The sequence below is a fragment of the Legionella wadsworthii DSM 21896 = ATCC 33877 genome, from assembly GCF_000701265.1.
In the GTDB taxonomy this organism is placed as follows: Bacteria; Pseudomonadota; Gammaproteobacteria; order Legionellales; family Legionellaceae; genus Legionella; species Legionella wadsworthii.
On sequence record NZ_KL370759.1, the window covers coordinates 1,001,659 to 1,059,329 of the forward strand.

The following is a 57,671-nucleotide window of genomic DNA, read 5'->3' on the forward strand; positions in this document are numbered from 1 at the left end:
AAACAATATTATTCATGACATTGTCACGGGGCAACTTTCTGATATTAATATCGCGATGTACATCGCTGCGAGTGGCGGAGAGCGATTTTCCAAAAAAGAAGTGATAGATCTCACACGCGCGATGGTATGCTCAGGTCAACAATTAACATGGGAAAATTCATTCATTGTTGATAAACATTCTGTAGGTGGGTTACCTGGAAACCGTACAACCCCTATTATTGTCCCAATTATTGCAGCTTTTGGCTTGGTAATCCCCAAAACATCTTCCCGTGCCATTACCTCACCAGCAGGAACGGCAGATACCATGGAAGTTTTTACTAAAGTTGATTTAAGTATCAATGAGATGAAAAAAGTTGTCGAACAAGAGAATGGTTGTCTTGTTTGGGGTGGATCGATGGCATTGAGTCCAGCAGATGAGCTGCTCATACGAATCGAAAGGACTGCAAATATAGATAGTGAAGGACAAATGGTTGCTTCAATTTTATCAAAAAAAATTGCAGCAGGTTCAAACCATCTCGTTATTGATATTCCAATAGGAACAACAGCAAAAGTTCGTTCTATTGAAAAAGCGAATTCATTAAAAAAATTATTGGAGGAAGTGGCAGCAGAATTTCGTATTAAAATAAAAGTTATATTCAGTGATGGCTCACAACCGGTAGGCCGTGGGATAGGGCCTAATCTTGAGGCGCTTGATGTTTTATCCGTTTTGAAATGCGACAAACAAGCACCTCAAGATTTAAGAGAGCATGCATTAGAATTAGCAAGCCATATCATAGAGTTTTCCCCTCTTGTTTCGCCTGGAGAAGGACACTCTATTGCTACGCATCTTCTCGAGAGTGGCAAAGCATTAGCTAAATTTGAAGCAATCTGCAAAGCTCAAGGCGGCTTACGTGAGATTAAAAAAGCATCAGTTACCCACACCATTGAATCGAAGGAATCGGGAATCATTATAAATGTAGATAATCGGATTATTTCCCAAATAGCCAAATTAGCAGGCGCACCCAAATCCAAAGCAGCCGGTGTCGAACTTTTAACGCCCTTACACTCCATTGTTAAAAAAGGCCAACCTCTTTTTAAAATTTATTCAGAAACTCGAAGCGAACTCAATTATGCACTTGATTTTTTAAAAGAAGGTCGTGAGTTATTTCAAATTGAGGCCAGTTCATGAAGCAAAATTCAATTATTTTTCCATTTTTTGGGAATGAAAAACTGACATTTTCTCTTCAAAGAAAAATGGGCTCTGAATTAGGTAAAATTAAAATTCATCAATTTCCTGATGAAGAAATTTTAATAGAAATTAAATCTGATGTAAGAAATCGAATTGTTCTCTTAGTTGCAAATTTAGCGCGTCCTAATTCGAAAATACTCCCTCTGATATTTGCAGCGAAAACAGCACAGTCTCTTGGTGCCGCCAAAATTATTTTATTAGCTCCTTATCTTCCCTATATGCGTCAAGATAAAATATTCAATCCAGGAGAAGGCATTACTTCCGCATATTTTGCTCAATTAATTTCCTCATCTTTTGACAGATTAATTACTGTTGATCCACACTTACATCGATGGAACCATTTAAATTCAATTTATACCATACCTTACAAAGTACTCCATGCGTCTAATGACATTGCTTTATGGATTCACAAACATGTTTCCATGCCCCTTCTCATAGGTCCTGACTCTGAAAGTGCTCAATGGATTGAAGAAATTGCAAAAAAAACTAAAGCACCGTTTACCATTTTGTTAAAAAATAGGCAGAATGCTGAGCATGTAGAAATTTCCCTACCTGAACTAAATCAATACGCTACCAACACACCCGTTCTTATTGATGATATTATTTCTACAGGTGGGACAATGTTAGAAACATTAAAGCATTTAAATCAAGTAAAAATGGCACCTGCTGTTTGTATTGGAATCCATGGGATTTTTTCTGGGAACGCTTATCAAAAGCTATTAGATTATCATCCTGCTCAGATTATTACCTGTAATACGATTCCACATAAATCCAATAAAATTGATATAAGCCAGTTAGTCTTTGATTATTTGCACCAATGGAAAGATATCAATGAATAATAAATTCCAACTTAATATTATTAAAGCTTCGGGAGAAAGAGTTCCTTTTGATCCTCAACGTATCTATTTATCTTTAAAAAGAGTTGGAGCAGATGAAACACTGATTAACAAAATTATAAGCCAAGTGTCAAAATCTCTTATTGAAGGAATGACAACACATGAGATATACCGTATTGCTTTTAATCTTCTAAGACAGGAATCCAAAAGTCTTGCTGGAAAGTATCATTTGAAAAGAGCAATCATGCAGCTTGGATTATCAGGATACCCATTCGAAAAATTTGTTGCGGAGATCATGCGCCATCAAGGTTTTCATGTAAGCACCAATCAATTGATTAAAGGCTACTGCGTCACTCACGAAGTGGATATCGTTGGAGAACGACATAAAGAACATGTTTTTGTTGAGTGTAAATACCATAACCGCTTAGGTCTCTCTTGTGATGTAAAAATTAGTTTGTATATTAGATCCAGATTTCTTGATATCGAGCAATCATATACTAAAAAACCAGGGGAAGAACTTAAAGGTTGGCTGGTCACAAATACTCGTTTTACACCTGATGCAATTCAATATGGAGAATGCGCGGGATTATATCTCATAGGTTGGGATTATCCACAAAATGGAAGCTTGAAAGAATTGATTGAATTTTCTGGTCTTTATCCAATTACCTGTATAACAAACCTTACAAAGGCCGAGATAGATATTCTACTGGGACAAAATGTACTCTTGTGCAAGACTGTCAGTGAGGACCCAAATGTTTTGAAAATCTTAAATATTGGAACTGAGCGAAGGAAACACATCCTTAACCAGGCTCGAAAATTATATAATTTGAAATGACTTAAAATAGCCACTTTTTTCAAAATATTATCAGTAAACCAATAATTATTTAATTATGATTCAATGTATTAATCAAAGATTTCTCTATACATAACGTGGATTAATAAAAAATAAATTATTGTATTATTTTTTATTTTTTGCTCTTTTTTTAACATGGCTCATTAATCTTCGTTTCTTATTTACCTGCCGTTGAGATAATTTGGTTTTTTTATTAGCAAAAGGATTTGTACCCCCTTTAAATTCCAATTTTAGAGGTGTTCCCACTAATCCTAAATGTTTTATAAACTCATTATTGAGATATCTTTTATAACTATCAGGTAAATCAGCTAACTGATTTCCATGAATGACGATTACAGGAGGATTGTGGCCGCCTAGATGAGCATACCGCAATTTAATTCTGCGCCCATTGACACATGGAGGTGTGTGTTTCACACTAATGTCTTGTAATAAACGCGTTAATCTTGGGGTTGAAAAAGATTGGATGGCGGAAGCATAAGCTTCATTGATGTCTTTAAATAAACCACCTACCCCGCTTCCGTGGAGCGCAGATATAAAACGAATTTTTGCAAAATCTGCAAAATGTAATCTTCTCGACAATTCGCTTTTTACTTTTTCTTTGTGCTCTTCATCCAAACCATCCCATTTATTCACTGCGATCACGAGTGCCTTACCCGATTCGATAATGAAACCCAGTAAGTTCATGTCTTGATCAGTGATCCCTTCCCTTGCATCTATTAATTGTAAGCATACATTTGATTCTTCAATCGCTTTGAGTGTCTTAATTACGGAGAATTTTTCAATTTTTTCGTCTATACGGGATTTTCTGCGGACACCAGCCGTATCAACCAAAATATAATGTTGATTGTCTCGAATAAATGGAATTTCAATACTGTCCCTAGTCGTTCCAGGCATATCATAAACAACAACTCTTTCTTCACCTAAAATTCGATTGATTAAAGTAGATTTTCCAACATTGGGTCGACCAGCAAAGGCAATTTTTATAGCATTATCATCATGCGATTCTTCAACTTGAGGTGGAAACATAGATAAAACATTATCGAGCAATGTTTTAATTCCACTTCCATGTGAAGAAGAAATGGAATGAATATCTGTAATTCCTATAGCATGAAATTCAGCACAAGCCACATCATCGTCTAGATCTTCCGTTTTATTGACTACAAGATGGACTTTTTTCCCCAATTTACGTAAATTTGAAGCTATCTTTTCATCAACTCCAGTCAAACCCGATCGCCCATCTACTAAAAATAGAACCACATCCGCTTCGTTGAGGGCTATCTCTGATTGTTTGGACATTAAATTATCAACAGCAATATCATCGACGCCGATACCACCAGTATCTACCACAATATAGTTTTTATCGTGATGTACCGCTTGGCCATATTGTCTATCGCGAGTTAACCCAGGAAAATCAGCAACAAGGGCATCTTGTGTCTTTGTTAATCGATTAAATAAAGTAGATTTGCCTACATTAGGACGCCCTACAAGTGCAATCACTGGAACCATTATTAACTCACCGATAATTGATTAAGCGTTCCATTGTCTGTTAATACATATAACTTCCTTCCTGTCACACTAGGAGAAATACTAACACCGCCTGAAACTTTTGAACGGGCGATAATCTCACCAGTTTGAGCATCTATAAAATGTAAATAGCCAGTTTTATCGCCAACTACTAAATCATTTTTTACGAAAGCAGGTTCCGTTAATATTCTTGCTTTTAATCCAGTTTGTTTCCAATTGACCTGGCCATTACGTTTATCAATAGACCATACAACATCATTACTATCAGTAACATACAAATTATTTCCTTTAAGGACCATATTTTTGTAAACAGAGCTGGGTTTTTTCCAAATAAACTGGCCATCGGTTAAAGACATTGCACCGATGTAACCTTGGTAACTTGCTAAATAAACGATATTATTTTCCACAATCGGATCTGCATCTATATCAACTAATCTTTCGACGTCACTTGGACCTGATGCATAAGCAATACTACGTTGCCACATTACCCGACCAGTTTTTGCATCAAAGGCATCCAGTTTTCCATCCGAGAAACCAATCAAAATCAGATTACCCATAGCAATAGGAGAAGAACTGGCTTTCAAGATTAAACTGGGTGAACCATGCTCTGCCATCCATATTTGTTTCCCATCTGCTGCATTAAATGCATATACTCTACCGTCGATTGTCTTTACGATTACCTTTCCAGCTAGAATAGCAGGTGGTGATAAAATTTCTCCGGTCACTTTAGCTTGCCATAATTTGCTACCGTTATTTCCATTAAGTACAACTAATGAAGAGTTGTTGGTACCCACAGCAATATAGCCACCCGATACAACAGGTCCACTGACTAAACCATGTTTTAAGGGTGTCGACCATTTGATATGCCCATCATGCTTATGTATGGCTTGAACTAACCCGCTAACATCTGCAGTATAGATAACTCCTTTTTGCACGACAGGTTTCAGTCTTAAATATTCTTTATTTTTTGATGACTTACCTGCAGTTGCAGTCCAGTTCTGCTCTACTTTTATTTTATCACTAATTTGCTTGAGTTCTTTTGGCTTGGGGGTGTTATCTTTGCCCAACATGTAATCATCAAGCTTGGAACATCCCTGAATTAAGACACAGAAAATTAAAAAAAATAATTTCACTTTCATGAAAATTAAACCTCAATTGTTACTAAATATAAATAAAATTCTCTAACCAAAATATATTGAAAAACATAAAATAATTAGTCCTTAAGATACCCTATCAAGCAGACTCTACCTTTTTACTTCCAGAGATCATAGAATGTGATTTACTCGCTATCTGATTGGTTTTCATTTCTAAAAATAGATTACCCATTCCGTTATTTTTTACTTCATCTAAAGCCATTTTATAAGAATTCATCGCTTCTTCATATTGACCGGTGGCTCCATAGATATCCCCTTTTAGTTCATTGATGACTGGTAAATAAGTATCATCATCAATACTCCCGAGTTCTTTAAGGGCATTGGTATACGATTTTTCTGCCGCAAGAATACGTGCCAAACGAATTTTTGCAATTTGTTTTAAAGCGGGCATTTTACTATTTGTGGCAACCGATTTTAGCTCTTCTGTAGCTTTATCTAATTTATTTTTGGATACATGGATTTTAGCCAAAGTCATATGCGCTGCATCTGCATAAACAGTACGATTGTGTTGATTGATTAATTCATTGGCATAGGCTCTTACCGCTTTATTGTTGTGGTTTGAAAGAGCCACCATCATTTGCTCGAAAGCAACGGAAGCCTGTTGTGTCACTTTCTCTTGGTGCCAATGCAAATAACGATATCCTGCAATACTAAAGAGGATAATAGACAGTATCACAGTAACAATATTGCCATACTGTTTCCACCATTTTTTTATCGATTCAAGCTGTTCCTCTTCAGTCATATAAGTTGACATAACATTCTCCTACACTCATTCCAAAAAATTTTTCAAGGTCTGATTAATCTGATCCTGATTCACTGTGATTTGTTCCATTTCGCTGCGTAAGTCTTTAATACTAATTTGATCATGAGCCATTTCATCTTCGCCCAATATTAAAGCGAAGCGTGCTCCGCTTTTATCTGCTTTTTTAAATTGGCTTTTAAAACTACCGCCAGCAGTATTTACCAGTACGTCGATATGCGGATAGGCATTTCGTATCCCTTCAGATATGCCGAGAGCCTTCATCATGGCTTCATCATTAATCGCAATTATGAAAATTGTATTTTTTCTACTTTCTTGTTTCAGAAGATCTAGCGTTTCCAAAAGCAGATATATCCTTTCGATACCTAAAGCAAACCCCACTGCAGGAGTTGGGTTGCCTCCCAATTGTTCGACTAGAATATCGTACCGTCCTCCAGCACAAACAGTTGCTTGGCTGCCTAATTTATCAGTTACCCATTCAAATACAGTATGTCCATAGTAATCAAGACCCCTTACCAAAACGGGGTTAATGACATATGGAACTTGCAATGAATCTAAACCTTTGCAAAATAATTCAAAATGTGAACGGCTTTTTTCTTCTAGAACATCAAGTAACTTGGGTGCATTGGCCAATAATTGTTGCATGTCCGGGTTTTTACTATCTAAAACACGTAAGGGGTTTCTAGTTAGCCTGCGTTTGCTGTCTTCGTCCAATTGACTTTCATGATCCATTAGATACTCTACCAGAATCTTTCTATAACGCTGCCGCTCTGACATTTCTCCTAAAGTATTTATTTGTAATTGAACAAAATCTGCAAATCCTAATTGTTCCCAAAATTTACGGCATATAGAAATTAACTCCAACTCAATCATGGCACCAGACATTCCAAATGCCTCCACCCCTAATTGATTGAATTGTCGATATCGCCCCTTCTGAGGCCTTTCATGTCGAAACATTGGTCCCATGTACCACAATTTTTGCTGTTGATTATGTAAGAGCCCATTTTGCAAGCATGCTCGAACGCATCCCGCTGTACCTTCCGGCCTTAAAGTGATGCTGTCACCATTCAAATCATTGAAAGTGTACATTTCTTTTTCCACGATATCGGTAACTTCGCCTATTGTTCGCTTAAAAAGTTGGGTACTCTCAATTAGAGGGAAACGTATTTCCTGATAGCCATAACAAGTTAATATATTAATGAAAGTCTTCTCGATAAAACGCCATATTGCCGTTGTATCCGGCAATATATCATTCATTCCTCGTATTGCTTGAATTCTCTCAGTCACCTACTTTCTCCAAAGGTGACATTTCTGGTTTCGGATTTAATAATGATTGCATTTTTGATATATCCGTCAGTTTGAGCTCTTTTGTTTCAATTGATGCTGGTGTTTGGTTTAAAGACAAATCAACCGGAGCTTTTTTGGTGGTAAATACCTGCTGCATGTCTCGATTTTTTTGCCACCATACACCCACAGCCACAATAACGCCTAAGGCAAACAAAATGGTAAACCAGCGAATGATATGCTCTGCTTTGTGAGATTCACGCTTACTTTGTTGCCATAATAAAGCACGATCCGACTTCTTCTCAACAACAAATTGTTCGTTGAATATAGCTAAATAAGGCTCGGGGGAAGTACCTAATAATTTTGCATAAGCGCGCAAATATCCTTTTACAAATACTGGTTCAGGCAATAAATGAAATTCATTATTTTCGATTAATTCAATAATCCGTGCCCGTAAATGTAATTTATTGGCAACATACTCCACTGTATACCCTTTTTGTTGGCGTATATTGGCAAGTTGTTCGCCTGGATTATTATCGTTTTCCGCAGTAATCTCATCCAGTGTGGTTGTTGTATTCATTATTTACTCCACTATTATCGACATTGGAATTCAAATTATTGATGCTTTGTTCATATTCTGCAGCCAAGGTGTTTTGTCCCACTTTAACTGATATATCCTTGGCTAAAGATAACAATATTTTGTCATTTATAATTAAATCAGAGTGCTTTTGTAATAATGCAAAAGCTTCTGAATCATGACCGTTCTTGGTTTCAAGTTTTAATAACTCATAAAAAGAAACTCTTCGCGATGGGTCTTGATTTAATGCTTTCGATAAATATACCTTAGCCTTTTCTTCATCAGGAACGGATAGAGCACAAAGCCCCGCATTTTCGTAAGCTCCAGCAGTATGCACATATTTTATATCATTTACGGCTTTTAAAAAGTAATTCTCCGCTTTTTTATATTGGCCTCGACGACATAAGAATGCACCATAGTTGTTAAGTTGTGCCCCGCCATTTTTTGCCAGAGACAATGCCTTCAAATAGTGCTTTTCTGCCTGATCTAATTCATTTGTTTGTTCAAAATAATATGCCATCGCCGAATTTACATCAGGCGAATTAGGTTCTTGCTCTAGAGCTGTTATGAGCTTCTTTTTTGCTCGTGGCCTATCCCCTTGCTTTAAATAGCCTAGACCTAATTGAACATTATAAGATGCAGCTTTACTCAAATCAGCTTTTTTAAAATTTTGTTTTTCGCTTTTTTCACTATGAACACATGCCTGCAAAAACAGACAGGTCATAACAAATAAGAAATAAAACTTTTTCAACACTATATTCCACACAAAGGTTAGAAATGATTGCGCATTATAACCGCTTACAACTAAATTAAAAATGATTTGTCATAAATAATCATTTTATTAATTATCAAACGACTAAGCCTGCTCATGTGAATCGTATGAGTCAAATCACGATTCAACCTATTCGCGTGATAAAATCTAGCCTATTCATTATTCTGCGTCTGGTGCTCTTGCTTTGTTTTGGAAATAAAATGTAATTTTTGCCATCTTTGAGATCGACTTGTTTTGTCTTTAACTTCTCCAGCTAATTGTCCGCATGCTGCATCAATGTCATCACCTCGTGTTTTTCGTGTTATGGTATTGATGCCGTGGGCTATTAATTTATCTCGAAATGCATCTATTGCTTCCTGAGAAGAGCGCTCATATTGTGTCATTGGAAAAGGATTGAAAGGTATTAAATTGACCTTAGAAGGCACATTTCGTAATAACTTTATCAATTGATTTGCATGTTCTGGTTGGTCATTAACTCCCTTGAGCATCACATACTCAAAAGTTACCTTTCTTCGGGGCTCATCTTTGAAATAAGTTTTGCATAAAGCCATTAATTGCGCCAAAGGATATTTCTTATTGATAGGGACAAGTTCATTTCTTAATTCGTCATTGGGGGCATGCAATGAAACCGCCAAAGCAACCGGGCTTACTTGTCTTAAGCGTTCCAAATCAGGTAAAACCCCTGAAGTACTTAACGTGACACGTCGTTTTGATAATCCATAAGCGAAGTCATCCATCATAATACTCATTGCTGATACAACATTATCAAAATTTAGTAAGGGTTCCCCCATGCCCATCATCACTACATTGGTAACTTTTTTATCATGCACCCCTTGTAGTTGTGATAATTCACGAACAGCAAGCCATACCTGACCTATAATTTCTGCAGTAGTCAAATTTCGGTTAAATCCCTGCTTCGCTGTAGAACAAAAAGAACAATTTAAAGCACATCCAACTTGGGAAGAAACGCATAAAGTGCCGCGATTACTTTCTGGAATAAATACTGTTTCGATGCAATTGCCACAATTCAATTTCAAAAGCCATTTATGGGTCCCATCATTAGATTTTTGACATGCGACAATTTCGGGCAATTGAACAAACGAAAGTTGTGTCAATTTTTCTCTGAACGCCTTACTCAAATTAGTCATTTTTGTGAAATCAGTTAAACCTGCTTGATGGATCCATTGGATTATCTGCTGAGCTCGATAGGGTTTCTCACCCCAGCTATCGAGAAGATCTCTCATTTGTTGATAATTGTAATCAAGCAAATTGACTTTATGTAACGTCATTTTTACTCCAGACTTTAATGACTAACCAAGAAAGAAAACATAGGCAGGACTGGGAGTGCAACGAAAACCTGGATATTGATTCTATTCTTGTCTCGTTGCACCAATCAGTGAAAAACTAGAAACTACTTAGCCTAAATACATATCTTATCTTTCACAAATCTCGTGTGGTTCAAAGAAAAATGCGATCTCTCGAGCTGCATTCTCAAGACTATCGGAACCATGGACTGCATTGGCATCAATGCTGTCAGCAAAATCTGCGCGTATTGTCCCAGGAGCAGCTTCTTTAGGGTTTGTTGCACCCATAATCTCTCTATTTTTACTCACCGCATTGTCGCCTTGTAACGCCTGAACCATTACAGGACCCGAAATCATAAAATCGACTAAATCTTTAAAAAAAGGACGTGCTCTATGAATATCATAAAAATTTTCTGCTTGTTCCCGTGAAAGTTGCATCATTTTAGCAGCAACAATTTTAAGGCCTGCATTTTCAAAACGAGTATATATTTGACCTATAACAGATTTAGCCACTGCGTCAGGTTTAATAATTGACAATGTTGTTTCTTTTGCCATCATTGGACTCCATAGGGGGTTAGTTAAAGTGCAATATTATACACGAAATGCCAAATATATGGCTAATCTAATTTCATCTTTATTTAGAGAAACATCCTAGGCTAATAGATCTAGGATCCTTTTAGTTGGAATTACATCATTAAAGGATCACAAGGCTCCAATACTTTTGTCAAAATGCAATGGCTCTCTATTAATGGCATCTTGTTCTGGATCAATCTTGTACTCAGGTAATGATTTCATGAGTTCCACAACGCGAAGAATGGTTTCAAAGAATAGATTTCGATAAGAGTTTGCCGATCGGCTTATTTCTTCTGCTTGCGAAACAAAATCATTTATTTGATCATCTAAGTCCATGTCAATCATCAGAATTTCATCTATATCCATTAACATTTTTTCTTTTAAATCTTCTGTTAATGAGGATTTAAGAACATCATTCATTTTTTCGATAAAAACAGACTTATTTTGTTGTACTTCTATCATATTACAATGAATTAATGCATGATTGATTGCTTGGCGAATTTTACTTTTTTTCGCATCAAAACCCGAACTCTTGAATGATTTTCTTAAAGCAGTAATTGTTTTTTCCATCTCTTTATTAAATATGGCAGTTATTTTTATTAAAATAGACTGACTGGTCGCAATGATATAATCATGACCACCTTGAATCTTATGGAATTCATCCCCCACAGTAACCAATTTCTGTCGTTCATTTTCTATCAACTCTCGTGTTGCAGCTCCTTGTGCCTCTTCTCCTTTAGAATTCTCACCTGACAGAAGGTAATCAATAAACAATTTTTGTACATAAACATGATAATCATTGGCTTGTTGTAAAATGATACCGTTCAATACACTTTTTAGTGGAACTCGAATCAAACGATGATAAAAACTAGTGGTGCTTTTTATCGCTTCGATTAATTCTCCTTGCGCAAGAATAATTTTGTAGGTGCCTAATATACGTTCTGCGGTTATTATGCCGTAAGTAGAAAACCATTGGCCTAATTCAATATTTGTATCTTCCCCGTTCATTTTTCATCCAATTCAAATTTTACAAACTATATGATATAAGACAGATTATTTGATAAGTATAGTGTATTTTGCAGATGTTAAAACGATTCGATACTGAGTTACAATTATTAAATGATTTTTTACAAGTTAAAACGCCTCAGGCATGGCTTGATTTTGCTGCCAATCATATTCCTATATTGTTAATTGATCATGCCCACTGTGAACGCAAAGCAGCAGCAACTGCCATTAATTTTATTAGCAAATATCCAGAAAAGAAAGAATTGGTTGAAGTCATGTCTCCACTTGCCCGAGAGGAGTTACTTCATTTTGAAAAAGTCATTCAATGGCTTGCCAAAAAAGAGATTCAATTTTGTCCCCTACAACCATCTGGTTATGCCACTCATTTGCATAAATTAGTGACGAGCAGAGATGTTCTCCAACGTTTATGCGATCAGCTCATCATTGGTGCTATCATTGAAGCGCGTTCCTGTGAACGCTTTTATAACATTATACCCTATCTAAATGATGCAGATTTAGCTAAGTTCTATGGCACTTTGCTAAAATCAGAAGCTCGTCATTTTGAAGATTATTTACGGCTAGCAAAATTATATGGTGGAGATATTGACCAACGCCTTAAAATTTTCTTATCTCTGGAAAATGAGTTTATTTTGGCAGAGGACACGGTATTTCGCTTTCATAGCGGAATACCGTGCGTAATTAAGAGTTAACCTGGGGCCCTTCTTGGACTCTCATAAGTTAGATCTGCACGTGCATCGAGGAAGTCTTGCAAACTGTGATCCCTTTTTAGATCATTAAATGCTTGTTTCGTTAAAGGTGAGCTATCGACAGTGCTAATATACTCTCCGGGCTTATTAGGAACAGGCTTATATCCGTTTTCTAGTAACCATAGATCAACCAGTTTGTTAAATGCATCATTCACTATTGGTCCGCTTTCTTTACCAAAAGCAGTACCATCTGCCCGTGTTACAGGGGGAATGACAACGCCCTTACCTTCTTCAAAGTGAACATTTTGTTGTAGCTTTGGTATATTAACCTCACCTTGGCCTTTAATGGCATGAAAGAGCTTCTCCTTCAGAGGGATATACATGCCCTGTTTTATTACTTCATTGAGGTGAGCACGATCCATACCTTCCACCAGTACCTGTTCTGTTGAAACATTAATGGCTTCATTCAGCTCTGTTAATAAGGTCAGTAACTGCATCATATTTGAACGCCAGTCATTATAAGCTTCCTGACCTGAGTGGATGACTTTATCCGCATGCTGTTTCACATTATCCCATAATGTTTGTACATTTCCTTCTTTGTCTCGCGAATGTATATGCTTATCACGTTGATGTTGTAACCAATCTTGATAACTCAGGCGAGATTTGCGGTTTGCTTCTAATATATCCTCTTGAATTTCCTTCTGGCGAAGTTCTTCATTCGATTTTTTGATTCCTTCTGCGGAGCGTTTATTGGCTTCTTCTACATCTTTTTCAAATTCATCTTTATTAATTGTCATATCTTACCTCTCCACAAAATTCTAGATGGACAAAATAGAGCCCTTTTGTATGATCATAACACAACGCCTGGGGTTTGTCATCCCAGTCGCTCAATACATAACGTGCCAATTTTTGCGAGTTATTTTTATAGAAAGTAGTACCAGGTTTGTGTGTGTGTCCATGGATTAAATGAACGACTTTATGATGTAGCATATGCTTTAATACCTCCTCAGCAACTACATCCATTTCTTCTATTGATTTAGTCTGATTCATTTGACTACGATAGCGTACTTGACTAACTATTCGTTCGCGAAATTTCAGGGGTAAACTTAAAAACAAGCTAGAAAATATTCTGTTTCGAGTGAACCGTCTAAAACGTTGATGAGCTAAATCTTTAGTGCAATATCTATCTCCATGCACCAACAGAATTTTATCCTGGCCAAGCTCTATGACAGTCGGTTCTTTTAAAAAAGTCCATCCAGCCAATCGTGCAAATTTTTTTCCTACTAGGAAATCCCGATTTCCATGCATGTAAAATAAATTAATTCCCTGCTTTTTTAATGAAAATAATTGATTCGCGATACCCTTACTCCAGTTATCAAGGGCATCATCCCCGATCCAGGCATGAAAAAAATCACCCAGAATATAAACATTTTTGACAGAAACTCGCGCCCACTCCAAAAATCGGTCGAAACGTTCTTGAATTGCACGGTCTTCAGGGTGTAAATGAAGATCAGAAATAAAAACAGCTTCTATCATAAAGGCTCAATTTGAATATGATCATCCAATAAATAAATTTGACAAGGTCCATGACAATGCTCGATCGCATCACTTAACCGATAAAATCCAGCAATGGATATTAATTCTGCCTCCAGAGATTGGCAAAAAATTCTTGCTTCTTTATCGCCGGACATTCCCGCCAATGCTCTACCCCTTAAGGCGCCATATACATGAATACATCCGTCCGCCAACAATTCCGCCCCATGACTCACTGAGGATGCCACCACGAGATCAGCCCCTTTTGCTACAACTTGTTGGCCTGAACGAACAGGGGTAGTAATTAATTTGGTCGTCGATTTGGCGGGCTCAGAATGATTTTCAATGGGACGTTCGATAATGGGTTTATTTTGGGTTGAGGAAGAATGCAAAACAGCCACTCCTTGAGCTTGTGCCAAAGTATTATGGATGACACTTCCACCCTGAATGGCAACAGGAATCATGCCATGATCACGTGCAATTTGAAGCAAAGCCTGCAAATCAAATTCCAAGTTTTGCACTGACGACAAATCGAAAACTATTGGCGTATGCTCAAATAGTTTAGGTGCTTTGGCAATAGTATCATCGAGTTGTTGCGAAAAAGCTTCAAGATTTGTATTTAATACATTTAAAACTGTAAATGTATAAAGACGCCCCTTTAACTTAAATGCTTGAGTTTGTGTTGTATTTTCACCCATGAGTATGATATCCATAACCTATATTTTTGTTTATACTAACATGTGAAAACCAATAACAGAAGGATATTAAGGTGGATAAACGGTGGTTTGAACAATATCAGAAAGGAGTTCCGCATGAAATTGACCCTAGTCAATATTCTTCCCTTATAGAGTTGTTTAAAGAATCCTGCTCTCGTCATACCGAAAAATTTTCATATAGTAATTTAGGGAGCAGCATTACTTTTGGTGAATTGGATGAGTTAAGCAGAAATTTTGCTGCTTATCTTCAACAGCTGAATATGAATAAAGGAACACGGATAGCCATCATGCTTCCTAATGTTCTTCAATACCCCGTGGCTTTATTTGGGATCCTACGCGCCGGATTTGTTGTAGTGAACACCAATCCGCTCTATACAACCGACGAAATTATCCACCAGATGAATGATTCGGGCGCTGAGGCAATTATTGTACTTGCCAATTTTGCAAAAACAGTAGAAAAAGCTTTAGCTTCTATCCCCACATTAAAGCACGTCATAGTCACTGAAATTGGGGATTTATTTCCGGCACCTAAAAGAATCATTATTAATTTCATATTGAAATATATCAAAAGAATGGTACCTGCTTTCAATATTCCTCATGCAGTCTCGTTTAATTATACTTTACTCGAAGGAAAACAATCTTCCTTGCATCATGTCACCTTGGATCACGATGACATTGCATTTCTACAATACACTGGGGGCACCACAGGAGTAGCTAAAGGTGCCATTTTAACTCATGGCAACATGATTTCTAACGTGCTTCAAGCTGAGGCTTGGATTAAACCTATAGGTATTGATGGTGATGAAACGATCATTACAGCCATCCCTCTTTATCATATCTTTTCTCTTACTGCGAATTGTTTGACCTTTTTGAAATTAGGCGCAACAAACTTACTGATTACTAACCCTAGAGATATGCCGCATTTCGTCAAAGAAATTAAGAATGTACGTTTTTCAGCAATAACCGGGGTGAATACCTTATTTAATGGATTGTTGAATAATCCTAAGTTCAAGGATGTGGACTTCAGTAATTTAAAAATTTCCCTTGCGGGGGGTATGGCCCTGCAAAAAAGTGTGGCACTAAAATGGCGGGAAGTTACTGAAACGCCTGTTTTAGAAGCATATGGGTTAACTGAAACCAGTCCCGCTGCAATAATGAACCCAATGAACTTAACGGAATATAATGGAAGTGTTGGAGTACCTATCCCTTCTACCGATGTCATTATACTGGATGATGAAGAACATGAAGTGCCCATAGGAACAAGTGGGGAAATATGTATCAAAGGGCCGCAAGTTACTCCAGGATACTGGAAACGACCTGATGAAACGGCTTTGGTATTCACTAAGACAGGTTATTTAAAAACTGGTGACATTGGTAAAATGGATGAAGAAGGTTTCATTTATTTAGTGGATCGTAAAAAAGACATGCTGTTGGTTTCTGGATTCAATGTATATCCAAATGAAGTGGAGCAAGTTATTGCGATGCATCCTGGTGTCCTTGAAGTAGGCGTTGTTGGTGTTGCCGATGCTGAATCCGGTGAACGCGTTAAAGCATGCATTGTAAAAAAGGATCCTGATTTAACTGAAGAGCAAATAATTGCTTATTGTAGAGAGCATTTAACTGCTTATAAAGTTCCAAAAGTAGTCGAGTTTTATAAAGAGCTTCCCAAAACAAATGTGGGAAAAATTCTTAGACGAGCACTTAAAGACTCAAGCTCAGCATCCCCTAGTCTCCCCGAGAAAAAACCAGCCGTTGCAATTTAAAAGAAAAGCCTGGGTAAATCATCGCAATCAGCCCAGGCTCTGTTCTACCACCTTTATTTTGCTAGCTGTCTCATAATACGAGCTGTTGCACCCCAAACCCAATCTTGATGGGCTATGAATTCACAAGTCATGTAATATCGTCCATTACGTTCAATTTTAAAATTTTTATAGTTTTTAAGATCCTTGACTAAGGCCATAGGAATTGAGATTAAACGGGCAACTTCCTGGTAATTGATTTGATAAGGGATAATTGTCTCTATACTTGCAAACCATGGATGGATAATTTTTCCTAAAAGTGTGTGTTCAGAATCCATTTCCTTGATTAAGGTAATACGATCAGCACTAATGCCCAATTCTTCATTTAATTCTCTAAGCGCAGTAGCATAATAACTCTCATCTCCTTTTTCCCAAGCGCCTCCTGGAAAACAGATTTCTCCCGGATGTGCCCGTAAATTATCACTTCGTTGCGTCAAAATTAATGAATCGGATATTTGTTCATACAAAACAACCACAGCTGATGGTTGTATTTTATTTATCTTCAATTCATTTAAATCCATCTATTATTGCTGCTATTTTAATATAACATTCACGATATTCATCTTCTTTATCTGAGTCAATAACTATCCCTCCACCAGCAGCTAAATGCAGAATTTTTTCTTTTGCTGTCACTGTACGGATGGCAATATTCGTATCAAAACGTCCATGTCGCGAAAAATAACCTATGGATCCACAATAAACACCACGTGCATAGCATTCTTGTTCATGAATAATCCGCATGGACTCTATTTTTGGCGCCCCTGTTATGGATCCACCAGGAAAACAGGATAGAAATGCTTCGAATGGAGAAATATTTGGCAAACACATGGCTTCAACGGTACTGACTAAATGATGTACCGAATTATAACTTTGCACTTCGCATAATTTGTCAACGAGTACAGAACCTGATTGCGCAATTTTACCGAGATCATTCCTTAGTAAATCCACTATCATGACATTTTCAGCGCGATTTTTTTCGCAAGCTAACAGTTGATTTTTCAATACATTATCTTCCATGTCATTACTTGAACGCCTCATCGTTCCTTTAATGGGAGAGGTGATTAATTTCCCTTGTTCATGCAAAAGAAAACGCTCGGGTGAGAAACTCAAAATATCTGCATAAGATGTTTTTAAGTAAGCAGCAAAAGGAACAGGATTTCGCAAGCAAATTTGCTTATAAAAAGCCCAAGTATCCCCCTCATAAGACGCATGAAAAGGCTGAGTCAGATTCACTTGGTAACTCCTGCCTTCCTTTAAAAAGTGGTGAATGGACGTGAATGCCTCATCGTAAAGATCTTTTCTCATTAAGGATATAAAGTCACTGGTAATGATTGCATCACAGGACTGTTCTGAAGTCATGTGCCATAGTTCTAGTACTTCATCTATAATTTGGAGTGTTGCTGTGTTGGTATTTGCAGCGAATAAAGTTACTGTATTTTGATAGTGGTCAACAATGAGCGCCCAATCATACAGACCAAAATCCAATAAAGGTATATCATTTAAATCAGGTTGCGGACATGAATCTATACCTACTAACCGAGCACCCAGATCATAAGAAACATACCCTATGGCTCCACCTTGAAAAGGAAGATTAGTTACTGGAGGTTTCGGGGATAAAATTTTGTTTATTTTCTTTAATTCGAGTGGTAAATCGCTATTTTGATCTATTTGGAGAACATCATAAGGATAGGCACTTAGGATGTCATACCTTCCATAAGTTCGATCCGTGCTTTCTAAAAGTACAAAACCCGGTAAATGTTTCAGCTTTTGATAATATGAATGCAGTGAAGCAGGATACTCCAATGAATGGGATACAAATTGGCTCAAAATAACCCTCTTTAGCTAATATAAAGAATTTAAACTCGATCTCATCAACACAATTTATTTAAATAAAATCGTACTATAAACTGTAATTTCTTAAGTAATGGGAATTCCTATTAATTCTCTGGTTTTTGAATTAATTTGTGAGTATGCTATGCAAACGCTTTATTGACAAGGAGCCTTTTATGTCAACTGTTGCTCAATTTGATATTACATATACTCAGTTTTTAAATGAGCATGGAAAATTGATAGGCCAGCTACCTACTTTTGCTCAAGATCACTCAGCGCTCAAAGAACTTTATAAAATTATGGTTCTTACTCGAACCTTTGATAAAAAAGCGATTGCTTTGCAAAGAACAGGTAAAATGGGTACCTATGCACCTATTCATGGTCAAGAAGCAATTTCAACAGCCATAGGTCACGCCATGCATCCTGAAGATGTACTTATTCCTTATTACCGCGATTATGCTGCCCAAATCCAGCGCGGTGTAAAAATGTCTGAAATTTTGGCCTACTGGGGAGGAGATGAACGAGGTAGTCAGTTCTCCTGTAAATCAGAGGATTTGCCTATATGTGTTCCTATCGCATCACAATGTTTGCATGCCACAGGTGTTGCCTTTGCATTCCAATATCGAAGTCAAGCTCGAGTTGCAGTAGTGTGTATTGGGGAGGGAGGCACTTCAGAAGGTGATTTTTATGAAGCGATGAATGTTGCAGGAACATGGAAATTACCGGTTGTTTTTGTAGTAAATAATAATCAATGGGCTATATCTGTTCCCCGAGATCAACAGACTGGAACCCAAACTATAGCACAGAAAGCCATTGCGGCTGGTTTTAGTGGCATGCAAATTGATGGAAACGATATTTTGGCTGCAAGACAAATTATTGGTGATGCAATTGAAAAAGCACGCCTTGGTGAGGGACCTACTTTAATTGAAGCCTTATCTTACCGATTATCTGATCATACCACCGCAGATGATGCAACTCGATATCAACCGAGTGAAGAAGTTGAAAAAGCCAAACCCAAAGAACCTATTTCCCGTTTTAAAGAATTTTTAATCGACCAAAATATATGGAATGCTCAGGATGAAGAACAATTGGTTATCCAATGTTCTGCCGAAGTAGAGAAAGCAGTTAATGAATATCTAAGTATGGATGTTCAGCCCATCAGTAGCATTTTTGATTATCATTATGCGGAATTACCCGAGTATTTAGTGGAACAGCGTGCAATGGCGATGGAGGAAGCAACTCATGCCTGACATTACTTTAATTGAGGCGGTAACTCAGGCCTTGGCTTACGAGTTAGCTCAAGATGAAAATGTGGTGGTTTTTGGAGAAGATGTCGGAAAAAACGGAGGTGTATTTCGTGCCACGGTTGGATTACAAGAACGATTTGGGGAGAAAAGAGTTTTTGATACTCCTTTGGCAGAATCCATGATTGCCGGTTTGGCTATTGGTATGTCAATTCAAGGCTTGAAACCTGTCGCTGAATTCCAATTTATGGGTTTCATTTATCCCGCCTTGAATCAAATTATATCCCATGCCGCACGTATGCGTAACAGGACACGGGGACGTCTACATTGTCCACTTGTTTTTCGTGCTCCTTTTGGTGGAGGCATCAGGGCTCCAGAGCATCATTCGGAAAGTACGGAAGCATTATTTGCTCATATCCCTGGTTTACAGGTGGTAATTCCTTCATCTCCCCGACGTGCTTACGGGCTACTTTTGGCGGCAATGCGTAATCCGGATCCCGTGATTTTTCTTGAGCCGAAACGAATTTATCGTTTGGTCAAGCAACCTGTTGAAGATAATGGTGAAGCTTTGCCTATTGGTAAATGTTTTACTTTACAGCAAGGTGATGATGTTACACTAGTAAGCTGGGGCGCCAGTATTCACGAAACCCAACAAGCAGCCAAACAATTAAGCGATGATGGAATCTCGTGCGAAGTCATCGATATTGCATCGATTAAACCCTTAGATATTGAAACTATTCTCGCTTCTGTAGAAAAAACTGGACGTTGTGTTATCGTTCATGAGGGTGCAAAAACTTGTGGTGTTGGAGCAGAAATATCGGCACAGATTATGGAAAATTCCATGGCTGATTTAATAGCACCCGTTCAGCGGGTAACCGGTTATGATACTGTGATGCCTTATTTCCAATTGGAAAAACAATATATACCTAGTGTTACACGTATCAAAAATAGCGTTATGAGCATAATGGAGTAATAATGAATATTTTCAATCTACCTGACTTAGGTGAAGGCTTACCCGATGCCGAAATACATGAATGGTTCGTAAAAGAAGGCGATACAGTTATCGCCGATCAGCCTTTAGTCTCTATGGAAACAGCAAAAGCTGTGGTTGATGTTCCCTGTCCCCAATCCGGTATAATTAGTAAATTATACGGTAAGCCTGGGGATGTAATTAAAACCGGTGAACCCTTAGTTGCTTTTAAATCAATGAGTGGTAAAACAGAAGATAAGGGTACTGTAGTAGGTAATTTAGAAGAGAGCAGTGAAGTCTCTGAAGATAATTTTACCGTGGGCATTCAAGATACAAAAAAAGGTCGAATTAGAGCGACACCAGCTGTGAAAATTCTTGCAAAAAAATTAGGTGTTGATTTATCTACTCTTAAAGGAACTGGTGAATTTGGGGTAATTACCCGCGACGACGTTCAGGCTCAAGCGGTTAAAAATTCAGAAATCCCAGCAGGTTTCGAGCCTCTGCGAGGTGTGAGAAGAGCAATGCTTAATAGCATGGTTCAGTCCCACATAGAAGTAGTTCCAGTCAGCATTTTTGATGAAGCGGATATTAGTGCATGGAAAACAGGTTCTGATATTACAGTACGCCTCATTCGAGCTATTATCTATGCTGCAAAAAAAGAACCTGCATTAAACGCTTGGTTTGACACAAAACATAGTGCAAGACAATGTTTTGAGCAAGTTCATCTCGGCTTGGCTATGGATAATGAAGAAGGATTATTCGTACCAGTGATCCATGATGCAGGAAAACATTCAGATAATGATCTGCGACAAATGATTAATGATTTTAAAAAATCCGTAAGTAATCGAGAAATTACTGCAGACAAACTCAAAGGAGCTACAATAACCCTTTCTAATTTTGGAAAATTTGCAGGCCGCTTTGCCAGTCCAATCATTGTACCACCTATGGTAGCAATCTTAGCTGTTGGAAAACTTTATCAAGGAGCAGTTGTTGGTGCAGATGGAAAGATAGAAGCACACAATATGATACCTTTGTCTTTAAGTTTTGATCATAGAGCCGTTACCGGAGGAGAGGCAACTCGCTTTTTAGGCGCAGTAATGGAGTCTTTGCAGAAGGAATAACGATAATCCTCTCCATTATCGGAGAGGATTCAGAGATCATTGCTGCATATTTTGATCACTATTTTGCTGCATTTTATCTTGCATTTTTTCTTGCAACTTACCTTTCATTTTTTCAGCGAGCTTTGTTTTACATTGTTCTAATTGATCAGGGCTAAAATTAGTGTTGGGCAGTTGTTTTTTTCCCATAGCTACAGGTAAGACACAATCTTTAACTAAACCCTTTCCTTTATTTTCTCCGCCTTTGAAATAACCATTTTGCATGCAAGACATCGCAATAGCCTTGCAAGGTCCTCCCATTGTCCAGCCATATAAGGAAACACTCATGCAGACGCTAGCCAAACCAATTTTTAAAGGTAATCTATTCATGTGAAAATTCCTTTTGTTATTTGTGAATCCCAAATATTAATCAATAGCCTCTAAAATATAGCACAGTATTTTAGATTTAAACTTATTGCCATTCAACACCCTTTCCGGCTGCGCAAAATGGAAGATGGATTAGTGATCATCCATTATCATTTAAAAACGTGAGTAGCATTAAGACAATGAAACATAATTAAAGGATTATTTACGAACTAATTCTAAAATCTTGTGTACGTCTTTTTCACTTTGTAAATTATCGAAATCTCCCCTTAAAATTTTTAGGGAATATTTTTCTGTATCAATTTCCTTCTGAGTGCGTACTTTTAATGCTCTTAAAATTGGTATGGGGGGACACCAGCCTTGAATCGCATGGAATGCTAGAAAAGGCAGAACGATACCGGGAAGAAAGAGCCAAAAAATATTGAGAAAAGCTCCTAATAACACACCAATAAAAGCCAAGATAGAAGCATTTAACTCTAATATTCTTTCGATATTATATTCTTTCTCAATTTTATTAATCCTTGAGTTAATTTCATTGGAATCAGTAGTCGAAAAATACTGGAGTTCTGAAATTATTTGATAATCTATCGCTTGATTTGCAGAGGATGTTGAATTTTCTCTTACGTGATCATGTTCCATGGCAAGTATCCTTGGTCTGTTTTCCTTTTAAACCTATTAGCATCTTAACCCATTTAAATCAAATGAATGTAGCTCATATGTTGTATCATTCGTATTGTTTATAATGCGATAACCTATATAAAAATTAAATTTCTAATTAATAAGATAGGCAATAGAAATCTTCTATTATTTAAAGTCTTGTAATTTATTTCATTATAAATTTAAAAATAGTGATTTTAAAAAAAATATGATCACAAGCTATGATCTTGAAATTTTATTGATCAATGCGGCTAATCGACATCCTGCATAGGTAACCTGCTTTTGGGCTAATAATTGCGCATCCTCTTGATATTTTGCAGCAGGTGTTTCATTAGGAGTAGTTTGATATACCTTTTTAACAGCCAATTTATGAGACATATTTGCCCATTTAGAGGGTTTGAGTTGCGCGTTAATTAGGGAACAAGGTAGCTTTTTTTCAAGTTCTTGTGCCATTTTTTTTATTTTATTCTCATCATATCGTCCTAAAAATAAACCAGCACCATTATCCCAATACTGATGTAAATTTTTGCCGACTGAATTGTCTCCTAGAAAAAATAAATTACCTCCAAGATCCCCTTTAGGATATAGTGCACTCACCTTGGTTGCCGCATGTAAGGGCTGATGAATATCACCAGTAATATGGATTAACATACGCAAAGCAAGTTTTTTATCAGTGGGACTTGTTTTCTTTGAGGAAAGTACAGCCATTGCCTTTTTTATTGTATTGACTGCATTAGTCGCTTCAACAGGAGGTAAATGAGTTCCATCAGCAGAAAAAGGGGTATCGATATAGTGCATCACATCATACCAATACACCTCTCTCCAGCGGATGTCATCCATCCAGGTTGCAGCACTTACAAAACTTGAATTGGGAGTTTTATTAGTTCTCGTACGAAGATATTTGAAACACACGTCTTTTGATTTTTGAGACAAATTATTATATGCAATCTGTGCAACCACCTTGTGTCCTGCGGCGTTCCAAGCATGACTATGAAATGCCAGCAGAAAAAAAACAAATGCAAAAATAATTCGTATCATCATTATCCTAAATAGGGAGACCATGCAGGTTCTTGTACATCACCTTCACGTGCAGGAAGTCTCATTCTTATTCTACCATCTAAAGAAACAATCCCGAGAACACCTTTATCGCCATTATGTGTCGCATAAAGAATTAAGCGGCCATTTGGCGCTACAGAGGGTGACTCGTCGCGTCCTGAAGAAGTAAGACTAACAACGGGGCCGCCACTTGCACTTTGTAGGCCAATGTTAAATTGCTTATCATCCCGATGTAACATCACAATATTTTTCATATCTGGAGTATAAGAAGCGCGAGCGTTGTAATTGCCTTCAAAAGTTATACGGCTTACTTGACCATTACCCAAAGACAAACGATATATTTGTGGCGAGCCACCTCTTCCTGAAGTAAACAACAAGCTTTTACCATCTGGAGCATAACGAGGTTCTGTATCAATCGCATCTCCAAAGGTCAATTGCTTCATATTGCCATTGGTCACGTTCACACTATAAATTTTGGGTGTACCACTTTTGGACAAAACGACAGCCAATTCCCTGCCATCTGGAGACCAAGCAGGTGCTCCATTAATTCCTGGGAAACTGGTTATTAAACGTCTCTGGCCTGTTTCAACTGAGACAGTAAATATTTGTGCTCGTTTTTTCTCAAAAGAAACATAAGAAATGCTTCTGCCATCAGGTGCCCATGCTGGAGACATAATTGGTTCGGATGAAACCAGCAAGCTTTGTGGGTTGAAACCATCGGCATCAGCCACTTCTAAAGTATATCGAGTACTGTTTATTGTCCTTTGGACTGAAATATAGGCAATTCGAGTAGAGAATATACCCTTTTCACCTGTTAATTTTTGGTAAACTTCATCGCTAATATGATGTGCTAAAGGTCGAACCTGGTTGGAGCCTACTTGGTAGGTTTTTGTCAATAAGGTAGTCCCATTCGCTACGGCATCAGTTAAAGTAAAGCTCACTTCATAATGGTTACCAGCACGGTTTACCCGGCCAGTAACAACACTGTCTGCGCCAAGCTGTTTCAATGTATTAACTGAAGATTGAGAATTTGGACCTTGAGGACCAGAGACGATGCGAAATTGTCCTGAAAAATTTAAATCGTGCTCTATAATTTGTCCAATTTCTTGAGCAGTAGAGTCGGAGCCAAAAGAATTAATTGCAATAGGTAATGCAGAATTTATTCCTTGGGTTAGCTCTAAATCCAATGCAAAAATTTGTTGTGTCACCATAAATAAAAAAAATGTAATAATTCGATGAATCATGAGTTTACCCTCTGACTTGTTCTGGACGAACGGTTAAACTTATATCGCGAAACAGATTGAATGTTTCTGCATCTTTAGGTACAGGTAGCGGAGATGCTTTATAAATAGCTGTTTGTGCTGAACGATCAAGCAACGGATCACCGCTGCTTCGGGTTAGTGAAACTTCCAAAACCATTCCATCGGGAGCTAGACGTATTCTGAATTGGCTTGATAAACTGCTGTCTATATTTTCAGGTAATATCCAGTTCCTTCCAATAGCATTGACGATCAAGGCTTTATATTTATCAACCTCACCCGCAATTCGAGCTTGTCTCTCCGCATTTTGTGCAGCTTGTGCCTGCTTTGCAGCAGCATCAGCCTCGGCCTGTTTTTTTCGTTCTGCTTCTGCTGCTTTTGCAATTTCAGCTTTTTCTTTATCAGCTTTTACCTTTTCTGCCAATTTTTTCTTATTTAAATCAGCAAGTTTTTTAGCTTCCAGCTGTTGCTGCTTCACTAGCTCTTCTTTTTGTTTTTTTAAATCCTCAATCCTTTTTGCTTCTAAAGCTTTTTGTTCTGCGAGCTTTTTTAAACGTTTTTTTTCTTCTTCGGCTTGTTTTTTATGTGCAATAGCAATTCGGTTTGCCTCTTCCTTGAGACGAGCCAATTGTTGTTGTTCTTTTATCCGTTGCTGTTTTGCCGCTTCAGCTTGTCTTTTTAGCTCATTTTGGCGACTTATTTCTGCACGTTTTTGCTGCTCGCGTTCCTGCTTTAAACGTTTGACAGTTTCCATTACTTGCTTGTTATCCACACTGACTGCCTTGACGACTTCTTGTTGTGCAGATACTGCAACAGGTTGATCTATTCCAGGAGCATTTTTAGTTTCCGGTGTTAAAACGGGTCGTTGGCTTGAATTATCCGTTAAAAGCATCACAATTAAAAAAAGATGCAAGCCTAGTGCAGCAAAAAAAGCTTTACGATATGTAGGATTATTTATCATGCCTGTCCCTCTGATTTTTCTTGTTCTGAATCAGTCAACAATCCCACTTGCTCCGCTCCTGCTTCCTTCAGTAATGCCATTGCTTGAACCACTTTTCCGTAAGCAACACCCTGATCACCCTTTACTAAAACATTAAGTTTTTGGCCTGATTGCTTTGCTAATTCTAACTCTGCGGCAACACGAACGACTAAAGCCTGAGACTCTATAGGATCCGCCGGTGTACTGCTAATATTCAAAAAATAAGTACCTTGCTGATTCACCGACACAATGATAGGCTCTCTATCTGTAGGTGCCAACGTTTGACTTGCAGCTTTAGGTAAATCTACAGTCACACCTTGGCTTAGCATAGGTGCGGTGATCATAAAAATTACAAGTAAAACCAACATCACATCTATGTAAGGTACTACATTTATTTCGGAAATCGGACGTTCCCGCTTTTTTTTGGCTCGGATCATTTCAAATTCTACCCTCTTACAGTGTCACTGTTTTGTTGTTCTATAAGCGATATTAGTTCTTCCTGAAATAAATCGAATCGATTCAATAAATCATTGGCACGAGTTGTATAACGGTTGTATGCAATTACCGCAGGTATTGCTGTAAATAAACCTAAAGCGGTAGCGACTAAAGCCTCAGATATTCCAGGAGCCACCATGGCAATGGTGGCTTGTTGTGCATGTCCTAAGGCCTGAAAGGAAGTCATGATACCCCAAACAGTACCAAATAATCCTACGTAGGGTGCGATGGAGCCTACAGAAGCAAAGAAAGGTAAATGCTGCTCCAGTTTTTCAGCTTCTCTGGCATGGGTAATTTGCATCACGCGTTGTATTGGCTCTATAGTTACTTTCCCCTGTTTTCTGCTTCGAACAAACTCTTTAAAACCTGCATGAAAAATAGCTGCCATTCCTTGGCGTTCTTCAGAGTTATTGTCAATATCACTGTACAGCCTGCTTAAATCACCGCTATCCCAAAACCTTTGATTAAAAGCATCTGTAAGTTGCTTTTTTTTATTAAAAAACCAGGCTCTTTGAAAGATTAATGTCCACGAAACAATGGAGGCAGCAGTGAGTAATATCATGACTGATTTAACCACCAAACCTGCTTGCATAAAGTACATTAATACATTTGCTTGATTACCCATCTATATTCTCTCCAGTACCCCAGTTTTATTATGAATTTATATCTCATTGTAATCATTACCGAATGAGATTACATTATATTTCTTTAATCCATTGTGGAAACCGCTTCGGCTTCATGTTGCTGTCCACACATACCACTTTAATTTTGGCTTCACAAAGTAACTTTTCCTGCTGATTTTGCATCGTTTGATAAAATAAAAAACTGCAAGCACCCGATGCCTGGACCATAGAGCGGATCGTAAGCAAATCATCCAGTCGTGCTGGTGCTTGATATCTTATGTTCACATCATAAATTGCAAAAAGTGTATTTTGTTTTAGTAAATTAGAAAGTATTAAATTATTATCCCGCAGCATTTCTGTTCGGGCTCGTTCAAAAAAACTCAGATAATTCGCATGGTAAACAATACCCATATAATCTACATCTTCAGCGTATACCCTAGAGGAATGTTGATGCATGGTTTTATCATCCAATTATTAATTCTGCTCTACTTCAATAAAACCAAAATGCTGATAAGCTTTTGGTGTGGCTATTCTACCTCTTGGCGTGCGCATAAGGAATCCTTGTTGTATTAAAAATGGCTCTAAAACGTCTTCAATTGTGCCTTTTTCTTCACCAATTGCAGCGGCTATACTATCAACACCTACTGGGCCACCATTAAATTGTTCTATTACAGCCAATAATAATTTTCTATCCATGACATCAAAACCGTTTTTATCTACATCCAGCATAACTAAAGCCTTTTGAGCCATTTCCTCATTAATAACACCATTCCCCTTCACCTCAGCATAATCTCTGACCCGCCGCAATAATCGATTTGCAATCCGGGGTGTTCCTCTCGATCTTAACGCTATTTCTCTAGCCCCTTCAGGAAGCGTTTTTACATTAAGCAGCTGGGCGGACCGTACAATAATTTGTGTTAGAGAATCTACTGAATAATATTCAAGCCGTTGGACAATACCAAAACGATCTCTGAGCGGAGAGGTCAATAGACCTGCGCGTGTTGTTGCTCCAATTAAAGTGAAGGGCGGTAATTCCAATTTTATAGAACGTGCAGCGGGTCCTTCACCTATCATAATGTCCAATTTATAGTCTTCCATAGCAGGATAAAGTATTTCTTCTATTACAGGGCTTAGCCTATGAATTTCATCAATAAATAAGACATCATTTGCCTGAAGATTCGTGAGTATGGCCGCAATATCTCCAGCCCGTTCAATCACTGGGCCTGAGGTTTGACGCAAATTAACACCCATTTCATGAGCAATAATATTAGCTAAAGTCGTTTTACCCAACCCGGGAGGGCCAAAGATTAAGACATGATCCAGGGCATCTTTTCTTTTTTTTGCAGCATCAATGAAAATCTGCATTTGCGAACTAACAGCATCCTGTCCTATATATTCTCTTAGACTAAGAGGTCTAATTGCGCGATCAATTGCCTCTTCTGAGGTGATACTTTGTGTACTGATTAAGCGGTCACTTTCCAGCATAAAGTTCTTTTAGCAGTTCGGTAGAATGGGAGTATTTTATCATATGTTTTTTGAATCGCAGCTTATTTGTTGAATTTAAAAAAAGAAAATCTAAATTGTTGTGCAATGAAATCTAAGAGTATTTAGAACCATGGGATATCCTATAACACAGGTGTACCCCTCTCGTTCTATTTGATTTATATCTCACACAATTTATATATTAGGATGCTCACAAGAGTCACAAACTGGGTCAGAATACAAGTTAATTCATTTCAACAGATAGAATTCCTTCTTGCCGTTGCTCAGGATCTGATACATTAGAAAAAGAGGCATCTTCAGAGTACTCAGTTTTTTTAAAAAATTGGAATATATTTTTTTCTCGTTTAATTTCTTTTTCGATATTATCTAATGGCTTGAACTCGTCGATACAATTAAAAAAGCGCACTACTGAATATATCATCGCCATACACCCCAGCGATAACACGGAAAGGGCAAAAAAAGGATTAACCGCCACGAGGGTGGGCGCCAATGCAATAGAGTGGGTAAATAATGCCGCAGCGAGCGTAGCCCAGAACAATAATTCAAGTGCTTTGAAGATGTTATCTAGTATGATACCTGCTTTTCTTAGAAAATTGATTTCTTCAAACTGTTCTAAAATTTCTTTTGATTTGATTCGTCCCTCTTTAATACCCTCAAGTCCTTGAGTAAACAATTCGTATGTTTCAATGCATAATTCTTCATCACTACTTGTCGAAGCCTCGATATATAGATCGCGATAAAAATTCTTAATTCCTTGTAACTGACGTTGCATTTCTGTATTTAATTCAATCCCTTGAAATAAATCATCAATTTTTTTATTGCATCCTTCAAAACGTTTATCGAAATGCTTAGACATAATTCATCCTTTAATTATTATAGATAATAGAATTAGTTGATTAAAAGGAGCCAAAAACGTTTATAGCATACTTAAAAAATCGATAAAAGATGGAGGGCTAACATATAAAATATTTATGAAGCGATTTGGTCCATGGACGCCTTAACTAACTTTCGAGCCCTAAAAATACGTGAGCGCACTGTTCCAATAGGGCAATCCATTTTTTTTGCGATATATTCATAAGATTGACCATCAAGTATATGCATACCATAACAAAGTCGTAATTCTTCTGATAATTTTGAAAGGACTGCTTCCAGGCGTTCGCCAAATTCAATATTTATTAACAAATACTCTGGAGATAGTTGAACTGATGGAGAATAATTATCTGCATACTCCGCTTCTAAATCCATACGCATGCTGGCTGAGCGAAAATGATTTTTTATTGTATTCTGGGTTATTCGATACAACCAGGTAGAAAATTGGCTTTTTTCTTTAAAATAATGTAAATAGCGATAAACTTTAATTAATACTTCTTGAGCCAGATCACTCGCATTCGCTCTATCCTGAATATGTAAATAAATAATTTGTTGTATTTTAGTGTGATACCGTGACAACAACAGATTATAAGCTTCCATATCACCGTGTCTTGCCAAATTAATTAAGTCCTCATCGCTATAAGAAGTTTTTTTATTCATCACTTCCTCATAATTCCATTATTTGAATGAATGGGCTTTAATTGTTCTATATGTACAATTATATACTAATTTGGTTTGTTTTGAGATGTAATAACCTTAATTGATCCTTTGTGAGCTGATCATTAAAAATAACAATGGTTTTTATTTTGCTTTTGTTTTTAAATTTTACCAGTTGAAAAATAGGGTTATGGAGTAGAATGGCGGCATGTGTATAAGATTCATTTGTATTTTCGTCAATTTCTAAAAACCATTTTTCTCCTGTACACTTGATTTTTTTTAAGAGAGGAGGCCGTTTGGTCGTAAATAAAATATTGCAGGGCAAAAACAATAAGACAAAAAACCTCATCCAATTATTTATGGGGTAATAAAGAATTACAAAAATGGTTATGGCATTGAATATCCACATTAAACGCCAATAGGTATCTGATTTTCTTAATTCAATTACTATTTCGAATAATGGAGACAATTTTTTTTAACTCTTCATCCTGAGGCTCTTCATGCCCCATAAACCAGGAAAATAGCTCGGGATCAGTACAATTTAATAATTGATTAAATGCATCACGCTCTTCTGCTGACAAATGATCAAATTGATATTTAAGAAAACGTTGTAATATAAGGTCTAATTCCAGCATTCCTCGGCGACAGTGCCAAGCCAGTCTTGCTTTTTCCTTAGAAGGCAACATAATAAATCTCGGTTCTCACATTTCAAATCAATAATACACCAATGCACTTATAAACGGAAACTGTTGTCATTCTATTTCAGTAAAACCTATGGTTAGATAAAAAAATTAGATAAACTTTATCCTTATCCAATAATACAGTCTAAGAAAAAATAGCTGTTCTTTTCAGGCCAATAAATATGAATACCATGTTAAAACATTTAATCAATAATAGGGAATTAACTACCGTAAATCCCTTAGATCAGGAATTAATGATCCTCCCCAAAAAAAACTTTTTATTTGATTTATCCTATTTATCAACTATTGATGTCGAAGGAATTAAAGCAACTGAATTCCTTCAAGGTCAATTCACTTCTGATATCACGCTTATATCAGATATAAAGATGGGACAGGCTGCTCAATGCAATATCAAAGGACGTATATTGGCACTGATGGATGTTATCAATTGGAATGGATTTAAATTAATTTTGCCCAGGGACTTGCGAGAATCAACCATAAATTCTTTGAATAAATATGCGCTTCTCTCGCGTGTCAGCCTAAAACCAAATGATAAATATAATATTTTTGGAATATATTTACAGGATAAAGAAGACATTCTGCCTGAGTCAGAATTTTTTCCTGCTACACTTTACGGACAAACCTATAGTACAGATTTTTGCATGTATCATTTAGGAAAGGGATTTTATATTGTTGTATCTGAAGAAGATTATGGAGCAAAGTTAAAAGAAAAATTCCTTAAAAATGATCAATTCCGAGGCTCACTAACTTGGCATAGTTTGAGATTAGCCCAACATCAGGTAGACATTTACCCAGAATCTCGAAGTATATTTTTACCCCATCGGCTCAATTTACATCAAACTCCGTACATCAGTTTTAATAAAGGATGCTATAAAGGACAAGAAATTATTGCACGGATGCATTATAAAGCAACCTTAAAACATCAAATGAAAATTTTTCAAATTAAAACAGGACACAAGATCCATTCAGGGCAAAAAATACTAAATAAAGTTGAGGGAACAGAGATCGGTGAGATAATTGACTTTTCAATACTTCATCAGGAACACTATTTAATTGCAGTAAGTATATTAAAAGAAGCAGGAACTGACGTTTTTCTCGAAGGAAGTTCCCAACCAGTAAAATTAATGGATTTCCCAACTGAATTAGTTAATCCTATAAAGCAATAATTAAGTTGAGACATAGAAATTGTTCAATGTTTGTTAGGTACTTGACCCAACAAACATTGCTATTTAAAACTAATTCCTATCGGTTTAGACCATGCTTTCCTGCTCAACCATGGAATAAGATTGCAAGGTAGTTTGGGTTAAATCAAGTAACTCCCTAATTGCCACAAAGAACATTGTATAATTAAGGACTTGACTTGCTTTTAAATCGGCCAAAATGAAGCGCCAACGCTGAATCAAGGCTCTATGTGATTCTCCCCAGGCAGCAAGACGTGCCTGCACATCGGGGTTATCTACTTCAAAGTTAATTAATCCAGCAGTAAGTTGCCGCTGTTGCCAATCCAGATCATCCCTTAAGGCTTCTCGAGACAATGACTCCCAATGATTCTCACTTGGATGCATAATGATTTGCTTCCTTATCCAAGCTAAATCTAAATACTCGCCAATACCAAAATATATTTCTGCAACCTGGGCTACATTCATTTCTCTCTTATCAGCGATATCGATAATGTCGGTAGCAGCAAATAATCCACGGGTTACGGTCAAATCATGTGCCAAATTAGGTGGAATACCTTCCTCTACAAGAATTTGTAAATGCGCATCATATTTGGCTCTTCGCTCCTCATTCAAGATTCCAGGTATGGACATCTTCAGCTCTACTATTCCTTGCGCATAAAGTTTAACCACATCAGAAATATCCATAGATCTTCTTTGACTACGTAAGAACCATCGTGTAATTCGTCGAGCCAATCGTGAATAAAGCATCATCATTTCGATTTGTTTTTTGGAACTAATTTTAGTGCCTAAATCCTCTATTTGCTTCCAAACTGATTCTAAATTAAGCACAGAACGGGTAATGATATAAGCCCTTACAATTGCTGAAACTGGAGCGCCTGTTTCATCCTGTAGCCGATAAATATAGGTGAAGCCCATTTCATTCACAATAATGTTGCTTAATTTTGTTGCAATTATTTCTCTTTTTAGCGGATGAGATTGCATTTGCTTGCTAAACCGCTCTTGCAATGGTTTTGGAAAAGAATTAATTAAAAACTGTGTCATATAGGATTCTTCAGGAACTCCTGAAGCAAGAATCTGTTCTTTAAGAATGGTTTTGCTATAACACATTAAAACAGCGATACATGGACGCATCAAGCCTTTACCCATTAATTTGCGTTCCATAATGACTTTATCGTCAGGCAAATACTCTAGGTTACGATCAATTTTTCCTGTACGTTCTAAATCACTTATGTAACGACTCTGCAAATCCAAAGCCTGGATGGGTTGCGATGCGGTGAGACTAATTGCCCTGGTTTGTAAAAAGTTATCACGAAGTACTAATTTACTCACCTCATCGGTCATTTCAATTAATAATTCATTACGCTGTTTTTCTGTTAAATCACCAACTGCCACAATGCCATTGAGCAGAATTTTTATATTGACTTCTTTATCAGAGCAATTAACTCCGCCCGAATTATCGATAAAATCGGTATACACCATTCCGCCATTTAATGAATATTCAACCCGTGCTAATTGGGTAAGTCCTAAATTACCGCCTTCTCCGACTACTTTACAACGTAGTTGTTTAGCATTGATTCGAGTTGCGTCGTTGCTACGATCACCGACATTCGAATTGGACTCAGTACTTGCTTTAACATAAGTACCGATACCTGCACTCCAAAGTAAATCTACTTTAGCTTTTAGAATGGCTTTAATCAGCTCATTAGGCTCAATTTCGGTTTGTTTTATTCCGAAAGCAGCTTGCATTTCCTTACTTACAGGAATGGATTTGGCATTTCGATTAAATACGCCGCCGCCCTTGGAAATAAGTTTTTTATCATAATCTGTCCAACTAGAACGGGGCAGATGAAATAAGCGTTCTCGTTCTTTATAGCTGGATTCAGCATCAGGATTTGGATCGATAAATATATGAATGTGGTTAAAAGCACCCAATAATTTAATATGTTTTGATAACAGCATTCCATTACCAAAAACATCTCCAGCCATATCTCCTATACCTACCACAGTAAAATCATGATGCTCAATATCCATATCCAGTTCATAAAAATGACGTTTTACTGACTCCCAGGCACCTTTGGCCGTAATTCCCATTTTCTTATGATCATAACCAATAGATCCACCTGATGCAAAAGCATCGCCTAACCAAAAGCCATACTCCAAAGAAATGGCATTGGCAAGATCCGAGAATGTTGCTGTGCCTTTATCTGCAGCAACAACAAGATAAGGATCATCTTCATCATGGCATACAACATTTTCAGGTTTTACTACCATTCCTTCAATATAGTTATCTGTAATATCGAGTAGGCCACGAATAAATAGCTGATAGCAACCTATTCCTTCCGTCATAATTTCTTCACGAGTACCGTTGACGGGTAAGAATTTGGGTACAAAGCCTCCTTTGGCGCCACTGGGTACAATCACCGAATTTTTCACTTGTTGTGCCTTCATCAAACCTAGAATTTCCGTGCGGAAATCTTCTCTTCGATCAGACCAGCGCAATCCTCCTCGAGCAACCTTACCCCCTCGTAAATGAACCCCTTCAAATCGAGGCGAATAAACAAAAATTTCAAACATAGGATGGGGTTTTGGTACACCTGGAATTATCTTGCTGTTGAGTTTCAATGAAATGTAAGGCTTATGGTGACCATCTTCATTAATTTGATAAAAATTTGTTCTTAAAGTGGCGCTAATCGCATGAATGTATTGACGTATAATTTTATCTTCATCAAGATTGGAGACTGTATCCAGATCATTTAATATTTCAATTGATAAATCAGCAAAACGATCTTCTCTATTTGGATCATTTTCTGGATTACTGCGTATCTCAAACAATCTCACTAATTTTTTTGCAATGGCCACATTATTATTTAAGGCCGTTTCCATATAATCTTGGCTAAAGGTTATACCAATTTGTTTGAAATATTTAGCATAGGTACGTAAAACAGCAACTTCCCGCCAATTTAGCCCAGCTGCTAATACAAGTTGATTAAAACCATCATTTTCTGCTTGACCAAACCAAACCTTGGCAAATGCATTTTGAAATAGTTCTTTAATTTCATCAAGATCAAACTCAATTGGTTTGTTATATTGCATGGCAAACTCATTTATCCATGAAACATTACCGTCGTCAAATTTTAAGGAGTATGGACGTTCACTGATAGCACGCAAACCTAATTTTTCTAATATGGGCAGTACATCGGATAAAGGAATGGTTGAGTCATGTTGGTATACTTTTAATTTAAAGCTATTTTCTGATTCATCCAGTGGTTTATAAAAATTGATACCTAATGGCTGCTCGGGTGTCAGTAATTCGATATGTTTGATGTCATAAACTGCAGTCCTCGCAGAAAATACATCGGAGTAGGCACCTGGAAATGCATTTTTATAACGAGCATATAAACTATTTGCCTGCTCTTCTCCATAAGCCTCATACAGATGAGTTTGTAAGTCATCCGTCCATGACCGGCCTGCTTCAATCAGCTTTCTTTCAATTTCTTTCAAATCAAAATCAAGCGGTACATCTGGATTGATTTTGATAATAAAATGAATACGAGCAAGGACTGATTCGGTAAATTGTTGTGAATAGGTTGTTTCAATGGAGTTAAAACTTTCATCAAGAATTCTCTTCATAGCCAACCTTAACTCCGTATTTATCCTGTCTTTAGGCACATAGACCAAGCAGGAGACAAAACGGTGATAGACATCAACACGCGCGAATAACCGGATTCGTTTCCTATCTTGCATGTAAAAAATACCCATTGCAATTTCTAAAAGCTCATCCTCTGTTCCTTGGATTAAGTCATCCCGCGGCAGGGTTTCTAAAATATTTAATAGCACTTTACCTGCATGGCTGCGTGGGTTTAATTTTGAATTTTCCATGATGAGCGCTACCTTACGTCTCAAAAATGGAATTTGTTTGGGATTCGTATGATATGCAGCAGAGGTATACAAACCAATAATTCTTCTTTCGCCGATGACTTTTCCATGTTCATTAAATCTTTTAATTCCTATGTAATCGGTATAAGCATCGCGATGAACGCTTGCTAATGTATTTGTCTTTGAAGTGACTAATATCCGTGGAGATAAAGTAAATTCGCGAGCTTCAGGCGCCATAGCAGAAATACTACGTTTCCTGGATTTGGTGACATTTTCACGTAATAGACCTAGCCCAGTATTGGGGATAGCTTGCAAAACAGTTTCTTTACCTTTTTCGACCAGCTCATAATCTCTCATACCAAGAAAAGTAAAATGATGATCTTCAATCCAATGTAAAAATGCTTTGGTTTCTTCTACTTCATCTAAATCAAGTACGGAAGAGACTTTATCTATCTCTGCAATTGCCTCACGAACTTCAGAACGCATTTTTTCCCAATCTTCATAAACAACTCTATTATCTTCTAGAGCCTGCTCACATCGACTGTGTAATTCTTCTAATACCTTGGGATCAGTTTGTCTGTCTATTTCGAGAAATATGGGAGCCTCATGAATCACGCCTTTTTCGTCTGTTAGTTTATTACGAGGTAGAATTTCACATATTCGATTGTTTTTATCTCTTTTAACGCGAATACCACCCATGTGAATGGTGAGATGTGACGAGAGGCCCATTCTATGAATTACCAAGCGTATAGAATCAACTAAAAAAGGCATGTCATCGCATATTACCTCTACAACAGTATGGGTTGTTTGCCATCCGTTTCGCTCGTAATCAGGATTATAAATTCTAATCTTTGTTTCTTTAGGAGCACGCTCTGCAATTAATGACCAGAAATTAACCACAGCACCATATAGATCGTCAATTGTCCACGCGCTCAGATCTTCCATAGCAACTGTACCATACAGCTGTTTGGCAAATTCGGCGCAAAACTCGGATTGGTCACCAACCATAGAGCTTTTAATTTTATCTACAATGGCTTCAATTAATACATCTTTACCCTCTTCAAATTTATAAGACATTGTTATTTTACCCCGTCGACTTTGCCTCAGCTCTACAGCGAGAATTGTGTTTAAAATATAAATAACCAGCCACTCTCCTCAGGACAGTACATGACTGGCTAAAGTGAGTGGCAATAAAAATTATATGTTACTCAAAACATGAATTATCTTAATCATTACTTATAGCTATGGTTTTTGTGTTTACAAACTCCAATATACCTTCTTTTGATAATTCACGGCCATAACCAGATTCTCTAATTCCACCAAAAGGTAATCTTGGATCAGAAGCTACAAATGCGTTCACAAAACAAGCTCCTGCTTCTATTTCATAGGTAGCAATATGCTCACCTTTTTCCAAATCACGAGTAAATACTGCTGCCCCTAAGCCATATTGGCTTTGATTTGCATAAGCGATTCCTTCTTCCTCATTATTGGCTGTAATAATGGCAATTACTGGGCCAAATAACTCTTCATCAAAAGCGGGCATTCCAGGCGTTACATCTGTTAGCATTGTTGGTGGATAATAAAAACCTTTTCCTTCCGGAATTATACCACCTACCAATAATTTAGCACCCAGTTTCAATGATTTTTCTACTTGAGAATGCAAATTTTCTCGTAAATCAGAGCGGGCTAATGGGCCAAGCTGGATTTGTGAATCCAAGGGATCACCCATTTTAAATGTGGCCATTTGTTCTTTTATTTTCTGTACCAATTCTTTTTCAACTGATTTTAAAACAATGATGCGTTTCGCAGCAATACAGACCTGTCCTGAATTGTTAAGTCTTGAATTCACAATACAACGCGCGGCGAGGTCGAGATCGGCGTCTTCTAGTACCAAATAGGGATCACTTCCACCAAGCTCCAATACCGATTTTTTTAAAAATTTCCCTGCATGACTCGCAACCGCACTGCCTGCACGCCCACTTCCGGTCAATGTAACTGCTATGACAGACGCGTGTTCAATAATTTTGGCTGCCCCTTCGTTATCCACGATTAAATGCTGAAATACATGTTTCGGAAAGCCTGCTTCTAAAAATAATTCCTCTATTTTATTTCCAGTACCGGTTGAAGCAGGCGCATGCTTTAATACCGCAGCATTACCCGCCATCAGCGTGGGGACAGCAAAGCGAAAAACTTGCCAAAAAGGAAAATTCCAAGGCATGATCGCAAACACAATACCCAGTGGAAGATGACATACTTTGGCTTTTTTCATTTCAGTTTTAATTATTTTAGGCGCTAGATATTCTTCTGCATGTTCCGCATAATGGGCGCATAGCCAGGCACATTTATTGATCTCTGCGATGCCTGCAGTAATGGGTTTACCCATCTCAGTTGCCATTAAATGTGCCAGTTCTTCTGTTTTTGATTTTAAGAGTTCGGCAAGTCTCAACATCAAGGCTTTTCTTTTGCTAAATGGAGTTTTTTTCCAATCCAGATAGGCTTTATGCGATTCTTCAAGCTTTTTATCAATTTCCCGGTCATCCAAACAATGATAACTTTGAATGATTTGTTCTGTTGCGGGATTTACAGTTTGAATTATCATGATATCTCCATACAGAATAGAAGTAATTAAATGAAAAGTTATTAACTCTCCTTGCGCACTACTTTTGATTATTGATACTATTTTTATATTTTTAGTATTCAAAAAAACAACAGTAGTTTAAACCAATGTTGGGACAATTAATAATTTTTTGAAATCCATATATAAGAAAGAATGCAAGCAGATGGTTTTCTATTAACACTAGGATAATTAATGAACTTAAGCAAACGGCAATTCCACCCATTACACTACGTAGCGGCGTGGTCAGTGCATCTTTTTACTGCAAGCGCGGCATGTATCGGTGTATTCTCGTTAGTAAAGATTTACCAGCATGAATATATTTTTGCTTTATGGTTAATGCTGGTCACTGTGGTTATCGATGCAGTTGATGGAAGCCTTGCCCGTCTTGTCAATATAAAAACAATTTTGCCCAAGATAGATGGTGCGCTCCTAGACAATATCGTTGATTATTTAAATTACGTGATTACGCCATGTTTTTTCTTGCTCGTAAAACCCGATATGCTTCCCTCTGAATACTCAGTTTTCCTTATTGCCGCAGTATCCATTACATCTGCATATCAATTTTGTCAATCGGATGCCAAAACGCCCGATCATTTTTTTAAAGGGTTTCCATGTTATTGGAATATTACTGTTTTTTACATGTTTATCTTTGATACTTCTGCGAGTACCAATGCAATTATACTTACCATTCTTTCAATATTAATTTTTATACCAGTAAAATATGTATACCCTTCGAGACTGGATTACTTAACAGAATCCAAAGTATTAAAAATACTCATGCATTTCTGCTCAGCAATATATGCTGTTTGCTCCATTTGTTTGATTATTAGTTACCCAATTACAAATATAATTTGCCTTACACTGTCTATGGCTTACGTTGCAATGTATATTTCCTTAAGTTTTTATAGAACTTACTCTCCTATGATTAAGGAAAAATTTGCTGCACAACGGGAATAATTCTATTTTTTTATCGTGGGATAGACTTTGTTTTTTTTATGATTAAAATACCCACAAGTATAATAATTGAGGTCGCTATGTCTTTATTTCGTAAAATGAATAAAACGATAATTTTATCATCCCTTTTAATCAGCCCTGTCCATGCTGCAAGTACATTTCCCAGAGGCTGTGAAGTCACAGGGTTTGGCTTTAATCAAAATTATCTCATTTTAAATGAGACTGGAGATCAATCTTATTATTTAATTCAAAATCATTCGAACACACGTATCGAATTGGAACGTGCCAATAATGAAGAAGCGTTTATGAGCCCTCCTTTACGTGCTACCTTAGATCCAATGAATTGGGGAGCATTCGCATCGGATGTAAAAAATTTAAATTTTAAATGTTATAAACGCATAGAGGAAAACACTTCTCAGGTAGACTGCCGTAATGTTTTAGAGGTATGCCAATACCCAAGAGTCAAGTTTGCTTTAAGTAATATGGGTAATTATTGGATTTCCTTTAATAAACCTCAAGGCACAATAATACAAGAGTCAGTAGCTAAAGGGATTTACTTAAAATGGTGATGCGTGACTATAAAAATATTTATTTTTATAGGGTTGATTGGATCACTTATCATCTTATATGGTCTCTTAATTTATTTTGGGACCACTCCACCTAAGCTGCACTCCCAACTTTACTATTTTATTGGCGGGCTCGCATTACTTTTAACTGCTATTTATTTTAGAATGCTTTACTTCATTGCCCTGCAATTGATACTCATTGCAGGACACGCTGCCATTTTGTTAGGTAGCGGCCCTTATACTCAATTTTTTCTACCTATTTTAATGTGCTGTCAACTCCTTACTTTTTATTTAATGTTTGGCAGGGAAAATAGCGTTTTTTTAATATTGGGTATTTTTGGCATTGCTTTGCTTTCGATGGGATTTGCTTATAATGATAAATGGATTTTTTTTTCAGGAAGTACTTTTGTAGCCATTTATGCTTATTACAGTGGGTACAAAGGAATACCTCCTTCTTATATTTGGGCAATTTTGAATACAGTAATTGCTCTACTTGCCCTTTATAGAATTCTTTTAGTGTAATTTTTAAAATTACTAATATCTCGAATCAGATTTTTATTTTCCAAATCATTATCTGGAGCTAAAAATCATAAATGAAATAGTGTCAAGAAATGGATTGATAGCCTGAGCGGTTCAACCTTAAACCCAGGCTAGAGATAATGGTTACTTGGCTGGAACAATTTCGATTTGTAATTTTGCAATAACATCGCTATGAACATGTATTTCAACAACGAAATTGCCGATTGAATGAAGAGGACCTTCTGGCAATACAATTTCACGTTTGACTACATCAATATTTTTTTCAGCTAAAGCTTCTTTGATTTCATTCACACCAACGGAACCGTATAATTTGCCTTCATCACTTGCCATAGCTGGAATTACTAATGTGGTGTCATTAAATTTAGCAGCTCTCTGCTCAGCAGTAGATAAAGATTGCTGGGCTTTTTTCTCGAGCTCAGCACGACGCTCTTCGAATAATTCAATGTTTTTTTGTGTAGCAAACACAGCTTTATTTTGTGGAATTAGGAAATTACGGCCATAACCTGATTTTACATTCACTTTATCACCCAGATTACCTAAATTTCTCACTTTTTCTAATAAGATAACTTCCATCTTAATTACCCCTTAAATTGACTCGCCAACCCTAGAAGGGAAATACGATCTAAAATTAACTAAACTATCTAATGAACCAAGGACAATGTAGGCACATAAAACAAAAGTTGGTTTCACCAATATTAACACTGTTAGTAAAATGAATAACCTAACTTGTTTTTTACGAGAAGAAAAATAATATACCAAACCAAAACCGGAAGCTAAAAAATAACAAAGCACTATGGGAAGCACATTCATAGCCAAAGGAATCTCATAAAATGCTGCTAAAGAAACAGCCATTAAGACTATAAATGAAAGCTTGCCACTTCGAAAAGTCATTAATTCATTCCTAAAACCACCCGGTAAAAATAATTTTGCTTGTATTGCTCGTGCAAACATCAAGGATATTATTGAAGAGACAATAATGCTTAATATTTGAATTCCAAAAAATAATTGTGCCAAAACATCAGAGTTTATGGTATTAAGACTAGGCTCAACTAATTCCTGGTATTGCGTCAAAACAAGCTTAAATAAATTAAATTGCTCCATTATAAAGCCGGGAGCCAATATCTGAATGAAAAAACTTCCCAAAAAGGCCAGAATAAAAAACATTCCAGCTACTGACTGCCATCGCTCAGTATGTCGCAAACTTAATCCTGCGAAATAACATGGAAGATAGGCAATGAGTGTATTTATTAGTGCTCCGGATAATGGTACCAACATCATCAATGGAACAGAATGAATAACGAGCGCAGGCAATAAAACATCAAAACCGGATTTTGCACCCTTTCTTAATGTGATCAAACTGACTAATGCAACAGAAATCCAAGATGCAAAAGGCAATATTGAAAATATAACAGCATAAATAATAGCTTGCTGTTTGCTTTCAAGAATTGCATTACATTGTCTTGTAATAAAATTGCTAGCGCGCATCATTGACTTATTATTTTATTTATGGCTATCGCAATAAGGCAATAAACCCAGGAATCTAGCCTGCATAATTGCTCTTGCTAATTGCCTTTGAAAACGAGTTTGCGTACCAGTAATACGACTTGGAACAATTTTACCCGTTTCAGAAATGTAATTTTTTAACAGATTGATATCTTTATAATCAATTTCATTACCGCCTTCAGCACTAAAACGGCACATTTTTTTTCTGCGAAAATAAGCTGACATATTTAGGACTCCTCTTAAGCAGATCTGGTTTCTTTTTCTTTCTTCATCAAAACAGACTCAGTAGTAATTGCTTGTTTTTGACGAGTAATTAAATTTCGGATTATTGCATCATTGAATTTGAATGCATTTTTAATTTCTTCCAGAGCTTCGAGGCTACACTCGATGTTCATAAGAATATAATGAGCTTTGTGTACGTCACTGATTGGATAAGCTAATTGACGTCGGCCCAAATCTTCTTTACGATGGATAACTCCATTGTGCTTACTTATGATCCCCTCATAGCGCTCTACCATTGCTGGTACTTGTTCGCTTTGGTCAGGGTGCACAAGAAACATAATTTCATAATGTCTCATGATTTCTCCTTATGGATAATAGCCTCCTGTTTTCTTAAAACAGTAAGGCAAGGTTTAAAAAAAGCTGCTAATTATAACCATTTTAGTCGCATCATACAATTATCAATCAATAAAATTAATAAAATAACCGTTAGAAGACCTCAAATATACAACTAATAAATTTTTTTAGATATTTTGTATTGATTTATAGTGACAAATATCTATGAATTGGGTTACCGTGCATAAACAAAATGTCATTGATTTATAATCAACTTATTTAAATGTTTCAGAGGTTATTAATGGATATAATTTCTCTTCAGTTTGAAGAACCTTTAATGATTCATATTGGTGATACTGCAGTTAAAATTCTAGCTTTTAAGACCCAAGAGCACGGCAATATAAAATTTGGTGTCGACGCTCCTAGGTCTGTTAATGTGCATAGGGAGGAAATCTTTCATGCCATTAAACTAAAACAGCAACTACTAGATACTGTGGATTAGCTCATCTAAAAATGAGACAGGTATCAACGGGTACAATTCTCTTCCTTTCAAGCATAGTTATGGCCTTAGCCTTTGCTATCTTTGGGATTAATTATTTTTTTTATAAATATCCAGGGAATAACTATTTTCCTGATAATATCCCTTTCCTTGTTTCAGTATTAATTCTTTTGAACAGCGGGCTTCATCTCTACTTTCCAAAAGAGAATCAGCTTAAAAAAATAGGTAGAGAATTAATATATTTCTTTTCAATAATGTGTATTATTGCCTTTGCTACCAATGCAGTGCAGTTAACCCCTTTTCCTATTATTGATCCCTATCTAGTACTATTAGAAGAAAAAATGAAGATCAATATGGTTTCGATACTAGCCTGGACTCACAATCACCCTCATTTTAAATATATTCTTAGTTTCATTTATGACAGCCTTACCTATCAAATGAGTATTTTGCCTTTAATCGTTATTCTTTTCGGTAAATTTCATTTAATTCGGGAGTTTTATTTTTATTTATTATGTACTGTCTTGATTGGTTTTGGATTCTACTACTTTTTTCCTACCATTGCTCCTGCAAGTATCATTCATAGTCCATACTTCTTAAGCGAGCAAATGGACACCGGGTTAAAGTTTAATCAAATTCATCATCATATGATACCTACTACCAACGAGGGAGGTTTAATTGCACTTCCTTCTTTCCATACAATCTGGGCAGTTTTATGTGTGAATCTTGTTAGAGAATGGCCGATTATTTGTATGTTGCTGCTGCTCAATAATATATTGCTCATTGCATCATGTGTTTTGTTGGGCTGGCATTATGTCATTGATATCATTGGGGGTTTTATTGTTTTATCCATAAGCTATTTTTTATTAACCATCTGGACTAAAAATACAAAAATTCGAAAGTCGTAAAACAAACAAGAAAAAAATCAATTGGTTAAATGAGTACTTTTTTATTCTGATAATATTAAACGTGTTTCAAACCCATAGCGGTTTTCCTTTTTTGAATTAAGTGAACCAAGAATAAATGATGCATTTTAATAATAGAATTTTTTGTCAAAACATCATATTTTAGACTTTGAAACCATATAAACGGTTCGATGAGAATGAATATAAAATCATTTATAAAAAAATTATTGGGAAGTTGGAGCCAAGATAAAGTAGCTACTTTATCGGCAGGTTTATCTTATTATACGATATTTTCCATAGGACCTTTATTGGTCATTTCGATTGCCATTGCTGGCCTTTTTTTGGATAAAAATGTTGTACAAGACAACCTATTGGAACAAATTGGTAACACCTTTGGAAAAGACCCTGCAGATCAAATTAAGATAATGATTTCCAATGTCAAACCATCTACTCATATAATTTCTAACATTATTTCCACTATCATCCTATTATTTGGCGCCTCTGGTTTTTTTGGTGCACTGCAAACCGGATTAAATCAAATATGGGGTGTTGCCCCAAAAGCCAATAGTGGCTTAATGGGTCTAATTAAAAGCCGTTTTTTATCTTTTACTTTAGTACTCGGAGTAGGGTTTCTTCTTTTAATCTCTTTAATTCTCTCCCTAGTATTATCATTTATAAGTAACTATTTACTTCAATTCCTACCTCAGCTCGCCATTTTAAGTTATGCATTGAATCTATTTATTTCTCTATTAGGTGTGACACTTCTTTTTGCGTTGATTCTCAAATATATTCCAGACATTGAACTTCAGTGGAGAGATGTTTGGCTGGGCGCTTTTTTTACAGCGCTTTTGTTTACCCTAGGTAAGCTTATCTTGGGAATTTATCTTTCCTATTCCAATTTATCGAAGGGATATGGCGCAGCAGGTGCATTAATACTTATTCTTGTATGGATCTATTACTCGGCACAGATTCTATTTACAGGAGCAGAATTTACCAAGGTACTTCTACTTCAAAAAGGAAAACATATTAAACCCAGTGACAATGCTGAATTGATATCAGATGAACTAAAGAAACATAAAAAGAAATAATATCTAAATAGCGACATATTCCAATGAAACGTTACAAAAAAATGGGCGGAATTAATCCGCCCATTTTTTTATTAATGTACCGGAGAATTCCAATCTGACTCTAAATCAGAATAATCCTGATTGGGTCTTTGCTTAATTGCCATCACGATACCGCCGGATTGCAATCCTTGTTCATATTCTTTAGCACGATCTTCGGGAATTCCCCAACCCACTAAAGCCCCCACTATTCCACCAGAGATGCTGCCTGCACCAGCACCAGCTAAAGCAGCAGCGATTGGGCCTGCAATTACTATTCCTAATCCGGGAATGGCTAGACTTGTTCCTACTGCAGCAATCCCGCCTAAGATAGCGCCTAATCCTGCTCCTATTGCGCCACCAATACCTAAACCTTCGGGGGCTTTTGTTTTTTCATTTTTCACTAAATCAGAATCAAAATATTTTCTCTTTGATTCTTCAGACATGATGACATTGATATCTTCAGGGCTATAACCTTTGTCTAAATAAGATTGATAGGCTGCCTCAGCCGAAGCTTTATCGGGAAAATATGCAGTTAGCATTCTTTGATTTTCTGTGTGAGGCATAGAGCCCTTTTGAATGCTATGAGTTTCTCTTCGAGTAAAATCTGTCATGATAACCTCCTTATTATCTATTTTTGAATCATTCAGTACTAAAGTATAGCTTATTGGGCATGATAAATATTTTTTATCGGAATATTTGAGTTTGAACTACGGTCTTTTGAATATGATTCAAACAGGAAGAAAAATTAAGGAGCAATCTTTAAAAATAAGCTAAATCGTTGTTAATAAACCAGAAGGGGCTGTAAGTTCATTTAGAATTTTTCTATTATTTTTTAAGTTGGGGAAGGAATGATATGCGTTTAATTTTTTTTCCAGTGTCAATTTTAAGTTCATCTTTTTACTCAAAGGGGGAAGTATTTGCATAACCCAAGTATCATTCATTCTCCCAATTTTAATAGGGTCATTTATCACTCTAACTGGCGTTCCCGTTGGTACTGTGCGAAATAAATACTCAATATCCTCCGGAAACATACGGATACATCCTGCACTAACCCGTGTGCCAATCCCTTCCAAATTATTTGTACCATGGATGAGAAATGTTGGCCATCCCAAGCGCAAGGCATGCTGTCCAAGAGGATTATAAGGACCCGAAGGAAACTCATCGGGAAGAAAGTCTCCGTTTCTTTCTGCTTCAGATCGTAATTTTTCTGTGGGTCTCCATTTAGGGTTTGCTTCTTTAGAGACTATTTTAGTCACCCCTAGAGGTGTGCTCCACCCTTTTCGACCTATTCCCACAGGGAAAGTAATGACAACATTTTCATTTTCAGGAAAAAAATATAAACGATATTCTGCCAAGTTAATGACAATACCTTTTCTAGGTACATCAGGTAAGATATATTGGGAAGGAATTAACAAACGCGAATTAGCAACTAAAGATTGTCTGGGATTTACGTGTGGATTTGCCCTGGTTATTTCATAATATCCCACATCAAATCGTTTTCCGATTTCATCAATCGATTCATTAGCTTCTGCTGTAACATATTGTACTTCTCCAATGACATTTCCTGTATTTGGCAAAACGAAAGTTGTTGCGCCAGTAATCGATGCATAAAAGATAAGCACAAAAATCGAAAGAGATATTTTTTGTTTCATTGATGATGTTTTCAATAAATCCATAATGTATAACCTGGAGAAAACAATGAAGTATATTGCATACTCCAGGCTAGCTTTTATAAAAATAAGAAAATCAATTACAAACTTTCATCTACTTTAAATCGTTCACCATATTTGGATTCAAGCGTGTTAAATAATGTTTCTAAATTATCTACGCCAAAATCCTTAGCATAGTTCATAGGACCTCCTCGGAACGGAGCAAATCCTGTCCCGAAAATCATTCCCGCATCGAGTAGATCAGCATCAGCAACTACTCCCTCACGCAAGCAAGCGGCTGATTCATTCACCATTCGCAGAATTAAACGGTCCGCAATATGGGGAGGAATCGGTGTATTGGGTTGTTTTTTAATCGGTTTACCATTTTTGTATTGATACAATCCCTGCCCTGTTTTCCGACCCAATTTTCCATCTTTAACCATATCACGTAATTTTTGTGGTACAGTGCCACCAAAATGACCTGTTAAATTTTCAGCAACAGCCAATCCAACGTCTAACCCGACTGTATCTGCAAGTTCTACAGGACCCATGAACATGCCAAAAGATAAAGCTGCCTCATCGATCGTTTCTGCACTGTATCCTTCATCCAATAGCTGGACGCACTCCATAAGGTATGGCATCAAAACACGATTGACCAAGAAACCAGGGCTGGATTTAACTGGCAAAGGCAGTTTGCCAATTTGATTTACAAAAGCACAAGAGTTGAGTTCCACTTTCTTCGAAGTTTGGGTGCTGCTTACTACTTCAACCAAGTCCATTTTAGCTACTGGATTGAAGAAATGAATTCCAACCAAGCGGTTGGGATTCATCATCACACGACTCATTTCATCCAGTGGAATACTGGAAGTATTTGTAGCAATAATGGCATCCTTCTTAGAGATACTTTCAACTTTTTTCATGATTTCTTGTTTTACGACAAGATTTTCAAAAACTGCCTCAATAATTACATCAGCACGAGCGATACCATGTCCTTCAGGATCAGGAATTAAATTATCCATAGCTGCCTGAATGAGGCGAGGCTTGCGTAATTTTTTCTTATACAAAGCATGAGCGCGACCTATTGCAGGCGCAATCTGCTTATAGGATTGATCTTGTAATGTCACTCTTATACCACGAAGAGCACACCAAGCGGCAATATCGCCTCCCATGACACCAGCGCCGATAACATGAACATGGTGTGCTTTGAAATCACTACCTTTCGCAAAGCCCTTCAAGCGTTCACGTAATGAAAAGGCACGGATTAAGTTCCTGGCAGTAATACCGGTGGATACTAGATGCTCTACTGAGTCAATTTCTTTTAAATAAGCCCTATCTCCTTTGCCCCCCTCTTTTTCCCATAGATCAATAATCGCATAAGGTGCAGGATAATGTTCTTCTCGAACTCGTTTTGCCACATTACGACGCATCAAAGAAGCAATTGGGGATCTTAACCACGCGTGATTAGTTAATCCTTGTAGGAATGAAGGTTTATGCTTTGGTGGTCTATTCTTAATAAAGTAAATCGCTGCCCGTTTCAACTGGCGCACTGGTACAACTTCATCGACCATACCTAAGCTTTTTGCTTTTACAGCAGGTAAAGCACTTCCGGTTAGAATTACTTGGGATAAGGCATTAAATCCACCTATCAGTTGAGGTAAACGTACGGAACCACCCCATCCTGGATGAATTCCCAACATCACCTCAGGCAAACCGATGCGGGTATCTTTTTCATCGCTTGCCACGCGATAGGTACAGGCTAAAGCTAATTCATACCCACCGCCCATACAAAACCCATCAATCATGGCAACACTTGGTATTGTAAGCGCCTCTAATCGGGCAAATACTGCTTGGCCTTTTCTTAAAAAGTCCACTGCTTGAGCTGGCGTTGCAAATTTTGAAAAAGCATTGACATCTGCACCCGCGATAAATCCTTTTTCTTTAGCTGAATAAATGATCAAGCCAATCGCATTTTTATCTTGAGATATTTCATGCAAAAGGCTATTCAGCTCATCCAAAATTTCTTCATTGATGCTATTTACGGAGGTATCTTTTCTATCCAGTCCTAACCATAAAATATTGTCAGTATCGAGTTTTAATTCCCAATGTTTGTAATTATTCATGTCCTTTCACCTCAGTCACTCGTTCAAGATACATAGCTCCGCCTTGTCCTCCACCAATACAGATAGAAGCCATACCTCGCGACTCATTTCTTTGCTCTAATGATTCTAAAATGTGTAATACAATACGCGCACCGCTTGCGCCTATAGGATGTCCTGCTGCAATGGCACCCCCATCTCGATTTAATTTTTCCAGAGACGGGCCTCCCCAGGCTGAATCCAATCCTAACTGTGTACGACAATAATCTTCATCATTCCAAGCAGCAATACAACCCAAAACCTGAGCAGCAAATGCTTCGTTAATCTCCCAACAATCCATGTCTTCAGGTTTTAATTTATGTCTTTGTAAGATGGGCGTTGCAGCATGTACGGGGCCTAAACCCATTTGTGACGGATCAAGAGCTGACCATTGGGAGTCAACAATTCGGCCCATAACTTTCAGGCCATATTTTTTTACAGCTTCTGCACTGGCTAATAATAACAAACAGGCTCCATCAGTTATTTGTGAACTATTACCTGCAGTGACCATCCCATATTTTTTATCAAAAAAAGGTTTTAATTTGGCAAGTTTTTCAACTGTTGAATCCGCTCGTATGCCATCATCTTGAGAATAAATTCGGCCTTTACTATCAATAATTGGAGTGACTTCATTCATCCTGTGCTCTTCATAAGCTTTTGCTAATCTTAAATGGCTTTGGACCGCAAATTCATCCATTTGCTCGCGTGTTATATTAAAACGATACGCGACTTTTTCTGCTGTTTGCCCCATGTTCATTCCTACAATTGGATCAGTGAGCCCACGGAGTAATGCAATAACAGGCGCAAGGTAAGCTGGTCTAAATTGAGTTAATAAACCCAATTTTTGTCCAATACTTTTAGAGGCATACCAACTGGCTAGCCAGGATGTCATTTTTTGATTAAATAATAAGGGAGCATGGCTCATGGCATCAGTACCGCCAGCAAGAACCAAATCACTACGCCCGCTGGCAATTTGAATGGCGGCGTTGTCTAATGCCTGCATTCCAGAAGCGCAATTTCTCATCACTGTGAACGCAGGGACTTTATCACCACATCCAAGACGCAAAGACGTGACCCGCGCAATATTTGCCTCATCTGGACTGGGCATCGCACAACCAATAATGACCTCATTAAGTTCTGTAGGAGCAAATGGCTGCCGATTAAGTAAGGGGATTCCGGCAGCTACCGCCAAATCCGATCCAGAAAAAGGACCTATTCCTTTGGCCTTGAGAAATGGTGTTCGATTTCCATCAACTACATACACATCTCGACCATGTAAATTCGATTTCTGTTTCATCGATTCTCCTTATTTGAAATTTGGGTCATTTCATTGCAATGAATTTTTTGTTAAAGAAATTTAAGCGTTTATAGCTCCTGGAAAATCAGCTTTTCTGTTCTCTTGAAAAAATTAAATAATGAACAGATTTTCCTGTTTTAACGCACATTACAATTACTGAAATCAGCCTTGACTTATGATTGATAAAGAGTAGCAGTATTCATGAAAATTTGGAATTTTTATAAGTCGTTAAAATGAAAATAATTTCACAAAAATAAAATAAGAGTTGGTTTGGTTCAGTTGATATTTTCTGCAATTAAAAGATTAAGAATGTTATTTACACTTCAAAAACAATATTCTTATACTGGGCATCCAAAGTTTGAATTTTATCAATTAATGGATCATTTGGATTTGAGATATTAATTTCAAATAACTTCTTCAATATAGAATCTACATCTCTTATTGTTTTTTTTTGAATCCCCTCAATAATCTTTAGGACTTCATTAATACAATAATTTTCCGGATTATAGAAAAAATTGGCATAGGCATTTGAATTTTGATTTGCGGTAGATACATACTCTTCAAGTTGTAAACATATTTCACTCATTGTGGGTGTTATCAGTTTATCCTCAATTTTTTCCAATTCTAAAATGAATTGGTTCAGTGGAGCTTCTCTATGCTTAAATTGTTTAAGTAAATCTATTAATTGAGTTATCACTAGATATGGTTCTTTTATTTCGTAAATTAAAGGAAGAAGTATCTGATTTAAATCATTAGCAGTTAGGGACACCTTATGCTGGAGACTAAAAAATACTTCCCGCTCTATCCGCAACAAGATTCTCAAAAGAACTTTATTGGGCGTTGCAGAGGTTAATTTTTTAAAATTGATAGAGAAAAGAGAGGGGCTTATTTTTTTCAGTTGGCCATTTGCATACAAATATTCATTCAATTCAATAACTTCTTTTTGTATGCCTAATGCTGAAAATATTATTTTATCTTTTAATAAAGAGATAAAATCACTCACATAAATCTGATAATCATCAGAATATTTCGCATGTAGAATAAATAAACCGATGCATCTTCTAGCAAATTCAGATAAGGGAACATCTCTATTTTGATTTTTTTTAGAATATAAATATAAATCCTTGACAAAACCGAGAATTGCCAACACTTCAAATTCCATTTCCTGTTCTGCTAAATGAATGAAGCGAGCAATAAACTGGGCAGCTTTATTTTGGTTTGAATTACAAATCTTTCTCGCCAGGTATTGTAAGATATCTATATGCCACATAAGCAGAATTTATATATTGAGTTCCTTTCTCAATGTATTAACACAATTTTTTATAGGTGAACATCTTTTGCAATATTAAAAAGCAGTTTGATATTTTATTATATTTAGAATCTTCAAGAATTAATATCGCATATTGACGTCATTAAAATACCTGATATACTGCGCTTCCATTGATTGGAGAGATGGCCGAGTGGTCGAAGGCGCTCCCCTGCTAAGGGAGTATGGGAGAAATCCCATCGAGGGTTCGAATCCCTCTCTCTCCGCCAATCAACGCGCCCGTAGCTCAGTTGGATAGAGTATCTGGCTACGAACCAGGGGGTCGGAGGTTCGAATCCTTCCGGGCGCGCCATTTCCAAGGTAATAATCAAAATAAGAATCACTCCGAAATAGTTGCCATGACATTTAATGTCATTGGCCCGGAAGTGTTCGAATCGAAAGAGGTTCGACCAAATGCAAAGCGAAGAGCAAAAAGCGTGTGAAGAATTTTGAACGCGCTTCAGCGCGCCGCAAAGCGTTGAGGAGCGAACAAAGTGAGCGACGAATCTATCCTTACCCTGAGTCTTGGATTAATTAAATTTATTTCTACAATCTAAGCCCTGCAGATTATCAGCCTTCCGGGCGCGCTTAAGCCAGTAGAATCAATAAGAATACCAATTTGTAGAGACAAAAAAGGTACTGTAGCAAATTTGTAAAAATCAGGGGCGAAGGTGAGGGTAATAGAAAAGCAATTGGCCAAATGCTTACAGAATCTCCTCACTCCTCATAGTAGACCGAGAATTCAGCGGATAAAATTATTTGATCTAAAAAATAATCTCTGCAAAAACACTTAATGGGGATCGTTGACCTAACCCACGCCTGGTATCGAAGCGGCTCAAAAAAAAATGAAATATCGGATCTAGAAAACCCGGCTACTGAAATTAAGTATTATACATGGAGAAGCTCAATAGGATATATTATGGCCCATGGTAACAATACTTTCTTCGTCTTCTTCATCGGTAAAAGAATTAAATAAGAATAAAGTCATATTGATTGTATGATGACATCCAACTCTTGACATTAAAAATATAAATCTAACTTTTTTTCAAAATAATATATCTAATAATTATCCAAATAAGACACTTCCCCCCATTACCATAGCCATTCCTATCATCATTAAATTTTCAGTTAGTGAAATAAATCCCAAAGGAACATTACTGTCCCCACCCACGCAGGCACATTTTAATTCTCGCTTATCCACATATACTGCTTTAAATACCGATATCGCCCCTATGGTTCCTATAAATAAAGCAACCGGAATTGCAATCCAGTGTAAGGCACCAGAAATCATCAATATTCCTGCTAATGCTTCCGCAAAAGGGTAAATATAGCTGTATGGAACCCATTTTCTGGCTAAAAGATCGTAGTTTAAAAACATAGTTGAAAATTTTTCAATATTCTGTAGCTTAAGAAGCGCAAGTATTGTCATGCTAAAGGAAACAAACCAAATCACAGCTTGCATTGTAAAGACAGTCCCATTAACAGCATAACTTGTAGCCAGTGACATCAGAGCGGTTACTATAAAAAGAACAATTACGGGACGGTAACTTTTCTCTTTTGGATCTTGCACTTTTTTGCCAAAATAGCGTCGTAAATCATCATATCCGCCAATTCGTTCCCCATTAATAAAAGTTTGAGGCGTTGTTTTTACCTGATGTTCTTCTTTAAATGCATTGACTTGATCGCGACTAGTCAACCAATTATCTTCAATGCTATACCCTTGCCATTTCAATAAGAACTTCGATTTCAAACCGTAAGGACATGTATGTTTTGGCATGACCATACGGTAAAGAGTTGCTGTTTGAGCTTTGTTATCCATGTGAATACCCTCTAGATAAGTTTTCATAAATAATAAATTATGATCAATGATGAAGCTTGGATTAATATATGCAATAAAAATGATGTTATATTAAGTCAAGATTTGCGAACTCGCTTTATAACACAAACACCCCTGCTATTTCTGGCATGTATAGGTGGGTACTCGAAACAAACGCTACTCTCAAGCCTATGTTCAAATTACTTTTTGAATAATTAATATCGGCTACTTACATGCTATAATTTAAATAAATTTTTCGCGTTATCACTTAAAATTTTTCTTACCAAATCCTCAGGCAGCTTGGCTTCTTTAATATAATCTACCGCCCTCTTGTACTTGTCCTGGTTTGCATAAGGATAATCGGTACCCAATAGCAAATGGTCAGAAGAATATACTTCTACAGCATTATGTAAAGCCGGAATATGGCCATGAGCCACTGTATCAACCCAGAATTTTTTAATGTAATCACTAGGTTTTCCTTCAATATTCCCCATGCCCCAATCCTGATATAAATTATCTATACGTTGCATGATCATAGGTAGATAGCCACCAAGATGTGTACTAATAAAACGAATATCAGGATAACGTGAAGTAATGCCTGATAAAATCAAATGCAATACCCCGTAAGTATCTTCAAACGGAGCACCGATGATCCATGTTAAGCCATATACTTTAGTCTGCTCTCCGGTGCAGCATCCAGCAGGATGTAGAAAAACTATCGCTTTTCTGCGGTTTAGTTCAGCAAAAATTTCCTCATAACGATGTTCATGCACAATAGAATGTTGCAGAACTGTAGTAGTCAGAGTAACACCTAACATACCCAGCTCATCCATACATCGGCTGATTTCAGACAGTGAATCCTGCACATGGGGTAATGGAAAAATGCCAAAGGCTTGGAAGCGTTTAGGATATTGGGAAATCAGTTGTGCATATAAATCGTTGGCCATCTGTGCGCTCTTTACCGCTTCTGTTTTAGTGGTAAAATAGGGTACTTGCGGAACGATTGAAAGTACTTGCAAATCCACTCCTGCATTATCCATGACTTTAAAACGTTCTCCTAGTTCATCATCGGTAATACCGGCTTTCATTTTCCGGGCCACATCGACTAAATTCCCACCTTTTTTCTCTATATCATCAAGGTACTTTTTAGGAAAGCAATGAGCATGCACGTCAATAATCATATTAGATGACCTCTGAAAATAACTCATTAATTCATATTGAGTATAGGCGAAATTTCCATATACATTGATACTTATCCAGCCTTTTTCTCGAAAAGGAGCAGTTGCCATAAAACAAATACTGGATTTAGCAATAAGAATAAGTTCCTGTAATTTGAATAAAAGTCTTCACTTTAATTCTTTATAACAATCATGAAACAGTATCATCTCTTCTGGACGCGCCATTCAAGAAACAATCTCCTATTCTCCATGATTCATTTTTTGGATTCATTGTTAATCGTTAGATAATGTTTTTAGTGTAAAATGTGCTCACTTTTAGTGCATCATCAGCACATTTTATCAGTAAACGAGTATTGGAATATGAAAGAATTTTTTGAAAAAACAATGAATAAATCCGATGGTGAAACAGTGTCTTTAGCGCACAACGAAATCTGTAGTTGTACGATGTGTATGAAAAGCAAAATACCCCTGGAATCAACAAGAAAACATCTACATGGTTTACAATCCACAATGGTCGATCGTAGAAATCCTGACGTGCACGGCAGCAAAGCTTTAATGAAATCTATTGAAGCTCTTGCAATTCTTAAAGCGGGTACAGAAATAAATATGTCACTTGCTGCAGGAATCAAAGGGGATATTCCTACCCCTGCTGGAATAAAAATAGTAGCACCACATGAAATAACCATTCGTGCAACCTGGAAAAATAAATATGAAGAAAGGGCAATTAGCGGCCGTGACGCCAGTGTTTTTGGTGGATTAGGCGTATTACTTATTCCAACGGATATTGAAACAGTCACCATTCCTAAAATGAATGCCCGGTTTGTACCCAGAGAATTTCTAAATAAATATGGTGCAGAGCTCATCCCATTAGAACAGTCTTTTATTCTGGACGCAGTCAGTGAACCATCCCTAGAAAACCTTTATTTGATTGAATACCAATGGGATTCAACCTACATAGAAGATTATGTTATGAAGAAAAAAGGGGGCGGTGGATTATTTGTAGAAACACATCCCTTCCCGCACGTTTTTACACCTCTATCTCCCATTTGTAGCGGTGCATTAATCCTTGGCGTAAAACGAAGTGAAGGACTATATGATTTCGCAGCTTTTGAAATACCCTTTGGTTTTACCATGAAAATCAAAAGTAATGTGATTCATGGAGATTCTTTCTTCGTAGGCCCTTATGCCATTGCTCTAACCGAAACCGAACTTGCTGATTCGGTGATAATCAAGAAAAGTAATTCTGAACGTGACATAGAAACTGTGATACAGACCTCGGTCCCGGTTTATGATATTGCTGCATTAGAGTCTGACTCGTTCAAACCGACACATCGCAAAATGTTGATCGATAAAATTCAACATGAAAGCACTTTCAATAATAATGTACGTTTCTTTAGGCTGCTTCCCTCTAATTTATTATCCGAAATACGTCATTTATCGAGTTCATCTCAAAAAGCATATGATGAAAAGTTTGGATTGATCCCCTACACTCCCAAATAGTAAAGCTATCGCTTTGATTCTATTTAACCTGGTTGATTACAACCAGGATCAAAGCAACTCATCCGTTCGCCACCATTATTTAAATAAAGTGAATAATAGGAAAAATGATACGCACAAATCCTGATACTCACTCGTAGAAAAATTTTTTATGATCTAAACCTCACAATGAAAATTTGCTTTTAACAATTTAGCAGATTAAATTAGAAAACCTGGTTGTCCACTACCAGACTTTGCTTTTTTAAAAGGGATTAAAAATGAAAAGAAATTCTTCATCCGGATTAATTAGAGCCCTAAGCCTAGGTTCATTAATTATATATGGCGTGGGTGATATCCTTGGTGCGGGAATTTATGCCCTAGTAGGAAAAATTGCAGGGCATGCTGGTTCATTAGCCTGGGTTTCGTTTGCTATTGCAATGGGAATCATCTCATTCACAGCGCTTTCTTATAGTGAATTGGGGAGTCGATTTCCTAAAAGTGGTGGCGTATCGATTTATATTCATGAAGCTTTTGGTACCCAGTGGTTTTCCATACTGACAGGCTTATTACTCTTTTGTGCTACTATCCTCTCTATATCAACGTTATCGCATGCATTTGCTGGATATCTGAGAGCTTTAGGATTGAATATCCCCAGCATATTTGATGTTTTCGGTTTTTTAATTCTTTTACTTTTCATTAATCTACGCGGTATCAAACAATCATCCATTGCCAATATAATAAGTACTACCGTTGAGGTAAGTGGTCTATTTATTGTACTTGGTTGTGGATTTTGGTATTTGGCAACACATGATAACAGCGTCATTGCCACCTCTACAGAAAGTCCGGGTATAGGTAATGTGCTCCAAGGAACAGCTTTAGCTTTTTTTGCATTCACAGGATTTGAAGACATGGCAAATATTGCAGAAGAAGTTAAAGAGCCCAAAAAGAATCTACCTCGAGCCATATTATCCTCTGTAGGAATTGCTGGATTTTTGTATTTGGGAGTAAGTTGGATAGCGACAACGATTATTCCAGGGAGCGAACTGAGTTACTCTGAAGCGCCTTTATTAGATGTAGTTAGCAAATCCGCTCCTGCCTTACCCAAATCTTTATTTTCAATTATAGCCATTTTTGCAGTTTCCAATTCAGCATTATTAAATTACATTACAGCTTCGCGTCTGCTTTATGGGATGTCAAAAGAAAATCTTTTACCGAAATTGCTTCAAAGGGTTCACCCCAAATTCCACACACCCTATAGTGCTATTTTTCTGATATTTCCAATAGTACTTTGCCTGGTATTTACGAGCAATCTGGGTGATTTGGCAAGTTCTACAAGCGCAATAGTTTTGATAGTATTTTCATTAAGCAACCTGGCACTAATAAAAATCAAACTTTCTACAAAAAAAGAGCATATGAGTAGTAAAATATTTAGAATTCCCTTATTAATACCCTGTTTCGCAATTGTCTTAAATCTCGCGGCCATCTCATTTTTGCCTCTATACAATATTATCCCTGCTGCAGTATTAATTGGCATATGCAGTTTTATCACATGGGTTATCATGAAA

The 57,671-nt window shown here is 37.0% G+C and carries 56 protein-coding genes and 2 tRNA genes (2 of these 58 only partly in view); 19 read left to right on the forward strand and 39 right to left on the reverse strand.

Annotated elements, in window-relative coordinates:
- The 3 genes in view from BU07_RS0110610 to BU07_RS0110620 are tightly spaced (each overlapping or abutting the next) and all read left to right on the forward strand, a layout consistent with a single transcriptional unit that may run on beyond the window.
- Positions 1-1,168: the 3' portion of a thymidine phosphorylase family protein gene (locus BU07_RS0110610; protein WP_031565857.1), read on the forward strand. 344 nt of this gene lie to the left of the window's left edge; 1,168 of the gene's 1,512 nt are visible here — the last part of the coding sequence; its start codon lies beyond the left edge, outside the window; the stop codon is at positions 1,166-1,168.
- The gene (locus BU07_RS0110615) at positions 1,165-2,067 is read left to right on the forward strand and encodes a ribose-phosphate diphosphokinase (protein WP_031565859.1); all 903 of its coding nucleotides are present in this window, start codon (positions 1,165-1,167) and stop codon (positions 2,065-2,067) included. Before BU07_RS0110610 ends, BU07_RS0110615 begins: the two co-directional genes overlap by 4 nt.
- Positions 2,060-2,899: an ATP cone domain-containing protein gene (locus tag BU07_RS0110620; protein ID WP_031565861.1), complete on the forward strand. Its 840-nt coding sequence runs from the start codon at positions 2,060-2,062 to the stop codon at positions 2,897-2,899. Before BU07_RS0110615 ends, BU07_RS0110620 begins: the two co-directional genes overlap by 8 nt.
- Positions 2,900-3,022: 123 nt before the next feature.
- Here BU07_RS0110620 and der read toward each other — a convergent pair whose 3' ends face one another.
- The 9 genes from der to BU07_RS0110665 form a co-directional block, all read right to left on the reverse strand.
- Positions 3,023-4,423 carry a ribosome biogenesis GTPase Der gene (der, locus tag BU07_RS0110625; RefSeq protein ID WP_031565863.1) on the reverse strand — a complete coding sequence of 467 codons (1,401 nt, stop codon included), beginning with the start codon at positions 4,421-4,423 and terminating at the stop codon, positions 3,023-3,025.
- A 2-nt stretch (positions 4,424-4,425) separates the two neighbouring features.
- Positions 4,426-5,580 (reverse strand): outer membrane protein assembly factor BamB, encoded by a 1,155-nt coding sequence (gene bamB / locus BU07_RS0110630; protein WP_031565865.1) that lies wholly within the window; start codon positions 5,578-5,580, stop codon positions 4,426-4,428.
- A gap of 94 nt (positions 5,581-5,674) precedes the next feature.
- A complete protein-coding gene (locus BU07_RS0110635; protein WP_031565867.1) occupies positions 5,675-6,349 on the reverse strand; it encodes a YfgM family protein in 675 nt (224 codons plus the stop codon).
- Between the two features lie 15 nt (positions 6,350-6,364).
- Positions 6,365-7,612, reverse strand: a complete 1,248-nt coding sequence (gene hisS, locus BU07_RS0110640; protein ID WP_242601871.1) for a histidine--tRNA ligase — start codon at positions 7,610-7,612, stop codon at positions 6,365-6,367.
- 22 nt (positions 7,613-7,634) lie between these two features.
- Complete coding sequence (locus BU07_RS0110645; protein ID WP_031565871.1) at positions 7,635-8,219, reverse strand: helix-turn-helix domain-containing protein; 585 nt, start codon at positions 8,217-8,219, stop codon at positions 7,635-7,637.
- Complete coding sequence (gene pilW, locus BU07_RS0110650; protein ID WP_031565873.1) at positions 8,194-8,970, reverse strand: type IV pilus biogenesis/stability protein PilW; 777 nt, start codon at positions 8,968-8,970, stop codon at positions 8,194-8,196. The genes BU07_RS0110645 and pilW overlap by 26 nt, the downstream gene beginning before the upstream one ends.
- A gap of 170 nt (positions 8,971-9,140) precedes the next feature.
- Positions 9,141-10,277 (reverse strand): dual-specificity RNA methyltransferase RlmN, encoded by a 1,137-nt coding sequence (gene rlmN / locus BU07_RS0110655; protein WP_031565874.1) that lies wholly within the window; start codon positions 10,275-10,277, stop codon positions 9,141-9,143.
- A 144-nt stretch (positions 10,278-10,421) separates the two neighbouring features.
- Positions 10,422-10,847 carry a nucleoside-diphosphate kinase gene (gene ndk, locus BU07_RS0110660; protein ID WP_031565876.1) on the reverse strand — a complete coding sequence of 142 codons (426 nt, stop codon included), beginning with the start codon at positions 10,845-10,847 and terminating at the stop codon, positions 10,422-10,424.
- Between the two features lie 147 nt (positions 10,848-10,994).
- Positions 10,995-11,873, reverse strand: coding sequence for a hypothetical protein (locus tag BU07_RS0110665; protein ID WP_031565878.1), 879 nt, complete (start codon positions 11,871-11,873; stop codon positions 10,995-10,997).
- A 74-nt stretch (positions 11,874-11,947) separates the two neighbouring features.
- Here BU07_RS0110665 and BU07_RS0110670 point away from each other — a divergent pair, with 74 nt between their 5' ends.
- On the forward strand, positions 11,948-12,580 hold the full coding sequence (locus BU07_RS0110670; protein WP_031565880.1) for a MiaE family protein: 633 nt from the start codon (positions 11,948-11,950) through the stop codon (positions 12,578-12,580).
- On the opposite strand, the gene BU07_RS0110675 is transcribed toward BU07_RS0110670, so the two are convergent.
- The 3 genes from BU07_RS0110675 to minC are packed head-to-tail and all read right to left on the reverse strand — an operon-like array spanning position 12,577 to position 14,808.
- Entirely contained in the window at positions 12,577-13,374 is a 798-nt protein-coding gene (locus BU07_RS0110675) for a hypothetical protein (protein WP_031565882.1), read from the reverse strand. The genes BU07_RS0110670 and BU07_RS0110675 overlap by 4 nt on opposite strands.
- Entirely contained in the window at positions 13,364-14,113 is a 750-nt protein-coding gene (locus BU07_RS0110680; RefSeq protein WP_031565884.1) for a UDP-2,3-diacylglucosamine diphosphatase, read from the reverse strand. Before BU07_RS0110680 ends, BU07_RS0110675 begins: the two co-directional genes overlap by 11 nt.
- Positions 14,110-14,808, reverse strand: a complete 699-nt coding sequence (gene minC, locus BU07_RS0110685) for a septum site-determining protein MinC (RefSeq protein WP_031565886.1) — start codon at positions 14,806-14,808, stop codon at positions 14,110-14,112. The genes BU07_RS0110680 and minC overlap by 4 nt, the downstream gene beginning before the upstream one ends.
- Before the next feature lie 71 nt (positions 14,809-14,879).
- Between minC and BU07_RS0110690 the strand changes: the two genes are divergently transcribed.
- The gene (locus BU07_RS0110690) at positions 14,880-16,589 is read left to right on the forward strand and encodes an AMP-binding protein (RefSeq protein ID WP_031565888.1); all 1,710 of its coding nucleotides are present in this window, start codon (positions 14,880-14,882) and stop codon (positions 16,587-16,589) included.
- A 53-nt stretch (positions 16,590-16,642) separates the two neighbouring features.
- Here BU07_RS0110690 and BU07_RS0110695 read toward each other — a convergent pair whose 3' ends face one another.
- On the reverse strand, positions 16,643-17,146 hold the full coding sequence (locus BU07_RS0110695) for an NUDIX hydrolase (protein WP_031565891.1): 504 nt from the start codon (positions 17,144-17,146) through the stop codon (positions 16,643-16,645).
- A complete protein-coding gene (gene pabB / locus BU07_RS0110700) occupies positions 17,133-18,452 on the reverse strand; it encodes an aminodeoxychorismate synthase component I (protein ID WP_031565893.1) in 1,320 nt (439 codons plus the stop codon). The genes BU07_RS0110695 and pabB overlap by 14 nt, the downstream gene beginning before the upstream one ends.
- Before the next feature lie 179 nt (positions 18,453-18,631).
- Between pabB and pdhA the strand changes: the two genes are divergently transcribed.
- The 3 genes from pdhA to BU07_RS0110715 are packed head-to-tail and all read left to right on the forward strand — an operon-like array spanning position 18,632 to position 21,790.
- Positions 18,632-19,705, forward strand: a complete 1,074-nt coding sequence (pdhA, locus tag BU07_RS0110705) for a pyruvate dehydrogenase (acetyl-transferring) E1 component subunit alpha (protein WP_031565895.1) — start codon at positions 18,632-18,634, stop codon at positions 19,703-19,705.
- Complete coding sequence (locus BU07_RS0110710; protein WP_031565897.1) at positions 19,698-20,672, forward strand: alpha-ketoacid dehydrogenase subunit beta; 975 nt, start codon at positions 19,698-19,700, stop codon at positions 20,670-20,672. The genes pdhA and BU07_RS0110710 overlap by 8 nt, the downstream gene beginning before the upstream one ends.
- A gap of 2 nt (positions 20,673-20,674) precedes the next feature.
- Positions 20,675-21,790 (forward strand): dihydrolipoamide acetyltransferase family protein, encoded by a 1,116-nt coding sequence (locus tag BU07_RS0110715; protein WP_031565899.1) that lies wholly within the window; start codon positions 20,675-20,677, stop codon positions 21,788-21,790.
- 36 nt (positions 21,791-21,826) lie between these two features.
- On the opposite strand, the gene BU07_RS0110720 is transcribed toward BU07_RS0110715, so the two are convergent.
- The 12 genes from BU07_RS0110720 to BU07_RS0110780 form a co-directional block, all read right to left on the reverse strand.
- Positions 21,827-22,156 carry a hypothetical protein gene (locus BU07_RS0110720; protein WP_051635539.1) on the reverse strand — a complete coding sequence of 110 codons (330 nt, stop codon included), beginning with the start codon at positions 22,154-22,156 and terminating at the stop codon, positions 21,827-21,829.
- 195 nt (positions 22,157-22,351) lie between these two features.
- Entirely contained in the window at positions 22,352-22,789 is a 438-nt protein-coding gene (locus tag BU07_RS0110725; RefSeq protein ID WP_031565903.1) for a hypothetical protein, read from the reverse strand.
- Between the two features lie 237 nt (positions 22,790-23,026).
- Complete coding sequence (locus tag BU07_RS0110730) at positions 23,027-23,845, reverse strand: S1/P1 nuclease (protein WP_031565905.1); 819 nt, start codon at positions 23,843-23,845, stop codon at positions 23,027-23,029.
- A 2-nt stretch (positions 23,846-23,847) separates the two neighbouring features.
- A complete protein-coding gene (gene tolB / locus BU07_RS0110735) occupies positions 23,848-25,107 on the reverse strand; it encodes a Tol-Pal system beta propeller repeat protein TolB (RefSeq protein WP_031565906.1) in 1,260 nt (419 codons plus the stop codon).
- A 4-nt stretch (positions 25,108-25,111) separates the two neighbouring features.
- Positions 25,112-26,083 carry a cell envelope integrity protein TolA gene (gene tolA, locus BU07_RS0110740; protein ID WP_031565908.1) on the reverse strand — a complete coding sequence of 324 codons (972 nt, stop codon included), beginning with the start codon at positions 26,081-26,083 and terminating at the stop codon, positions 25,112-25,114.
- Positions 26,080-26,538: a protein TolR gene (tolR, locus tag BU07_RS0110745; RefSeq protein WP_031565910.1), complete on the reverse strand. Its 459-nt coding sequence runs from the start codon at positions 26,536-26,538 to the stop codon at positions 26,080-26,082. Before tolR ends, tolA begins: the two co-directional genes overlap by 4 nt.
- 8 nt (positions 26,539-26,546) lie before the next feature.
- On the reverse strand, positions 26,547-27,221 hold the full coding sequence (gene tolQ / locus BU07_RS0110750; RefSeq protein WP_031565912.1) for a protein TolQ: 675 nt from the start codon (positions 27,219-27,221) through the stop codon (positions 26,547-26,549).
- A 73-nt stretch (positions 27,222-27,294) separates the two neighbouring features.
- Positions 27,295-27,675, reverse strand: coding sequence for a YbgC/FadM family acyl-CoA thioesterase (locus BU07_RS0110755; RefSeq protein ID WP_423202577.1), 381 nt, complete (start codon positions 27,673-27,675; stop codon positions 27,295-27,297).
- An 18-nt stretch (positions 27,676-27,693) separates the two neighbouring features.
- Entirely contained in the window at positions 27,694-28,704 is a 1,011-nt protein-coding gene (ruvB, locus tag BU07_RS0110760) for a Holliday junction branch migration DNA helicase RuvB (RefSeq protein ID WP_031565916.1), read from the reverse strand.
- 241 nt (positions 28,705-28,945) lie between these two features.
- Entirely contained in the window at positions 28,946-29,578 is a 633-nt protein-coding gene (locus tag BU07_RS0110765) for a DUF5638 domain-containing protein (protein ID WP_031565918.1), read from the reverse strand.
- Between the two features lie 113 nt (positions 29,579-29,691).
- Positions 29,692-30,252 carry a sigma-70 family RNA polymerase sigma factor gene (locus BU07_RS0110770; protein WP_031565920.1) on the reverse strand — a complete coding sequence of 187 codons (561 nt, stop codon included), beginning with the start codon at positions 30,250-30,252 and terminating at the stop codon, positions 29,692-29,694.
- 437 nt (positions 30,253-30,689) lie between these two features.
- Positions 30,690-30,935, reverse strand: coding sequence for an FAD assembly factor SdhE (locus BU07_RS0110780; RefSeq protein ID WP_031565923.1), 246 nt, complete (start codon positions 30,933-30,935; stop codon positions 30,690-30,692).
- A gap of 176 nt (positions 30,936-31,111) precedes the next feature.
- On the opposite strand from BU07_RS0110780, the gene ygfZ reads away from it, so the two are divergent.
- Positions 31,112-32,116 (forward strand): CAF17-like 4Fe-4S cluster assembly/insertion protein YgfZ, encoded by a 1,005-nt coding sequence (gene ygfZ / locus BU07_RS0110785; protein ID WP_031565925.1) that lies wholly within the window; start codon positions 31,112-31,114, stop codon positions 32,114-32,116.
- Positions 32,117-32,200: 84 nt separating this feature from the next.
- On the opposite strand, the gene BU07_RS0110790 is transcribed toward ygfZ, so the two are convergent.
- On the reverse strand, positions 32,201-37,084 hold the full coding sequence (locus BU07_RS0110790) for an NAD-glutamate dehydrogenase (RefSeq protein WP_031565927.1): 4,884 nt from the start codon (positions 37,082-37,084) through the stop codon (positions 32,201-32,203).
- Between the two features lie 148 nt (positions 37,085-37,232).
- On the reverse strand, positions 37,233-38,606 hold the full coding sequence (locus tag BU07_RS0110795; protein WP_031565929.1) for an NAD-dependent succinate-semialdehyde dehydrogenase: 1,374 nt from the start codon (positions 38,604-38,606) through the stop codon (positions 37,233-37,235).
- A 210-nt stretch (positions 38,607-38,816) separates the two neighbouring features.
- On the opposite strand from BU07_RS0110795, the gene pcsA reads away from it, so the two are divergent.
- From pcsA to BU07_RS0110810, 3 genes are all read left to right on the forward strand, one after another.
- The gene (gene pcsA, locus BU07_RS0110800) at positions 38,817-39,581 is read left to right on the forward strand and encodes a phosphatidylcholine synthase (RefSeq protein WP_031565931.1); all 765 of its coding nucleotides are present in this window, start codon (positions 38,817-38,819) and stop codon (positions 39,579-39,581) included.
- Positions 39,582-39,658: 77 nt separating this feature from the next.
- The gene (locus tag BU07_RS0110805; RefSeq protein ID WP_031565933.1) at positions 39,659-40,147 is read left to right on the forward strand and encodes a hypothetical protein; all 489 of its coding nucleotides are present in this window, start codon (positions 39,659-39,661) and stop codon (positions 40,145-40,147) included.
- A 3-nt stretch (positions 40,148-40,150) separates the two neighbouring features.
- Complete coding sequence (locus BU07_RS0110810; RefSeq protein ID WP_031565935.1) at positions 40,151-40,666, forward strand: hypothetical protein; 516 nt, start codon at positions 40,151-40,153, stop codon at positions 40,664-40,666.
- Between the two features lie 141 nt (positions 40,667-40,807).
- Here the strand turns inward: BU07_RS0110810 and rplI are convergent, their stop codons facing one another.
- From rplI to rpsF, 4 genes are read right to left on the reverse strand one after another with little or no spacing between them, the layout of a single operon-like run.
- On the reverse strand, positions 40,808-41,257 hold the full coding sequence (rplI, locus tag BU07_RS0110815) for a 50S ribosomal protein L9 (protein ID WP_031565936.1): 450 nt from the start codon (positions 41,255-41,257) through the stop codon (positions 40,808-40,810).
- 12 nt (positions 41,258-41,269) lie between these two features.
- On the reverse strand, positions 41,270-42,172 hold the full coding sequence (locus BU07_RS0110820; protein ID WP_031565938.1) for a hypothetical protein: 903 nt from the start codon (positions 42,170-42,172) through the stop codon (positions 41,270-41,272).
- A 12-nt stretch (positions 42,173-42,184) separates the two neighbouring features.
- Positions 42,185-42,412: a 30S ribosomal protein S18 gene (rpsR, locus tag BU07_RS0110825; protein ID WP_010653600.1), complete on the reverse strand. Its 228-nt coding sequence runs from the start codon at positions 42,410-42,412 to the stop codon at positions 42,185-42,187.
- A gap of 14 nt (positions 42,413-42,426) precedes the next feature.
- Entirely contained in the window at positions 42,427-42,765 is a 339-nt protein-coding gene (gene rpsF / locus BU07_RS0110830; protein ID WP_031565942.1) for a 30S ribosomal protein S6, read from the reverse strand.
- 278 nt (positions 42,766-43,043) lie between these two features.
- Here rpsF and BU07_RS0110835 point away from each other — a divergent pair, with 278 nt between their 5' ends.
- The 3 genes from BU07_RS0110835 (at position 43,044) to BU07_RS0110845 (ending at position 45,231) form a co-directional block, all read left to right on the forward strand.
- Positions 43,044-43,244 carry a carbon storage regulator gene (locus tag BU07_RS0110835; protein ID WP_031565944.1) on the forward strand — a complete coding sequence of 67 codons (201 nt, stop codon included), beginning with the start codon at positions 43,044-43,046 and terminating at the stop codon, positions 43,242-43,244.
- Positions 43,245-43,255: 11 nt separating this feature from the next.
- A complete protein-coding gene (locus BU07_RS0110840) occupies positions 43,256-44,146 on the forward strand; it encodes a phosphatase PAP2 family protein (RefSeq protein ID WP_031565945.1) in 891 nt (296 codons plus the stop codon).
- Between the two features lie 194 nt (positions 44,147-44,340).
- Positions 44,341-45,231, forward strand: coding sequence for a YihY/virulence factor BrkB family protein (locus BU07_RS0110845; RefSeq protein ID WP_051635540.1), 891 nt, complete (start codon positions 44,341-44,343; stop codon positions 45,229-45,231).
- A gap of 71 nt (positions 45,232-45,302) precedes the next feature.
- Here the strand turns inward: BU07_RS0110845 and BU07_RS0110850 are convergent, their stop codons facing one another.
- The 5 genes from BU07_RS0110850 to BU07_RS0110870 form a co-directional block, all read right to left on the reverse strand.
- Positions 45,303-45,860 carry a hypothetical protein gene (locus BU07_RS0110850; RefSeq protein ID WP_242601864.1) on the reverse strand — a complete coding sequence of 186 codons (558 nt, stop codon included), beginning with the start codon at positions 45,858-45,860 and terminating at the stop codon, positions 45,303-45,305.
- Positions 45,861-46,019: 159 nt separating this feature from the next.
- Entirely contained in the window at positions 46,020-46,925 is a 906-nt protein-coding gene (locus BU07_RS0110855) for a L,D-transpeptidase family protein (RefSeq protein WP_031565949.1), read from the reverse strand.
- Positions 46,926-46,999: 74 nt separating this feature from the next.
- On the reverse strand, positions 47,000-49,018 hold the full coding sequence (locus tag BU07_RS0110860; protein ID WP_031565950.1) for a 3-hydroxyacyl-CoA dehydrogenase NAD-binding domain-containing protein: 2,019 nt from the start codon (positions 49,016-49,018) through the stop codon (positions 47,000-47,002).
- Positions 49,011-50,330 carry an acetyl-CoA C-acetyltransferase gene (locus BU07_RS0110865; protein WP_031565951.1) on the reverse strand — a complete coding sequence of 440 codons (1,320 nt, stop codon included), beginning with the start codon at positions 50,328-50,330 and terminating at the stop codon, positions 49,011-49,013. Before BU07_RS0110865 ends, BU07_RS0110860 begins: the two co-directional genes overlap by 8 nt.
- 316 nt (positions 50,331-50,646) lie before the next feature.
- Positions 50,647-51,600, reverse strand: coding sequence for a hypothetical protein (locus BU07_RS0110870; protein WP_031565952.1), 954 nt, complete (start codon positions 51,598-51,600; stop codon positions 50,647-50,649).
- Positions 51,601-51,776: 176 nt separating this feature from the next.
- On the opposite strand from BU07_RS0110870, the gene BU07_RS0110875 reads away from it, so the two are divergent.
- A tRNA-Ser gene (locus tag BU07_RS0110875) sits at positions 51,777-51,866 on the forward strand.
- A 6-nt stretch (positions 51,867-51,872) separates the two neighbouring features.
- A tRNA-Arg gene (locus BU07_RS0110880) sits at positions 51,873-51,949 on the forward strand.
- Positions 51,950-52,702: 753 nt separating this feature from the next.
- Here the strand turns inward: BU07_RS0110880 and BU07_RS0110885 are convergent.
- Positions 52,703-53,455 carry a MauE/DoxX family redox-associated membrane protein gene (locus BU07_RS0110885; RefSeq protein WP_031565953.1) on the reverse strand — a complete coding sequence of 251 codons (753 nt, stop codon included), beginning with the start codon at positions 53,453-53,455 and terminating at the stop codon, positions 52,703-52,705.
- A 233-nt stretch (positions 53,456-53,688) separates the two neighbouring features.
- On the reverse strand, positions 53,689-54,741 hold the full coding sequence (locus tag BU07_RS0110890; protein WP_051635541.1) for an amidohydrolase family protein: 1,053 nt from the start codon (positions 54,739-54,741) through the stop codon (positions 53,689-53,691).
- 249 nt (positions 54,742-54,990) lie between these two features.
- Here BU07_RS0110890 and BU07_RS0110895 point away from each other — a divergent pair, with 249 nt between their 5' ends.
- Both BU07_RS0110895 and BU07_RS0110900 read left to right on the forward strand, forming a co-directional pair.
- Positions 54,991-56,130: a hypothetical protein gene (locus tag BU07_RS0110895; RefSeq protein ID WP_031565957.1), complete on the forward strand. Its 1,140-nt coding sequence runs from the start codon at positions 54,991-54,993 to the stop codon at positions 56,128-56,130.
- A gap of 254 nt (positions 56,131-56,384) precedes the next feature.
- A protein-coding gene (locus BU07_RS0110900) for an APC family permease (protein ID WP_031565959.1) crosses the window boundary here: on the forward strand, positions 56,385-57,671 show its 5' portion. The gene runs 21 nt beyond the window's last position; the window shows 1,287 of its 1,308 coding nt (coding positions 1-1,287); the start codon lies at positions 56,385-56,387; its stop codon lies off the right edge, out of view.

What these genes read in the sequence shown, in the direction of transcription:
- BU07_RS0110790 (WP_031565927.1), bottom strand. Translation starts at nt 37,084, where the DNA reads ATGTCTTATAAATTTGAAGAGGGTAAAGATGTATTAATTGAAGCCATT.
- BU07_RS0110820 (WP_031565938.1), bottom strand. Translation starts at nt 42,172, where the DNA reads ATGATGCGCGCTAGCAATTTTATTACAAGACAATGTAATGCAATTCTT.
- der (WP_031565863.1), bottom strand. Translation starts at nt 4,423, where the DNA reads ATGGTTCCAGTGATTGCACTTGTAGGGCGTCCTAATGTAGGCAAATCT.
- ygfZ (WP_031565925.1), top strand. Translation starts at nt 31,112, where the DNA reads ATGAATACCATGTTAAAACATTTAATCAATAATAGGGAATTAACTACC.
- BU07_RS0110840 (WP_031565945.1), top strand. Translation starts at nt 43,256, where the DNA reads ATGAGACAGGTATCAACGGGTACAATTCTCTTCCTTTCAAGCATAGTT.
- BU07_RS0110770 (WP_031565920.1), bottom strand. Translation starts at nt 30,252, where the DNA reads ATGAATAAAAAAACTTCTTATAGCGATGAGGACTTAATTAATTTGGCA.
- ruvB (WP_031565916.1), bottom strand. Translation starts at nt 28,704, where the DNA reads ATGCTGGAAAGTGACCGCTTAATCAGTACACAAAGTATCACCTCAGAA.
- BU07_RS0110720 (WP_051635539.1), bottom strand. Translation starts at nt 22,156, where the DNA reads ATGAATAGATTACCTTTAAAAATTGGTTTGGCTAGCGTCTGCATGAGT.
- BU07_RS0110795 (WP_031565929.1), bottom strand. Translation starts at nt 38,606, where the DNA reads ATGATAATTCAAACTGTAAATCCCGCAACAGAACAAATCATTCAAAGT.
- BU07_RS0110885 (WP_031565953.1), bottom strand. Translation starts at nt 53,455, where the DNA reads ATGGATAACAAAGCTCAAACAGCAACTCTTTACCGTATGGTCATGCCA.
- BU07_RS0110615 (WP_031565859.1), top strand. Translation starts at nt 1,165, where the DNA reads ATGAAGCAAAATTCAATTATTTTTCCATTTTTTGGGAATGAAAAACTG.
- tolR (WP_031565910.1), bottom strand. Translation starts at nt 26,538, where the DNA reads ATGATCCGAGCCAAAAAAAAGCGGGAACGTCCGATTTCCGAAATAAAT.
- ndk (WP_031565876.1), bottom strand. Translation starts at nt 10,847, where the DNA reads ATGGCAAAAGAAACAACATTGTCAATTATTAAACCTGACGCAGTGGCT.
- BU07_RS0110710 (WP_031565897.1), top strand. Translation starts at nt 19,698, where the DNA reads ATGCCTGACATTACTTTAATTGAGGCGGTAACTCAGGCCTTGGCTTAC.
- tolA (WP_031565908.1), bottom strand. Translation starts at nt 26,083, where the DNA reads ATGATAAATAATCCTACATATCGTAAAGCTTTTTTTGCTGCACTAGGC.
- rpsR (WP_010653600.1), bottom strand. Translation starts at nt 42,412, where the DNA reads ATGTCAGCTTATTTTCGCAGAAAAAAAATGTGCCGTTTTAGTGCTGAA.
- bamB (WP_031565865.1), bottom strand. Translation starts at nt 5,580, where the DNA reads ATGAAAGTGAAATTATTTTTTTTAATTTTCTGTGTCTTAATTCAGGGA.
- BU07_RS0110680 (WP_031565884.1), bottom strand. Translation starts at nt 14,113, where the DNA reads ATGATAGAAGCTGTTTTTATTTCTGATCTTCATTTACACCCTGAAGAC.
- BU07_RS0110845 (WP_051635540.1), top strand. Translation starts at nt 44,341, where the DNA reads ATGAATATAAAATCATTTATAAAAAAATTATTGGGAAGTTGGAGCCAA.
- BU07_RS0110725 (WP_031565903.1), bottom strand. Translation starts at nt 22,789, where the DNA reads ATGGAACATGATCACGTAAGAGAAAATTCAACATCCTCTGCAAATCAA.
- BU07_RS0110835 (WP_031565944.1), top strand. Translation starts at nt 43,044, where the DNA reads ATGGATATAATTTCTCTTCAGTTTGAAGAACCTTTAATGATTCATATT.
- tolQ (WP_031565912.1), bottom strand. Translation starts at nt 27,221, where the DNA reads ATGGGTAATCAAGCAAATGTATTAATGTACTTTATGCAAGCAGGTTTG.
- rpsF (WP_031565942.1), bottom strand. Translation starts at nt 42,765, where the DNA reads ATGAGACATTATGAAATTATGTTTCTTGTGCACCCTGACCAAAGCGAA.
- BU07_RS0110895 (WP_031565957.1), top strand. Translation starts at nt 54,991, where the DNA reads ATGAAAGAATTTTTTGAAAAAACAATGAATAAATCCGATGGTGAAACA.
- pdhA (WP_031565895.1), top strand. Translation starts at nt 18,632, where the DNA reads ATGTCAACTGTTGCTCAATTTGATATTACATATACTCAGTTTTTAAAT.
- BU07_RS0110865 (WP_031565951.1), bottom strand. Translation starts at nt 50,330, where the DNA reads ATGAAACAGAAATCGAATTTACATGGTCGAGATGTGTATGTAGTTGAT.
- BU07_RS0110620 (WP_031565861.1), top strand. Translation starts at nt 2,060, where the DNA reads ATGAATAATAAATTCCAACTTAATATTATTAAAGCTTCGGGAGAAAGA.
- BU07_RS0110730 (WP_031565905.1), bottom strand. Translation starts at nt 23,845, where the DNA reads ATGATACGAATTATTTTTGCATTTGTTTTTTTTCTGCTGGCATTTCAT.
- BU07_RS0110645 (WP_031565871.1), bottom strand. Translation starts at nt 8,219, where the DNA reads ATGAATACAACAACCACACTGGATGAGATTACTGCGGAAAACGATAAT.
- BU07_RS0110715 (WP_031565899.1), top strand. Translation starts at nt 20,675, where the DNA reads ATGAATATTTTCAATCTACCTGACTTAGGTGAAGGCTTACCCGATGCC.
- BU07_RS0110665 (WP_031565878.1), bottom strand. Translation starts at nt 11,873, where the DNA reads ATGAACGGGGAAGATACAAATATTGAATTAGGCCAATGGTTTTCTACT.
- BU07_RS0110755 (WP_423202577.1), bottom strand. Translation starts at nt 27,675, where the DNA reads ATGCATCAACATTCCTCTAGGGTATACGCTGAAGATGTAGATTATATG.
- BU07_RS0110890 (WP_051635541.1), bottom strand. Translation starts at nt 54,741, where the DNA reads ATGGCAACTGCTCCTTTTCGAGAAAAAGGCTGGATAAGTATCAATGTA.
- BU07_RS0110855 (WP_031565949.1), bottom strand. Translation starts at nt 46,925, where the DNA reads ATGGATTTATTGAAAACATCATCAATGAAACAAAAAATATCTCTTTCG.
- BU07_RS0110670 (WP_031565880.1), top strand. Translation starts at nt 11,948, where the DNA reads ATGTTAAAACGATTCGATACTGAGTTACAATTATTAAATGATTTTTTA.
- BU07_RS0110765 (WP_031565918.1), bottom strand. Translation starts at nt 29,578, where the DNA reads ATGTCTAAGCATTTCGATAAACGTTTTGAAGGATGCAATAAAAAAATT.
- minC (WP_031565886.1), bottom strand. Translation starts at nt 14,808, where the DNA reads ATGGGTGAAAATACAACACAAACTCAAGCATTTAAGTTAAAGGGGCGT.
- tolB (WP_031565906.1), bottom strand. Translation starts at nt 25,107, where the DNA reads ATGATTCATCGAATTATTACATTTTTTTTATTTATGGTGACACAACAA.
- BU07_RS0110635 (WP_031565867.1), bottom strand. Translation starts at nt 6,349, where the DNA reads ATGTCAACTTATATGACTGAAGAGGAACAGCTTGAATCGATAAAAAAA.
- BU07_RS0110780 (WP_031565923.1), bottom strand. Translation starts at nt 30,935, where the DNA reads ATGTTGCCTTCTAAGGAAAAAGCAAGACTGGCTTGGCACTGTCGCCGA.
- BU07_RS0110860 (WP_031565950.1), bottom strand. Translation starts at nt 49,018, where the DNA reads ATGAATAATTACAAACATTGGGAATTAAAACTCGATACTGACAATATT.
- BU07_RS0110675 (WP_031565882.1), bottom strand. Translation starts at nt 13,374, where the DNA reads ATGACAATTAATAAAGATGAATTTGAAAAAGATGTAGAAGAAGCCAAT.
- BU07_RS0110850 (WP_242601864.1), bottom strand. Translation starts at nt 45,860, where the DNA reads ATGACAGATTTTACTCGAAGAGAAACTCATAGCATTCAAAAGGGCTCT.
- hisS (WP_242601871.1), bottom strand. Translation starts at nt 7,612, where the DNA reads ATGAATGATATATTGCCGGATACAACGGCAATATGGCGTTTTATCGAG.
- rplI (WP_031565936.1), bottom strand. Translation starts at nt 41,257, where the DNA reads ATGGAAGTTATCTTATTAGAAAAAGTGAGAAATTTAGGTAATCTGGGT.
- BU07_RS0110805 (WP_031565933.1), top strand. Translation starts at nt 39,659, where the DNA reads ATGTCTTTATTTCGTAAAATGAATAAAACGATAATTTTATCATCCCTT.
- rlmN (WP_031565874.1), bottom strand. Translation starts at nt 10,277, where the DNA reads ATGACGTTACATAAAGTCAATTTGCTTGATTACAATTATCAACAAATG.
- pcsA (WP_031565931.1), top strand. Translation starts at nt 38,817, where the DNA reads ATGAACTTAAGCAAACGGCAATTCCACCCATTACACTACGTAGCGGCG.
- BU07_RS0110870 (WP_031565952.1), bottom strand. Translation starts at nt 51,600, where the DNA reads ATGTGGCATATAGATATCTTACAATACCTGGCGAGAAAGATTTGTAAT.
- BU07_RS0110695 (WP_031565891.1), bottom strand. Translation starts at nt 17,146, where the DNA reads ATGGATTTAAATGAATTGAAGATAAATAAAATACAACCATCAGCTGTG.